47 protein-coding genes (2 of these 47 cut by a window edge) are annotated in these 57,671 nt (G+C 73.7%); 28 read left to right on the forward strand and 19 right to left on the reverse strand.

Going from position 1 to position 57,671, the window contains the following annotated elements; translation table 11 throughout:
* Positions 1 to 470, forward strand: the 3' portion of a protein-coding gene (rfbD, locus tag ACFVN3_RS16040; protein ID WP_378233916.1) for a dTDP-4-dehydrorhamnose reductase. It extends 385 nt beyond the left edge of the window; only the last 470 of its 855 coding nucleotides appear in the window; its start codon lies off the left edge, out of view; the stop codon is at positions 468 to 470.
* A 30-nt stretch (positions 471 to 500) separates the two neighbouring features.
* Here rfbD and ACFVN3_RS16045 read toward each other — a convergent pair whose 3' ends face one another.
* The 3 genes from ACFVN3_RS16045 to ACFVN3_RS16055 all read right to left on the reverse strand — a co-directional run bounded on the left by ACFVN3_RS16045 (position 501) and on the right by ACFVN3_RS16055 (position 4,060).
* A complete protein-coding gene (locus ACFVN3_RS16045; RefSeq protein ID WP_378233917.1) occupies positions 501 to 2,312 on the reverse strand; it encodes a peptidoglycan recognition protein in 1,812 nt (603 codons plus the stop codon).
* A gap of 90 nt (positions 2,313 to 2,402) precedes the next feature.
* A complete protein-coding gene (rfbA, locus tag ACFVN3_RS16050; protein ID WP_378233918.1) occupies positions 2,403 to 3,266 on the reverse strand; it encodes a glucose-1-phosphate thymidylyltransferase RfbA in 864 nt (287 codons plus the stop codon).
* A 167-nt stretch (positions 3,267 to 3,433) separates the two neighbouring features.
* Positions 3,434 to 4,060 (reverse strand): class I SAM-dependent methyltransferase, encoded by a 627-nt coding sequence (locus ACFVN3_RS16055; protein ID WP_378233919.1) that lies wholly within the window; start codon positions 4,058 to 4,060, stop codon positions 3,434 to 3,436.
* A 71-nt stretch (positions 4,061 to 4,131) separates the two neighbouring features.
* Between ACFVN3_RS16055 and ACFVN3_RS16060 the strand changes: the two genes are divergently transcribed.
* Positions 4,132 to 5,352 (forward strand): M15 family metallopeptidase, encoded by a 1,221-nt coding sequence (locus ACFVN3_RS16060; RefSeq protein WP_378233920.1) that lies wholly within the window; start codon positions 4,132 to 4,134, stop codon positions 5,350 to 5,352.
* A 33-nt stretch (positions 5,353 to 5,385) separates the two neighbouring features.
* Here the strand turns inward: ACFVN3_RS16060 and ACFVN3_RS16065 are convergent, their stop codons facing one another.
* Complete coding sequence (locus ACFVN3_RS16065; protein ID WP_378233921.1) at positions 5,386 to 6,162, reverse strand: TIGR03089 family protein; 777 nt, start codon at positions 6,160 to 6,162, stop codon at positions 5,386 to 5,388.
* Between the two features lie 179 nt (positions 6,163 to 6,341).
* On the opposite strand from ACFVN3_RS16065, the gene ACFVN3_RS16070 reads away from it, so the two are divergent.
* The 3 genes from ACFVN3_RS16070 to ACFVN3_RS16080 all read left to right on the forward strand — a co-directional run bounded on the left by ACFVN3_RS16070 (position 6,342) and on the right by ACFVN3_RS16080 (position 11,937).
* A complete protein-coding gene (locus ACFVN3_RS16070) occupies positions 6,342 to 6,671 on the forward strand; it encodes a WhiB family transcriptional regulator (protein WP_082141085.1) in 330 nt (109 codons plus the stop codon).
* 131 nt (positions 6,672 to 6,802) lie between these two features.
* Positions 6,803 to 10,168, forward strand: coding sequence for a glycosyltransferase (locus ACFVN3_RS16075; RefSeq protein WP_378233922.1), 3,366 nt, complete (start codon positions 6,803 to 6,805; stop codon positions 10,166 to 10,168).
* Positions 10,169 to 10,248: 80 nt separating this feature from the next.
* Complete coding sequence (locus ACFVN3_RS16080; protein ID WP_378233923.1) at positions 10,249 to 11,937, forward strand: DUF5719 family protein; 1,689 nt, start codon at positions 10,249 to 10,251, stop codon at positions 11,935 to 11,937.
* A 28-nt stretch (positions 11,938 to 11,965) separates the two neighbouring features.
* On the opposite strand, the gene ACFVN3_RS16085 is transcribed toward ACFVN3_RS16080, so the two are convergent.
* Together ACFVN3_RS16085 and ACFVN3_RS16090 are read right to left on the reverse strand one after the other, a co-directional pair.
* Positions 11,966 to 13,183 (reverse strand): acyltransferase family protein, encoded by a 1,218-nt coding sequence (locus ACFVN3_RS16085; RefSeq protein WP_378233925.1) that lies wholly within the window; start codon positions 13,181 to 13,183, stop codon positions 11,966 to 11,968.
* Between the two features lie 60 nt (positions 13,184 to 13,243).
* Positions 13,244 to 13,822 carry a metallopeptidase family protein gene (locus tag ACFVN3_RS16090; protein WP_378233926.1) on the reverse strand — a complete coding sequence of 193 codons (579 nt, stop codon included), beginning with the start codon at positions 13,820 to 13,822 and terminating at the stop codon, positions 13,244 to 13,246.
* 112 nt (positions 13,823 to 13,934) lie between these two features.
* Here ACFVN3_RS16090 and ACFVN3_RS16095 point away from each other — a divergent pair, with 112 nt between their 5' ends.
* From ACFVN3_RS16095 to ACFVN3_RS16115, 5 genes are all read left to right on the forward strand, one after another.
* Positions 13,935 to 14,288 (forward strand): DUF3499 domain-containing protein, encoded by a 354-nt coding sequence (locus ACFVN3_RS16095; protein ID WP_009863301.1) that lies wholly within the window; start codon positions 13,935 to 13,937, stop codon positions 14,286 to 14,288.
* 64 nt (positions 14,289 to 14,352) lie between these two features.
* Complete coding sequence (locus ACFVN3_RS16100; protein ID WP_378233928.1) at positions 14,353 to 15,825, forward strand: phosphomannomutase/phosphoglucomutase; 1,473 nt, start codon at positions 14,353 to 14,355, stop codon at positions 15,823 to 15,825.
* Positions 15,822 to 16,010: a Trm112 family protein gene (locus ACFVN3_RS16105; RefSeq protein ID WP_378233929.1), complete on the forward strand. Its 189-nt coding sequence runs from the start codon at positions 15,822 to 15,824 to the stop codon at positions 16,008 to 16,010. The genes ACFVN3_RS16100 and ACFVN3_RS16105 overlap by 4 nt, the downstream gene beginning before the upstream one ends.
* Positions 16,011 to 16,097: 87 nt before the next feature.
* Positions 16,098 to 16,796: an NTP transferase domain-containing protein gene (locus ACFVN3_RS16110; protein ID WP_378233930.1), complete on the forward strand. Its 699-nt coding sequence runs from the start codon at positions 16,098 to 16,100 to the stop codon at positions 16,794 to 16,796.
* Positions 16,797 to 17,006: 210 nt separating this feature from the next.
* Entirely contained in the window at positions 17,007 to 19,250 is a 2,244-nt protein-coding gene (locus ACFVN3_RS16115; RefSeq protein ID WP_378233931.1) for a hypothetical protein, read from the forward strand.
* A gap of 312 nt (positions 19,251 to 19,562) precedes the next feature.
* Here ACFVN3_RS16115 and ACFVN3_RS16120 read toward each other — a convergent pair whose 3' ends face one another.
* Positions 19,563 to 19,820 carry a DUF6752 domain-containing protein gene (locus tag ACFVN3_RS16120; protein ID WP_378233932.1) on the reverse strand — a complete coding sequence of 86 codons (258 nt, stop codon included), beginning with the start codon at positions 19,818 to 19,820 and terminating at the stop codon, positions 19,563 to 19,565.
* Positions 19,821 to 19,831: 11 nt separating this feature from the next.
* Complete coding sequence (locus ACFVN3_RS16125) at positions 19,832 to 21,388, reverse strand: methyltransferase domain-containing protein (protein ID WP_378233934.1); 1,557 nt, start codon at positions 21,386 to 21,388, stop codon at positions 19,832 to 19,834.
* Between the two features lie 286 nt (positions 21,389 to 21,674).
* Here ACFVN3_RS16125 and ACFVN3_RS16130 point away from each other — a divergent pair, with 286 nt between their 5' ends.
* The 5 genes from ACFVN3_RS16130 (at position 21,675) to ACFVN3_RS16150 (ending at position 29,743) form a co-directional block, all read left to right on the forward strand.
* Complete coding sequence (locus ACFVN3_RS16130; RefSeq protein WP_378233935.1) at positions 21,675 to 23,525, forward strand: glycosyltransferase; 1,851 nt, start codon at positions 21,675 to 21,677, stop codon at positions 23,523 to 23,525.
* 26 nt (positions 23,526 to 23,551) lie between these two features.
* On the forward strand, positions 23,552 to 26,134 hold the full coding sequence (locus tag ACFVN3_RS16135) for a CDP-glycerol glycerophosphotransferase family protein (protein ID WP_378233936.1): 2,583 nt from the start codon (positions 23,552 to 23,554) through the stop codon (positions 26,132 to 26,134).
* Between the two features lie 112 nt (positions 26,135 to 26,246).
* Positions 26,247 to 28,100, forward strand: coding sequence for a glycosyltransferase (locus ACFVN3_RS16140; protein WP_378233938.1), 1,854 nt, complete (start codon positions 26,247 to 26,249; stop codon positions 28,098 to 28,100).
* A 117-nt stretch (positions 28,101 to 28,217) separates the two neighbouring features.
* Positions 28,218 to 28,997, forward strand: a complete 780-nt coding sequence (locus tag ACFVN3_RS16145; protein WP_378233939.1) for an ABC transporter permease — start codon at positions 28,218 to 28,220, stop codon at positions 28,995 to 28,997.
* Positions 28,997 to 29,743 (forward strand): ABC transporter ATP-binding protein, encoded by a 747-nt coding sequence (locus ACFVN3_RS16150; protein ID WP_378233940.1) that lies wholly within the window; start codon positions 28,997 to 28,999, stop codon positions 29,741 to 29,743. Before ACFVN3_RS16145 ends, ACFVN3_RS16150 begins: the two co-directional genes overlap by 1 nt.
* 73 nt (positions 29,744 to 29,816) lie before the next feature.
* Here ACFVN3_RS16150 and ACFVN3_RS16155 read toward each other — a convergent pair whose 3' ends face one another.
* The 3 genes from ACFVN3_RS16155 to ACFVN3_RS16165 form a co-directional block, all read right to left on the reverse strand.
* Complete coding sequence (locus tag ACFVN3_RS16155) at positions 29,817 to 30,773, reverse strand: glycine betaine ABC transporter substrate-binding protein (protein WP_378233941.1); 957 nt, start codon at positions 30,771 to 30,773, stop codon at positions 29,817 to 29,819.
* Positions 30,774 to 30,876: 103 nt separating this feature from the next.
* On the reverse strand, positions 30,877 to 31,746 hold the full coding sequence (locus ACFVN3_RS16160) for an ABC transporter permease (RefSeq protein ID WP_378233942.1): 870 nt from the start codon (positions 31,744 to 31,746) through the stop codon (positions 30,877 to 30,879).
* Positions 31,743 to 33,104, reverse strand: a complete 1,362-nt coding sequence (locus ACFVN3_RS16165; protein ID WP_378233943.1) for a glycine betaine/L-proline ABC transporter ATP-binding protein — start codon at positions 33,102 to 33,104, stop codon at positions 31,743 to 31,745. The genes ACFVN3_RS16160 and ACFVN3_RS16165 overlap by 4 nt, the downstream gene beginning before the upstream one ends.
* A 569-nt stretch (positions 33,105 to 33,673) precedes the next feature.
* On the opposite strand from ACFVN3_RS16165, the gene ahcY reads away from it, so the two are divergent.
* The 6 genes from ahcY to ACFVN3_RS16195 all read left to right on the forward strand — a co-directional run bounded on the left by ahcY (position 33,674) and on the right by ACFVN3_RS16195 (position 40,958).
* Positions 33,674 to 35,236, forward strand: a complete 1,563-nt coding sequence (gene ahcY, locus ACFVN3_RS16170) for an adenosylhomocysteinase (RefSeq protein WP_378233944.1) — start codon at positions 33,674 to 33,676, stop codon at positions 35,234 to 35,236.
* A gap of 35 nt (positions 35,237 to 35,271) precedes the next feature.
* Positions 35,272 to 35,877, forward strand: coding sequence for a hypothetical protein (locus ACFVN3_RS16175; protein ID WP_378233946.1), 606 nt, complete (start codon positions 35,272 to 35,274; stop codon positions 35,875 to 35,877).
* Between the two features lie 36 nt (positions 35,878 to 35,913).
* Positions 35,914 to 37,047 carry a hypothetical protein gene (locus ACFVN3_RS16180; protein WP_378233947.1) on the forward strand — a complete coding sequence of 378 codons (1,134 nt, stop codon included), beginning with the start codon at positions 35,914 to 35,916 and terminating at the stop codon, positions 37,045 to 37,047.
* A 75-nt stretch (positions 37,048 to 37,122) separates the two neighbouring features.
* Positions 37,123 to 38,640: a sensor histidine kinase gene (locus tag ACFVN3_RS16185; RefSeq protein WP_378233948.1), complete on the forward strand. Its 1,518-nt coding sequence runs from the start codon at positions 37,123 to 37,125 to the stop codon at positions 38,638 to 38,640.
* 115 nt (positions 38,641 to 38,755) lie between these two features.
* Positions 38,756 to 39,415, forward strand: coding sequence for a response regulator transcription factor (locus ACFVN3_RS16190; protein WP_378233949.1), 660 nt, complete (start codon positions 38,756 to 38,758; stop codon positions 39,413 to 39,415).
* A 334-nt stretch (positions 39,416 to 39,749) separates the two neighbouring features.
* Positions 39,750 to 40,958 (forward strand): acyltransferase family protein, encoded by a 1,209-nt coding sequence (locus ACFVN3_RS16195; protein ID WP_378233950.1) that lies wholly within the window; start codon positions 39,750 to 39,752, stop codon positions 40,956 to 40,958.
* 21 nt (positions 40,959 to 40,979) lie between these two features.
* Here ACFVN3_RS16195 and ACFVN3_RS16200 read toward each other — a convergent pair whose 3' ends face one another.
* Positions 40,980 to 41,798, reverse strand: a complete 819-nt coding sequence (locus ACFVN3_RS16200) for an RDD family protein (RefSeq protein ID WP_378233951.1) — start codon at positions 41,796 to 41,798, stop codon at positions 40,980 to 40,982.
* Between the two features lie 89 nt (positions 41,799 to 41,887).
* On the opposite strand from ACFVN3_RS16200, the gene ACFVN3_RS16205 reads away from it, so the two are divergent.
* Positions 41,888 to 42,877, forward strand: coding sequence for a stage II sporulation protein M (locus tag ACFVN3_RS16205; protein WP_378233952.1), 990 nt, complete (start codon positions 41,888 to 41,890; stop codon positions 42,875 to 42,877).
* A 43-nt stretch (positions 42,878 to 42,920) separates the two neighbouring features.
* Here the strand turns inward: ACFVN3_RS16205 and ACFVN3_RS16210 are convergent, their stop codons facing one another.
* From ACFVN3_RS16210 to ACFVN3_RS16240, 7 genes are all read right to left on the reverse strand, one after another.
* Positions 42,921 to 44,213: a winged helix DNA-binding domain-containing protein gene (locus ACFVN3_RS16210; protein ID WP_378233953.1), complete on the reverse strand. Its 1,293-nt coding sequence runs from the start codon at positions 44,211 to 44,213 to the stop codon at positions 42,921 to 42,923.
* Between the two features lie 7 nt (positions 44,214 to 44,220).
* Positions 44,221 to 44,343: a hypothetical protein gene (locus ACFVN3_RS16215; RefSeq protein WP_255318720.1), complete on the reverse strand. Its 123-nt coding sequence runs from the start codon at positions 44,341 to 44,343 to the stop codon at positions 44,221 to 44,223.
* An 83-nt stretch (positions 44,344 to 44,426) separates the two neighbouring features.
* Positions 44,427 to 45,719 (reverse strand): DUF58 domain-containing protein, encoded by a 1,293-nt coding sequence (locus tag ACFVN3_RS16220; RefSeq protein ID WP_378233954.1) that lies wholly within the window; start codon positions 45,717 to 45,719, stop codon positions 44,427 to 44,429.
* Between the two features lie 10 nt (positions 45,720 to 45,729).
* Entirely contained in the window at positions 45,730 to 46,704 is a 975-nt protein-coding gene (locus ACFVN3_RS16225) for a MoxR family ATPase (RefSeq protein ID WP_087472472.1), read from the reverse strand.
* Between the two features lie 224 nt (positions 46,705 to 46,928).
* The gene (locus ACFVN3_RS16230) at positions 46,929 to 48,182 is read right to left on the reverse strand and encodes a DUF4350 domain-containing protein (protein WP_378233955.1); all 1,254 of its coding nucleotides are present in this window, start codon (positions 48,180 to 48,182) and stop codon (positions 46,929 to 46,931) included.
* Complete coding sequence (locus ACFVN3_RS16235) at positions 48,179 to 48,853, reverse strand: DUF4129 domain-containing protein (protein WP_378233957.1); 675 nt, start codon at positions 48,851 to 48,853, stop codon at positions 48,179 to 48,181. Before ACFVN3_RS16235 ends, ACFVN3_RS16230 begins: the two co-directional genes overlap by 4 nt.
* The gene (locus ACFVN3_RS16240; RefSeq protein WP_378233959.1) at positions 48,850 to 50,250 is read right to left on the reverse strand and encodes a hypothetical protein; all 1,401 of its coding nucleotides are present in this window, start codon (positions 50,248 to 50,250) and stop codon (positions 48,850 to 48,852) included. The genes ACFVN3_RS16235 and ACFVN3_RS16240 overlap by 4 nt, the downstream gene beginning before the upstream one ends.
* Positions 50,251 to 50,524: 274 nt before the next feature.
* Between ACFVN3_RS16240 and mtrA the strand changes: the two genes are divergently transcribed.
* The 6 genes from mtrA to ACFVN3_RS16270 all read left to right on the forward strand — a co-directional run.
* Complete coding sequence (gene mtrA / locus ACFVN3_RS16245; protein ID WP_047232133.1) at positions 50,525 to 51,208, forward strand: MtrAB system response regulator MtrA; 684 nt, start codon at positions 50,525 to 50,527, stop codon at positions 51,206 to 51,208.
* Between the two features lie 62 nt (positions 51,209 to 51,270).
* Positions 51,271 to 53,046: an MtrAB system histidine kinase MtrB gene (gene mtrB / locus ACFVN3_RS16250; RefSeq protein WP_378233960.1), complete on the forward strand. Its 1,776-nt coding sequence runs from the start codon at positions 51,271 to 51,273 to the stop codon at positions 53,044 to 53,046.
* Positions 53,043 to 54,773, forward strand: a complete 1,731-nt coding sequence (locus ACFVN3_RS16255; protein WP_378233961.1) for an LpqB family beta-propeller domain-containing protein — start codon at positions 53,043 to 53,045, stop codon at positions 54,771 to 54,773. Before mtrB ends, ACFVN3_RS16255 begins: the two co-directional genes overlap by 4 nt.
* A gap of 162 nt (positions 54,774 to 54,935) precedes the next feature.
* Positions 54,936 to 55,754 (forward strand): ComF family protein, encoded by an 819-nt coding sequence (locus ACFVN3_RS16260; protein WP_378233962.1) that lies wholly within the window; start codon positions 54,936 to 54,938, stop codon positions 55,752 to 55,754.
* Positions 55,755 to 56,026: 272 nt separating this feature from the next.
* Positions 56,027 to 56,680, forward strand: a complete 654-nt coding sequence (gene hpf / locus ACFVN3_RS16265; RefSeq protein WP_047232136.1) for a ribosome hibernation-promoting factor, HPF/YfiA family — start codon at positions 56,027 to 56,029, stop codon at positions 56,678 to 56,680.
* Between the two features lie 93 nt (positions 56,681 to 56,773).
* A protein-coding gene (locus ACFVN3_RS16270; protein ID WP_378233963.1) for a winged helix-turn-helix domain-containing protein crosses the window boundary here: on the forward strand, positions 56,774 to 57,671 show its 5' portion. 368 nt of this gene lie beyond the right edge of the window; 898 of the gene's 1,266 nt are visible here — the first part of the coding sequence; the start codon lies at positions 56,774 to 56,776; the stop codon falls past the right edge of the window.

Below are 57,671 nucleotides of genomic sequence, written 5' to 3' on the forward strand. Positions count from 1 at the left end.
GCGAGTGGGCTGTCCGCTCCGCGAGCCCCGACCACCTGGTCGTCCGCACGGCGTGGCTCTACGGTGCGGCCGGGCAGAGCTTTCCCGGGACGATCGCGCGTCTGCTCCGGGAGCGTGGCGCCGTCTCCGTGGTCGACGACCAGGTGGGCCAGCCGACCTGGACGGTGGACGTGGCAGACGTCGTCGCCGCGCTCGTCGACTCCCGAGCGCCGGGCGGCACCTACCACGCGACCTCCTCCGGGTCGTGCACCTGGTACGAGTTCGCCCGCGCGGTGGCGCTCGAGGTCGGGACCGACGCCGCCGCGGTGAGCCCCACGACCAGCGAGGCCTTCGTCCGCCCGGCCCCGCGGCCCGCCTACTCCGTGCTCTCCCACGGAGCTCTCGAGCGAGCCGGGGTGGTGCCGATCGGAGACTGGCGCACGCGATGGGAGGCCGCCGCGGCCTCAGTGCTCCCCGGCGCGCGGGCGTAGGGGCTCCCGGCCGGCGTTGCCGCCGGGCGGTCAGGCGTCCGCACCTCGCCGGATCTCCGCGACGGCCTGGGGCGACAGCACGCTGATGGTCGGCGACTTCCCGCCGTTGAGAGTCAGCAGCCGGTCCCAGGACGAGACCCAGCGGCGCGTTCCGCCCTCGACCAGGAACACGGAGCTGTCGGCCGACGACCGGACGAAACGGCTCAGGGTCGGGCCGGCCGCCAGCCGTGACCACTGCGCCGCCGTGAGGTCCACGGCCGAACGGCAGGCCGAGCCGTAGTCCGTGACGAGCTCGCAGCTCGGCGCGCGCCGCCGCGTGTTGCCGTCGACGTACGCGACCGCCCCGTCCCGGGGGTCGCGGACGAAGCGCCCGAGCGGCTTGCCCGTGCGCAGGTACGACAGGTAGCTGTCGGCGGCGTCAGAGACCCGGCCCTGGACGGAGTTCGACCAGAGGACGTTCATCGAGGCGACCGGGTGCTTCGTCGAGCCCACCACGAGGTAGACGTCGGAGCGGTAGGGAGACATGACGAAGCTTCCCGTCGCCGTCCCCCAGAGCCCGGAGTACCTGGACTGCTCAGCCTTGACCCGGCGCCTGATCTCGTCCTGCCGGATCCACAAGGACTGTCCCGGGCAGGAGGTGGAGGCGACGTCACGATGGCCGAAGATCGTCGGTAGCCGCTGCCCGTTGATCACGGTCGTCCCGCCCGCGTCGACGCCGTGGATCGAGAGCTTCCAGCCGAGGAGACGGACGATCGCGTCGACGGCTGCGTTGCTCACGGTCGCGGTCTGGTAGTTCCCGAGGACCGAGACGCCCGTCGTCGGAGTGTTGTAGCCCGAGACGTGGGCGCCCGTGGTCTCGAGCTCGATGCCCCCCGCGCGTCCCTCCCAGATCCGACCGAACTTGTCGACGAGGAAGTTGTAGCCGATGTCTCCCCACCCGCGCGTCTGCGCGTGGTAGGCGTAGATCCCTCGAAGGATCGCCGGGACGTCGCCCGTGCCGTAGGAGTTCGTGCCCGCCGTGTGGTGGATGACGGCGGCCTGGACGTTCCCCTGGGCGGGCGACCACGTCCGCAGCGACTCGTCGGCGCCCCACTGCGCGCGGGAGAAGAAGGCGGGCGCCCGCGAGCTGCCGGGGTACCCGGACGGGACCGACGACGCGGTCGAGGCGAGCCCGCGGGTTCCCGCGCTCGACAGCCCAGTGGTTCCCGTGCTCGACAGCCCGGTGCCGGAGCCGCCTCCGAAGGCCGCCGGGACGGGGGGTGCGAGCGTGTCCGAGGAGTCCGCCGCGCTGGTACCGGGGTCGATGACCACGAGCTCGACGTCGTGGACCTCGGCGACGGCACCGGTCACCCGGGCCTCGACACGGGAGACGTCACCGGCCACGAACGGTGCCGTCCCCGGGACCGAGTCCTGGGACCCCGGCTCGATCTCGAGCGCCTCCCAGGCGCTCAAGGCACCGGCGGCGCTCTCGGACCGCACCTCGACCGTGAGGCCGGTCGGGTCCGCGGGCCCCTGCCAGACGACTCCGACCGTCACGAAGCCCGAGACGTCGGAGGAGGCGTGGAGCTCCTCCGACGTGTCCGTCGCGCCCGCCGCGGTGTCGTGAGGGTCGGTCGAGAACGGCGCGACGGAGGACGGCTCCTCGGCGAGCGGGGCCGCCTCGAGCGGAATCTCTTCGACCGACGGCTCGACCGGTTCCGGGGCCTCTGCCGGGAGGGCGGTCGCCCGCGACACCGTGTCGACGACCGTCGGGCGCGCGATCGTCGGCCCGGCCACGAGGACCGTACCGAGCATCGTGAGCGACGTCGTCAGCGCGACGACGCGCCGGGTTCGGGTCAGCATCGTCCGGGCACCTCCTAGGAGACTCGGGCACCTGTCGGCGCCGTCGTCACGCTAACCCCTCGGCTTCCCTGCCGCGCGGGGGAGAAGGGCTCAGGAGTCGAGCAGCCCCAGGAGATACGTGCCGTAGCCGGACTTCACCAGCTTCTCGGCCCGGGCCCGCAGCTCGTCGTCCGAGAGGAATCCCCGACGCCACGCGACCTCTTCCGGCGAGCCGATCTTCAGTCCCTGGCGGTTCTCGATGGTGCGGACGAAGTCCGAGGCCTCGAGGAGGGAGTCGAACGTCCCGGTGTCCAGCCACGCGGTGCCGCGAGGGAGGACCTCGACCTGGAGCCGACCCTGCTGCAGGTACTCCCGGTTGACGTCGGTGATCTCGTACTCGCCCCGTGCCGAGGGCTGCAGGTCGCGCGCGATGGCGACGACGTCGTTGTCGTAGAAGTACAGGCCCGGCACGGCGTAGTTGGACTTCGGCTCGCGAGGCTTCTCCTCGAGCGAGAGCGCGGTCCCGTTCTCGTCGAACTCGACCACGCCGTACGCGGTGGGGTCCGAGACCCGGTAGGCGAACACGGCGCCACCGTCGAGCCCGTCGAACCGGGTGAGCTGGCTCCCGAGACCCGGACCGTAGAAGATGTTGTCCCCGAGCACGAGCGCCGCGGAGTCGTCCCCGATGAACTCGGCGCCGAGCACGAAGGCCTGCGCGAGCCCGTTCGGCTCCGCCTGCACCGTGTAGGAGATCGAGACGCCGAACTGCGAGCCGTCACCGAGAAGCCGACGGAACTGCTCGGCGTCGTGCGGCGTCGTGATGACGAGGATGTCCTGGATGCCCGCGAGGATCAGCGTCGAGAGCGGGTAGTAGATCATCGGCTTGTCGTACACGGGTACGAGCTGCTTGCTCACGCCGAGAGTGATCGGGTGCAGTCGGGTGCCGGAGCCGCCGGCGAGGATGATTCCGCGCATGGTGGCGATCCTCTCATGCCGTGTCGGCGCGTCCGAGGAGAGGTCGCCGGGTACCCGCGACGACCTGTCTGGCCGCGGGTGGATCGCCCGGAGGAGAGCGGCGGAGCGGCTCCGTCCCTACGCCCGCTACGCCCGCGGGCGGGTCGGGGCGGGCGGCCGCGATGCCGTCAAGGGACGCGGCCGACGGCCACGAACTCGTTGTAGACGAACAGGCCTCCCGCGCTACGCGGGAACGGGAACGACGACCAGCCGTCGACGTCGAGACCGACGGAGCGGAAGATTCGCACGAGGCGCGGGCCGTCCACGAAGTCCGTGTGGCTCGCGTCGCTCCGGTAGCCGCGCTCCTGCGGGCAGACGGCCATGACGACCGCCCCGGGCCGGAGCGTCTCGACGTACGGACGGAGGAAGTCCTCCTGGCTGCCCGGCGCCAGGTGCTCGAGCACGTGCGCCACGAGGAGGCCGTCACGCGGGCGATCGCCGTCAGGGAGCCGGAAGAACTCGTCCGGCAGGTAGGCGCGGTGACCCGTCGTGCGGCAGAAGGCGACCGACGTGGGGTTGTGGTCGACACCGACGCTGCCCGCGCCGAGCGCGGACAGGTTGCGGCCGATCCCGCAGCCGAGGTCGATCGTGGGTCGGGCGCCCAGGTGCCGACGCAGGTTCCACCGATACGGGGCCTGGACGTGCAGCAGGCGCTTCCACCAGCTGCCCTGGAGGGCGCGGAGGCGTTCGGTGTAGTCCTCTGACGTCGTGTCGAGGTGCTGCGGCGCGCCCTTCGGGGCAGACTCTGCTGACACGTTCCCTCCCACCGCGCGGTTTTCGACGAGAGTACATGGCGGGGGCCGGCGGGGCGTGGCGAGGGGGTCGTATGTCTTTCAGGAGGCGCGCCCGCGCCGGCGCGGTCCGGTCCGCGCTCGTGGGGGTGCTCGTCAGCGGTCTCGTCGTCGGGGTCGTGGCCCCGACCGGGGCGAGCCACGGCACCGGCGGCTCGGTCGTCGCCGCGCGAGCCGGCTCGGGTGCCGTCCTGGAGCCGGAGGCAGCTCCCGTGAAGTACGTCAAGAAGCCGCACGACCCCACGATCTACGTCGTCGAGGGCATCGACCATCGGCGACTGACGTACGCGCAGTGGCTGGCCGCGGGCTCTCCGGTCCCGTCGCCCACCCAGACGGAGTTCGTCCGCTACCCGTGGTCGCCGACCGTCTATGCGGTCACCTACTGGTCCGCGGCGGTCCGGGACTGGGACCGGCTGACCGGCGACACGTGGTCGGCCGCAGGGCGCCCCGAGCCACGGATGACGGGGTGGATCCCCGGAAGCACGATCCACCGGTGGGACTCGTCGCCGGAGCTCTTCCTCCGGGGTCCCGACAGGAGCCTCCACAAGCTGACCGAGCGGGAGTGGGCCGCGACCGGGTACCGCGCTCCCACGGTCCGCGCGAACGAGGGCTTCGTGAAGCTCTCGTGGAACGGCTCGATCGCACGCATGTCTGACCTGCGCTACGGCCAGGGTCGCCCCATCAGCTATACCGAGTGGCTCGCCGAGGGCTCGCCGTCGCCGCGCGTCGCACCCCGCTTCCCTGGCGACATCTTCGAGAAGGACTTCTCCGGCCCGGCCATCCGGTACTCCGGACCGACGGTGCAGAAGTACCTCACACCGGCCGAGTGGCAGGCGGCCGGTGCCCCCGCCCCGTACACCGGCCGCAACGGCCGGCTCGACACCGCGACCCTGTGCCCGGTGTCGTGGAAGCGCTCGGTCCTCCTGCGGTGCGACGCCCAGCGCGCCCTCGAGCGGCTCAACAGCGCGTACTGGGGTCGCTTCGGGAGATCGATGTCGATCGGTTACGGCTACCGGACGTACGCGACGCAGGTGTACCTGCGCATGACGCTCGGTACCGTCGCCGCGGTCCCCGGGACGTCGAACCACGGGTGGGGTCTCGCGCTCGACACCGCCGAAGGGTCGCAGCACGGCTTCGGGTCAGCCTCGTACGAGTGGCTCAAGGTGAACGCGCCCGCGTTCGGTTGGCACGCGCCGCGGTGGGCGTGGCAGGACGGCTCCAACCCGGAGTACTGGCACTTCGAGTACACGGGCTGACGGCGCCACGTCGTCGATGGAGCGGTGCTGCCGTCAGGAGGCCCGCTCGCTCTGCAGGAGCCGTGCGCGGCGGTCCGGGTCGGCATCCAGCCCGGTCGCGACGTCGGGTGCGAGGAGGACGGCGGAGCCGTCCGCGCTCCAGAGCGTGAGCAGGCGGGCGAGGGATCCGGGGACGCCGAGGCGCCCGTCGACCACCTCGCGGGCACCTCCGGTCGCGACGGTGGTCGCGAACACCGCTCGGTGGGTCGTCGTGGACGGGCCGTCCTCGAGGGCTGCCGCCTCCGGATCGACGTCGGGGACCCAGCCGAGCTGATCGCCGTACGTCATCACGGCGGACGCGGCGTCGATCGCGCCTGCCGGAAGATCCGCTCCGAAGCGCCGCGCGAGCGCGGGGAGTGCGACGGCGACCAGCTCGGCACGGGTGCCCGCCCAGCGGTCGGGGCGTGTCGTCACGACGACGTCCGCTCGCGTGCCGACCGCACCCGTCGTAGCGTCGTCCTCGGCGGGCGCGAGCACGACCGTCGCTCCCGTGCGCCATATGGCGAGCGCCCAGACGACCGTGCGCCAATGCGCGGGAAGGTCGAGAACGACCCGCGTGCCGGGACCCGCGTCGAATTCTTCGACGAGAAGGTTGGTCGTCTTGTTGACCCAGTTCTCGAGCACCGCGCCGGAGAGCTCGACGCGCTCGTGGTCGTCGCCGTACCACGTGAGCCGCGGGCGGCCAGGGTCCCGCGTGACGAGACGCAGCAGGTCAGCGACGTGCCTGGGGCGGTCGTCGCGCGGGGCCGGGGGATGGGGAGCGGTCACCATGGACACCACCCTAGAGTGCTGATATCGCATCCCGACATGTCGGGTTTTCACCCCTCGCCTCCTCGTCGCTATCACATTTCGGCTTGACGCCCGCGGACGACACGCGTGTAATTTCTTCAATGCAGTTTCCGGCGGGGTTCTCGCCACGAGGCCCGGCGAACGGCATGAAGGGGCGCACGATGTGGAACATGCTGGACGGGACGGGAGGGGTCTTCCCCTCCGACGCTGAACGAGAGGTGGAGCGCGTGGCACCGGTGCTGCCGCTCTTCGGCGAGCCGGTCGACGACTCGCTCATGGGATGGCAGGAGCGGGCGCTGTGCGCCCAGACGGACCCGGAGGCCTTCTTCCCGGAGAAGGGCGGGTCCACGCGCGAGGCCAAGAAGGTCTGCACGGGCTGCGAGGTCCGTGCGGAGTGCCTGGAGTACGCGCTCGAGAACGACGAGCGGTTCGGCATCTGGGGCGGTCTCTCGGAGCGAGAGCGCCGCAAGCTCAAGCGCCGCGTCGTCTGACGACGAGCGCGCCGAGGGCCCGTCGTCGCACGCGTCGCCGGGCCGCACCGTGACGAGGCCACGACGCCCCGCCACACCGGGGCGCGCAAATGCCGCGTCCGGAGCCGTGTCCGTCGCATGATCGACGGGACATGACTTCCTCCGACCTCACCACGTCCGCGCGCAGCGCCCGCCCCGGCGACCTCACGCCGGCGGCGGCGGCGCGTGCCGCTGCGGTGCCGGGCGTCGTCGCGGCACCCGAGATCCTCGCCGCCGTCACCGGGGCGCTCCCGGTCGTCACGACCGTGACCGCCGTCGTCGTCACCCGCGGCAGCACGCCGTTCCTCGCCCAGACGCTCGCGGCGGTGCGCGCCCAGACGACGAGTCCGCACACGGTCGTCGTCGTGGACGCCGCCACCGGTGACGCGAGCCGCGAGCACCAGGGCCTCCAGCTCGGAGACGCGCGTTTCGTGGCCGCGCCCCGCGCCCGTTCCTTCGGCGACGCGGTCGACGCCGCGCTCGCGAGCGTCGAGCAGGGCACGTGGCTCTGGCTCCTCCACGACGACTCGGCGCCCGCACCCGACGCCCTCGCGGAGCTCCTTCGTGCGGTCGAGCACTCGACCGCCGTGGCCGTGGCCGGTCCCAAGCAGGAGCGGTGGGTCACCGGCTCCGGCACGGAGCCTGCACCGCCCTTCGAGCCGGGCACGACGAGCCGCCTCGTCGAGGTGGGCGTCACGACGACCCCCCTGGGGCGGCGTCTGACCGGGATCGACGACGACGAGATCGACCAGGGTCAGCACGACGCCCGCGACGACGTGCTCGCCGTCGGGCTCGCGGGTGCCCTGGTGCGCCGCACGGTGTGGCAGGAGCTCGGCGGGACCGACCCCGAGTACGGGCCGTTCGGCGACGGCCTCGACCTGTGCCGGCGCGCCCGCCTCGCGGGGCACCGCGTCATCGTGGTGCCCTCCGCGGTGGTGCGGCACGCGCAGGCGTCACTGCTCGGCCTGCGGGAACGGCGACGTGGCACGACCGCCCTCCCCGCGCCGGACCCCGGCACCTCCTCCGCGGCGCGTCGCCGGTCGCAGCTCCACGCGCGGCTCGTCGGGGTCGCGGCACCGTGGCTACCGTTCGTCGCGCTCGCGATGGTCGTCGGCGCGCCGTTCCACGCCGCCTACCGGCTGCTCGTCAAGCAGCCGGGGCACGCGCGCGACGAGCTGTTCGCGCCGCTGTGGGTGCTCGTCCGGGTCGGGCCGGTGTGGCGTGCACGGCGGACCGCGCGGCGCACGCGCAGGCTCCCGCGGCGCGCGCTGCGCCCGCTGCGCGGCACGTGGCGCGAGGTCCTCGCCGAGCGCCGGGACCGACGTCTGGCGCGCGCGGAGCAGCGGCGCACCGCATGGGCTCCCACCGACATCGAGCGGCGCGAGCTGAGGGCCCTCGCCCTGCGGCGCCGGGCGGGGCTCGCCGCGACGGCCGTGGTCCTCGCGGCCTACACGGCCGTCGTGTTCGGCCCGCTCGCCGGGGCGCTGCTCGCCGGCGGACGCCTCGTCGGCGGGTCTCTGCTCCCTGCGACGGGCACCCTCGGGGACGTCTGGCGTGCCGCGACGACCGGGTGGGTCACGACCGGCCTCGGGGCGCCGGCGCCCGCAGACCCCTACGTCACGGCTCTCGTGCCCGCGTCGCTGCTGGCGGGCGGGGCGACGCAGACCGCGGTGAACCTGCTGGTCCCGGCCTGCTTCGTCGCCGCGGGGACGGGCGCCTGGTTCGCCGCGGGCGCCGTCGTGCGCTCGGTCCCGGCACGCGCCTGGGCCACGCTCGTCTGGGTGGCCGCGCCCGCGCTGCTCACGGCCGTCGGCGCGGGCCGGGTGGGCGCCGTGCTCGTGCACGCCACGCTCCCGTGGCTCGCGCTCGCGGTGGTCCGCGCGCTCGGGCTGCAGCGCGTCGACATGGTCGCCCCGCCGACGCCGAGGATCCCTCGGCCGGACCCGCGGCCCGAGCCCGGGTCGCTCGCCGCCGCGGCGACGGCCGGCCTGCTCTTCGCCGTCGTCGTCGCCGGCTCTCCCGTGCTCCTCCCGGTGGGAGCCCTCGTGCTCGTGGTGGTCGCGCTCGGGGTGCGCGCGCACCGGCGCTACCTCGCCCTGGTGCCCGTCCCCGCCCTCGTGCTGTTCGCGCCGTTCCTCGTCCACGCGGCGCAGACGGCGGGCGACGGCGGCTGGCGTCTCCTGCTCGCGGACCCCGGTGCGCCCGTCGCGGCCGTGCCTGCCGCGCCGTGGCAGCAGCTGCTGGGCCTGCCGACGACGCCGTCCCCCTGGTTCGGGCTGGACGGCTCGGGGGCGGTGGACCTCCTCGCGCGCTGGGCCCCGTTCGCGGCAGGGGCGACCGTCGTGGTGCTCGCCGTCGTGGCCGTGCTCCGCGGGCGACGCCTGGCGGTCGGAGCGTGGTTCGTCGCGGCGCTCGGTCTCGCGACCGCTCTCCTCGCCGGTTCGACGGTCGTCACGGCCGGGGCGTCACCGGACGCCCCGGTGACCGGCTGGCCCGGGGCGGGTGTCTCGCTGGCGCTGCTCGGGCTCCTCGGCGCCGCGCTCGTCGGCGTCCCACGCCTCCCCGGCAGCAGCGCGCCCGCGTGGCGGACCGGCGCGGTCGTCGCGCTGGGCCTGGTCGTGACGCTGCTCCCGCTGGGGACGGCGGCGTCGTGGACCGCGGGAGTGCTCGACAGGGACGACCCACGGGTGGGCGACGTCGTCGCGACGACCGAGCCCGTCGTCCCCCCGGTGGGGCAGCAGATGCAGTCCTCCCCGCGCCAGGCCCGCGTCCTCAGCCTCGAGCTCGGTCCGGGCGGCGTGGTCGAGTACGCGGCCCTGCGTTCGGACGGGCCGCAGGCGGTCGACTCCTCGGTCGTCGTGCACGCCTGGGAGGCTGCGAACCCGGGCGCGGCAGAGGGCGAGCTGCCCCGGCTCGTCGCCGAGCTCGTGTCCGGGACGTCCGCCGACGTCGCCGACGGGCTCGGGCTCCTCGGGGTGGGCGCCGTCCTGCTCCCGGCCGCGGCGGAGGCGGACCAGGCTCGTGCGGAGCTCGTGGCGCGGCTCGACACGGTGCCAGGGCTCGAGCGGGTGACGGAGGGGCAGGCCGGGTTGGTCTGGCGGGTGGCGCCCGAGGGCCCCGAGCCCTCCTACGCGCGGATCGAGTCCGCCGTGGGCGCTCAGTCGCTCGACGCCGACCGCCAGGCCCTGCGGCCGGTCGACACGACCGTCGCGGCCGGAGCCGAGGACCGTGTCGTCGTGCTCGCCGAGAACGCCTCGTCCGGGTGGCGGGCGACGCTCGACGGCCGCCCCCTCGCGACGGTCGACCCGGAGACGACACGAGGGCTCCAGGCGTTCTCCGTCGGTGCCGCCGGCGGGCACCTCGAGGTGTTCCATGCGGCGGACCACAGGTCCGGCTGGATGACGGTGGCAGGGGTGACCCTGCTGGTGTACGTGCTGCTCGCGGTGCCGGTGCGGCGCCGTCGGGCGGGAGCGAGGTAGAGCGGTGGCGAGGTAGAGCGGTGGCGACGGAGAACGAGACGGGCCCCGGCCGGGCGGACCAGGCAGGGACGGAGGCTGGCGTGCCCGGCGGCAGGGGGCGCGGGATCGTGCGGCGCGTCACGACGACGGGCGCCGGCCTGGTCGGGATGCTCGCGGTGGGCGCCGTGGCCGCGTTCGGGAGCACGGGTGCGACGCTCCTGCCACCCGCGCCGGCTCCCGCCGACCAGGTCCAGCAGGTGACCGTCGAGCCGGGCCCGGAGGTCACGGTCTGCCCGGGGCCCGCACGGCTCACGGATCCGGAGACGGTCGGTGACGCCCAGTTCGGTCCGGCGCCGGTGGGCACGACGAGCAGCCTGCGCGCCGTGCTCCAGGGTGGCGGGTCCGCCGAGCTCGGCGCGTTCGACGGGGCCGCCCCCCAGGGCATCGATCGCGCGCAGGATGCGGACGCCACCGTCGCGACGATCGAGGGACCGGCGGATGGCGCGGTCCTCACCGTGCGACCTGAGCCGGGCGACGCGCCACGGGTCGCCGCGTCGGTCGGCTCCGTGACGACCGCCGGGGACCTGCGCGGGCTCGCCGCCGCGAGCTGCTCGCGGCCGGGCATCAGCCAGTGGCTCGTGGGCGGGAGCACCGAGATCGGCAGCAGCACCCAGCTCGTGCTCCAGAACCCGGGCCTCACCCCGGCGGTCGTGCAGGTGGACGTCTGGGGCCAGGGCGGCGAGGCCGTGCTCTCGGGGGGTGGGCAGCAGCTCGTCGGGCCGGGCGAGGAGGTCGTGACGCTGGTCGAGGCCGCGGCTCCCGAGCAGCGCCGCCTCGTCGTGCACGTCGCAGCGTCCGGCGGGCTCGTCTCCGCCTACCTCCAGCACTCCGTGCTCGACGGGCTGGTCCCGCTCGGGGTCGACTACGTCGTCCCCGGTGCGGAGCCTGCCCAGGACCTCGTGCTCGCGGGCGTCGCGAGCGTCGGCGAGGCCGTCGACGACCCGCACGCCCCGCAACTGCGTCTCCTCGCCCCCGGCGGCGAGGCGGGGACCGCGCGCGTGACGGTCTACGGCGAGGACGGGACGGTGCCGCTGCGGGGGGTGGAGGACGTCGCCCTCACGCCCGGCGTCGTCACCGACGTCTCGCTCGGCGGGCTCCCCGCCGGCTCGTACGCCGTGGCGGTGCACGCGGACGTCCCCGTCGTCGCCGGTGCGTCGGTCGACCGACGCGGCGAGGTGGACCCCGACCTGCTGCACGAGGAACGCCAGTACGACCGCGCCTGGGTCGCCGCGCGACCGCTGACGCCCGCATCCGTCCCGGTCGACGAGGACGGCCCTGTCGGCGAGGACGGTGCGCGGGCCGGGCAGGTCGCGCTCGTCCCCGGGACGTCGTCCTCGCTGACGATCGCGGCGGTCCCGACGGCGGGTGCCGCGGAGGGCGACGACGCGACCGGACGTCTCGAGCTCCGCGTCCGCGCCTACGACGAGGACGGGGCCGAGGCCGGGGCGACGACCGTGACGCTCACCGCCGGCACGACGCGGACTCTCGACCCGTCGACGCTGCGCCCCGAGGGCTCGGACGCCACGGTCGCGGCCGTGACGGTCGACGTCGTCGGTACGGGCGGGGCCCTGCGCCCGGCCTGGTCGGTCGCCGTCAGCGCCGGGCCGCCGAGCGGGGACGACGGGGACGGAACGCCGAGCCTGGTCTCGGTGCTCCTGCCCGTGGACGACGCGCCCGTGCCGGACGAGATCGCGGTCCGCGCGTCGGCAACGGCCGGGATCGGGCCGTAGGACGCAGTCCCGGTCTCCTGAGCCGGGTTCACTCCGGCGGGGTGCGCTCGGGTGTGCTCGACGGGCCGGGTCTCCGGGACTGGATCGAGCGCAGCGCGGCGGACGACCGCGTCCCGACCGCCCGCGCCCAGCGGTGGCTCCGCGCCTCGACCAGGTGGTAGAAGCCCACCGCCAGCAGGAGCGACAGGAGGACCGAGAGCGGAGCCGTGACGCTGAACCTCGCGTCGGGGAGCACGCACAGGACGGCGAAGATGACCGGGACGTGGACGAGGTAGAGGCTGAACGAGTACTTGCCCGCGAGCCGCGCGGGGGTGCAGGAGAGGGCCACTCGCACCGGGCGCCACGCGATGGCAGCCAGGACGACCCCGGCGGCGCCCAGCGGGGCGACTGCCTGGACGATCTCGTTCGTGCCCTCGTCCAGTCGGTGGCTCAGGAGCGGTCCGACGAGCAGGAGCGCCAGCGAGCTCACGAGCGTGAGAAGCCACAGGGCGTGGTGCCGTGCCGGGTTCCCGCGGTAGCCGGAGGCAGCGGCCGAACCGATCCGACCCAGGTTGCAGGCGATCACGGAGCCGAGCAGGAAGACGGGGAGGAACCGCGCGCTCGCGTCCCCCGACGAGAACCCGAGCCAGCCGACGCCTACCACCACCGCGGCCGCGACGAGCCAGCGACGCCGCAGGACCACGCCCGCCACGACGAAGACGGGGAGCGCGAGAGAGAACAGCATCTCCCACCGGATCGACCAGAGGGGGTTGTTGAGGGAGTACCTGCCCGCGACGAGGTCGAGGGCTCGGAAGCCGTGCTCCCACGAGAGATCGAGGAGACGGTAGTCGGAGACCCATTCGCTCTCGTGCGAGGGGACCGGTGGGAGCGCGAGCCGCAGCGCGTAGGCGAGCACGATCGAGCCCAGCACGGGAACGCCGAGCCGGACGAGCCGCCCGGAGTAGAAGGAGGGCCAGTCGTACCCGGGCGAGCGCAGCACCGGGAGGGTGAGCACGAGCCCGCTGAGCACGAAGAACACGAGCACTGCGTCCGGTCCGTCCACGAGCAGGCGCAACGGGGTGCTCGTCAGCCACCAGGCTGCGCTTCCCTGATCCGCCGCCTCACCGCCGACGAACGACGAGGCCACCGCGGGGAGCACCAGCGCGGTGTGGTGGGCGAGCACGACGATCGCCGCGACGCCGCGCAGCCCGTCGAGCTCGACCATGCGGCGCCCGGAGGACGCCAGCTCGACCCGGGCATGAGACACGGGCCGCGAGACTACCTCAGCGAGGAGGTGAGTTCAACGCTCGAGCGTGCTGGTACTGGTTCAGCGATCCCCGGTGTACCGCGGGTCGATCTCCTCCGGCGTGCGCGCGAGCAGGTGCGCGACCTGCTCCACGAGGACGTCTCGGACGAGGTCCTCCAGGTCCTCGGCGTCGAACGCGCGGGCCTCGACCGGACGCCGGTAGACGACGATGCGTGCGGGCTGACCGGACTCGGCCGGGAAGCACCGGCCGAGCGGCACGCCGCCGTCCTCCCAGGGTGCAGGGTCTGACGGCGGGACGTCCTCGACCGCGAACTCCGTCCCGCGCAGCTGATTGGCCCACGAGCGCTCGACCCGTTCGACGACGTCGACGACGACGTCGTCGAACTTCTCCGCGCGCGTGCGGCTCGCCGGTGCGGTGGGGGGCAGGAGCGGTCCGCGGATCCCACGACCACGGCGGTCCCGCCGTCGTGGCACCGGACCCTGGCCGCCCGGGCCGGGTGCGCGGGGCGGGATGACGAGCTCGTCGAACGACACGGGGGGCGGGGCGACGGCCGCCCGGCGCGACCAGCGGTCGCGGGCCCGGCGCCCCTTGCCGGCGGGCTCAGGTCGCGAGCCGGGGGACGGAGAGTTGCCACGCACACGACGACTCTAGCCCGCGGACGCCCGGCGCAGCGCGCCCACCTGCGGCGGTGCCGGCCCCGGACGGCGTGTGTCGGCCCCACGGCACGCCCGGAGGGCGTATGGTCAGCGCGTGAGATCCGTCAGGCAGTGCTCGCGCACGGCGTGCGTCCGTGCCGCCGTCGCGACCCTCACCTACGTCTACGCCGACTCCACGGCGGTCCTGGGCCCGCTCGCGCACCTCGCCGAGCCGCACAGCTACGACCTGTGCGCCGAGCACGCGGAGCGCCTCACCGCGCCGCGCGGCTGGGAGGTCGTGCGCCTGTCGCCGCAGTTCGTCGAGACCGGCCCGAGCGACGACGACCTGTCGGCCCTCGCGGACGCGGTGCGGGAGGCGGGCAAGGTCCGGACGGAGCCCGAGCCTCCGGACGTCACCGAGGTGGGGCGGCGCGGCCACCTGCGCGTGCTGCGCGCCGAAGCCGACTGAGGCTGCGCGGATCCGCGGCCCGCCGAGACGGCCCGACGACGACCGGCTCGCTAGGGTGGACGCCGTGAGCACCGACCTCTCCCACCTCATCAAGGCGTACGACGTCCGCGGCACCGTCCCGGACCAGCTGAACCCCCAGGTGGCGAAGGCCATCGGCGCCGCGTTCGCCCGGGCGGTGGCCTTGCCCGAGGTGCCCGTCACGGCCGGCGACGCGCCGGCCCGGGCGAGCGTCGTCGTCGGGCACGACATGCGCGACTCCGGGCCCGAGCTCGTGGACGCCTTCGCCGCGGGTCTCACGGAGGCCGGGGTCGACGTCGTGCGGATCGGCCTGTGCTCCACGGACGGGCTCTACCACGCGTCCGGCGTGGAAGGTGTGCCGGGCGCCATGTTCACCGCGAGCCACAACCCGGCCGTCTACAACGGGATCAAGCTGTGCCGCGCGGGAGCGCGGCCGGTGGGGCAGGACTCGGGGCTCGCGGAGGTCCGCCGGCTCGCGGAGGGCTTCCTCGACCACGGACTCCCGGCCGCCGCGGACGAGCCGGGGACGGTCGCGGACCGTGACATGCTCGCGGACTACGCGGCGTTCCTGCGCTCGCTCGTCGACCTGTCCGGGATCCGGCCGCTCAAGGTCGTGGTCGACGCCGGGAACGGGATGGGTGGCCACACCGTGCCCGCCGTCCTGGGCACGGGTGCGGGCCTGCCCGCGCTGCCGCTCGACGTCGTGCCGCTGTACTTCGAGCTCGACGGCACGTTCCCGAACCACGAGGCGAACCCGCTCGACCCGAAGAACCTGCTCGACCTGCAGGCCGCCGTCGTGGAGCACGACGCCGACCTCGGGCTCGCGTTCGACGGCGACGCGGACCGCTGCTTCGTCGTCGACGAGCACGGCGACCCCGTGTCACCGTCCGCGATCACCGCGCTCGTCGGGCTGCGCGAGGTCGCCAAGGAGGTCGAGGCGGGACGTACGCCGACGGTGATCCACAACCTCATCACCTCGCGCGCCGTGCCCGACTTCCTCGGTGCCGCGGGCGCAAGGACCGTGCGCACGCGCGTCGGGCACTCGTTCATCAAGGCGCAGATGGCCGACAACGACGCCGTCTTCGGCGGCGAGCACAGCGCGCACTACTACTTCCGCGACTTCTTCTTCGCGGACACAGGGATGCTCGCAGCGATGCACGTGCTCGCCGCGCTCGGGTCGCAGCCGCACCCGCTGTCGGCGCTGGGGGAGATGTACGAGCCGTACGTCGCGTCGGGCGAGCTCAACTCGACCGTGGCCGACGTGCCCGCAGCCCGGGCGCGCGTCGTCGAGGCCTACGTGACGCAGCAGGGCGGCGGACCGGTCGAGGTCGACGAGCTCGACGGGCTGACCGTCTCGCACTGGGACTCCCACCCGCAGTGGTGGTTCAACCTCCGCGCCTCGAACACCGAGCCGCTGCTGCGGCTCAACGTCGAGGCGGCCGACGAGGACATCATGGAGAAGGTGCGCGACGACGTCCTGTCGCTCGTGCGCACGCACGACGACGAGGAGCGAGCATGAGCCTGCAGATCGACCCCTGGGTGCGCGAGGCCCTGCGCTGCCCCGTGACCGGCGCCCCCCTCGTGGACGGCACCGGCCCGTCCGGCGAGCCGGAGCTGCACTCCACCGACCCCGACCGTCCGCTCGCCTACCCGGTGCGCGACGGCATCCCGGTCCTGCTGGAGGACGACGCGCGCGAGCTCTGACCCGTCGGACCAGGGGGCCGCAGTCGGTAGAGTCGGTCCGGTGCTCCGCTCGTCGGCGAGCCGGAGCGAGAGACGAAAGGACACACCGTGAGCAACGCGCCCCAGGTCGTCATCCTGGCCGCCGGGATGGGAACCCGCCTCGGACGGCCGTTCCCGAAGCCGCTGACCGAGCTGAAGGACGGACGCACGATCCTCGCTCAGCAGCTCGGCAACGTGCGCGGGGCCTTCGGCCGTGACGTCCAGGTTCTCGTCGTGGTCGGGTTCAAGCTCGAGCAGATCCTCGAGGCGGCGCCCGACGTCGCGTTCGCCTACAACGAGATCTACGACCAGACGAACACCTCCAAGAGCCTGCTCAAGGCGCTGCGGCTCACCGGTGAGCGAGGCGTCCTGTGGATGAACGGCGACGTCGTCTTCGACCCTCGGGTGCTCGAACGGCTCAAGTCGTACATCGAGTCCGGGCAGTCGTTCGTCAGCGTCAACACCGCGGCGGTCGGCGACGAGGAGGTCAAGTACACCGTCGACGCCGACGGGCGGATCGACGAGCTCTCGAAGACCGTCCAGGGCGCGCTCGGCGAGGCGGTCGGCATCAACTTCGTCGCCCCGGCCGACAAGGCCGCGCTGGTGACGCGACTCGCCGAGGTCGGCGACCAGGACTACTTCGAGCGTGGCATTGAGGTCGCGATCGAGAAGGACGGCCTGCAGGTCGTCCCCGTGGACGTCTCGGACCTCTACGCGGTCGAGGTCGACTTCGCCGAGGACCTCGAGCGGGCGAACGAGTTCCTCTGAGGCGGGCCCCGGGCGATGCGAGTCGTCCGCTCCTGCCGGGGCCGCTGGTAGTCTCGGCTCCCGGATCGAGGACAGCGCAAGAACGATGGAGCGAGCAGGGGGCGGGGGTCCCGTCCGGTGCGCGGGGTGGATCGCCCCTGCCGGCCGGACGGGCCGCAACGAGGACCGTCCGCCTCCGTCCGTCGGGACGACAGATGTTGGGTGGAACGCATGAGCACGCTCGAAGCGACGACGGGACCGCAGGGCCCCGCGGCTGACAGCACCGTGAACCGAGGTTCGACGACGGCGGACGACCGGGGACGGCGGGCCGGGGTCCTGTGGGCGGGGTCGACCGTCCTGGCGGTCCTCGTCATCGCTCTCGTGCCGGTCCTGTTCGACCCTCGGTTCTACTTCGCGGACGACACGCAGAACGGCGCCTTCGGCGTCTGGTGGTCGATCGGCGAGCAGCTCCGCCACGGCACGATCCCGTATTTCGAGCCGTCGCGATGGATGGCCGGGAACTACGTCGCCGAGGGGCAGTGGGGGACGTTCAGCCCGGTCACGCTCGTCATCGGACTGCTCGCGCGGGCGTCGGCCGACGCCGTGGTGTTCACCACCGCGCTCAAGCTCTTCTTCATCTGCGTCGGGGCGCTGGGCGTCTACCTCCTCGTGAGGAACTACGGTGCCAGCCGGGTCTGGGCACTGGCCGCCGGCGTCTCCACCCCCTTGGCCGGCTTCACCGCCTACATGGACTCGACGTCGTGGGTGACCGGACTCTTCGCGTTCTGCCTCCTGCCGTGGGCGTGGCTGACGCTGCGGCGACTGGCGCAGGGCACAGGGGGCCCCGTGCCGGCGGTCATCGCCGGGTACCTGGTCGTCAGCATCGGCTACGTCCACGGCACGATCGCGCTCGCGCTCCTGATCGTCTCGCTTCTCGTCGAGTTCTTCGTCGTCCGTCGCGCTGCCACGGTGCGGCTCCTCGTGGCGGGATGCCTCATCGGGCTCGTCGCGGTCGCGGTCCACCTTCCCAGCCTCCTCACGGCGTCGGTCACCGCGAGGTCCGGGAGCGCCATCGCCAACGACAACTTCGTCGCCCCCGAGGTGTCGGGCCTCCTCACCTCGTGGATCGCGACGTCCCGTCCGTGGATGGACGGCTTCTGGAGCGTGCCGACGCCGGCTCCGCTGCTCTACGTCTCGTGGCTCCTGCCGCTCCTCGTGTTCGTGCGGCTGCCGGAACCGCGCCGCTTCGCGCGGGGGACGATCGCGATCTGGGTGTTCGCCGCGCTGGTCTCGGTGATCGTCTTCGGGCCGAGCATGATGGGTCCGCTCCGGTTCCCCGGTCGCATGCTTCCCTACGTCGCGCTGTGCCTCATCGCCGTCACGGTCCTCATGCTGAGCAAGGGGTCGTTCGCGTTCACCCGTGGACGGCGCGTCGCCGCGATCTCGCTCTACGGGCTCGGCTTCTTCCTCTCGCTCGCCGAGACGCCCAGCTGGTGGAAGGCCTATGCGCTGGCCGCAGCGCTCGGGCTGGCCGGCGTGCTCGTCATCGCGCGTACGGCGGCGAGGGCGGGTTCCACGTGGCAGCGGACCGTCGCGGGCACGTTCGTCCTCGTCACCTTGCTGCTCACCGTGGTCCAGCACCACTACCTCCCCAGCTCGCCGTTCCGCAAGGTCGACGTGCCGACCTCGACCGCTGCCTACGCGTCGGCGCTGGAGGGCGTCGAGGGCGACGTCTTCGTCGTCGGCGATCCCCGCAAGGCGGGAGCGCCCTGGGACGAGCTGCTCTTCGCGAACCTCTGGTACCTCAACGACGCCGACGTGCAGAACGTCTACAGCCCGGTGGCGCACGCCGCCTACCGCGAGGCGATCTGCACCAAGTACGCCCCGGGGACGTCGTGCTTCGAGTCGCTCGAGAAGCTCTTCGAGGTCGACGAGACGACGGGCCTGCCCCTGGTCGATCTCCTCTCGGTGAACTCGATCGCGATCAGCAGGCGGGACGACGTCACCACGGACGGACCGGAGAACCCCTTCGTGAGCGCCGAGCCCCCGGCCGGCTGGCACGAGCAGTGGGCCGGCGAGTACGTGCGCGTGTGGACGCGTGACGTCCCCGTCCCCACTGCCGGCGGCATCGTCGCGCTCGACGACGGGGTCGAGGTCTCGGACGTTCGCGTGACGAAGACGAGCGTGACCTTCCGCGTCGACGAGGCTCCCGCGGACGGCGGATCGATCGTCTTCTCCCGGCTCAACTGGCCGGGGTACAGCTTCGAGAACGCCGTCGAGGCCGCGCCGACCCGTGACTTCCTCCTGACCGCCGAGGTCTCCGGTGCCGACGACGGAAAGACGGTCGTCGTACGGTTCGCGCCCGCGGGCTGGTCCGCCAGTCTCGCGGCGATGGGCGCGGCGGTGCTGGGCACGATCCTCTGGGGCGTGCTGGCGGCGGTCCGTCGTCGTCGGCCCGCGGGGTCTGCCGGCTAGGCCGTTCTGTCGGAGGATGCCGGAGAAGAGTCGGATGTCCGACGCTGGGTTGGCGACGCGAGCTCCGAGCCGGTCGTCGGGTCGAGGGCCGACCACGCGCCCGACCAGGTCGAGGTCACCGAGTGATGCCCTGCACTCGGTGGAGGGTTGCGGCAAGGCGTTGACCGGGGCGGTGGTTGCGGGCGGGGCAGCGCGGCATGACCATGCGCACGCAGGAGGGCGACGACGCGCCCGCCCTTCGACGTCCGCGACCACGTTGCGTCCTGGTCGTCGACGAGCCCGGCCCGGCCGTTCCTGCCGCGGATGCCGGGCTCAGTCTCCTGAGCGAGCGGGCTCCGGACGTCCGGCGGCGCTCCCGTCCACCAGGTGGTTCTCGACGATGTCGGTCAGCTCGACGATGCGGACGTTGTCGCGTCGCACCTCGTCGATCTCTGCCTGGAGGTCGACGATCGTGCGGCGGAGGTCGTCGACCTCCGCCCTGAGGGACGCGGCGCCCGGCCAGATCCGGCGGGTGAGCTGGCTCGTCCGGCGGCGCGCGCCGTCCAGGGTTCGGGAAAGTCGGTGGGGCATGGGTTGTCCGTTCAGTGGTCGTGACGGTCGTCAGAGCTGGTGATCCGCACGATCACGGGGCGTCGCTGCTGGTCGCGTCCGCTCTCCGTCAGGTGCTCGATCTCGCCGACACGGAGCCCGTGCGCCGCGAGCTCGCGCTCGACCTCGGCGACGGTCAGGTGCCAGGTGGTGGGGTCGGCGAACTGCACGTCCGGCGCGGGGCGGGTGTCGAAGAGGAACGTCATCGTCCCTCCGCGTCGTACCAGTGCCCGCACGAGGCGCCAGACCTGCGCTCGCGCATGGTGGCCGACCCTCTCCACGAGGTGGGTCGCCACCAGGTGCACGGGTGTCGGCTCGGAGCCGGCGAGGACCAAGAGCTGGGCGGAGTCCCGGGTGTCGATCAGGTTGATCGTGCGCCACGTGACAGGCGCGCCCCGACGCTGCCGTGCGATCGTCAGTGCGGCGTCGCAGTAGTCCACGGCGGTGACCGCGAAGCCGAGCTCCGCCAGCCTCGCGGCCTGACCGCCCGTCCCGCACCCGAGCTCGACGACCCGGCTTCCGGCCGGGGCGTCCTGCGCGAGCCGCACCGTCGCCCGCAGGTCCGGATCGTCCGGCTGCGCGGTGACCGACGCCTCGTACCGGGCGGTCCAGAACTCTCGCTGGAAGTTGTAGGCGCCGAACCAGTTGCGGAACCGGCGGCTCGTCGACACCGGGGTCGCGAGCCGGTACCCGGGCTGGGGCGTGCGCCACTGGGCGTCGTAGTTGAGCGTGAGCCAGGCGTTCGTGTCCGCGGGCGCGGGGTACCGACGTCCGTCGATCGTCACGGTGCTGAAGGGCGTGAGCTCGCTGCGAGCCATCGCTCCCCGCACGTGGAACGGCTGGTTGAGCACTCCGTCGGTGAAGAACGCCGCGAAGAGGTCGACATAGCAGTCCAGCTCACCGTCGGGTCGGCGGAAGACGATCTGCAGGTGAGCGTTCGAGTGACGGACGACCTCGAACCCGAGCCCGCGGAGCGAGGCGGCGATGCGCGAGTTCTCGAGGGCCACGTCGGCCGGGTTGGAGTGCTCGGACAGGTAGGCGAGGTCGGCGTCGTCGTCATGGGGGAGGAGGCTGCCCGCGCGCACCGCGCCGAGGAGAGTTCCGCCGACGACGAACGGCCGCAGCCCGAGCCCGGTCGTGACCGCGAGGAGCTCGTCCACCCGGTCGAGGATCCTGTCGGCGAGCCCTTCGCTCCCCTCGATCGTCCGACCCAGGTGGCCCCACTTGTTGACCGCGAGCCGCCGTCCTTGCGGGTCGGACACGTCGACGCGGCGGGTGTCTGCGCTGAACGCCACCTCGGCGGAGCACAGCGTGCCGCCCGTGGAGGACTCGGCGACCGTCACACGGGCACGGCCAACCAGGTAGGGCTGGAGCACGGCAGGCCACGGGACGACCGGTGCGCGCGACTCCGTCCGGCCCGGGACGAACGACCACACCCTCTCGCCGTCGAGCAGGACGTCGATCGAGTCGGACGAGTGGCGGATGCCGCGGGGCAGCCGGAGCCCCGACGAGTCTGCGGCGAGGGCCTCGGACTTGACAGGAGCGATCAAGCGCATGACCGTGCTTCACTCACCCAACTCTGGCTGGCACTGCAGAAACTCACGTCAGTGTACGGCAAGGCACGTAGCGCAGAACGCGAGATGAACGATCGTCCAACACCAAGGCTCCGGCCGCGCCGAAGGGTTGTCGCCGCCGTGGCGGACACGGGTGGTTCCGGTGAGGAGCGGCCTACCGGGGCCACCGCGACGGTCCCGAACGCACCGTGCGGTCGACAGTAGGATCGTCCTCTCCGAGTCCAGGAGCCCCAGAGGCAACGTACGCATCGAGGAGTCGCACGTGCTTGAACCGGTTCGCCGGGTCGTCCGATCGGTCCTCGTCCGCGTACGCGCGGCGACGGGGGGAGCGGGAGCCGCCCTGTTCCGCGCGGCGCGGCGCACCCCGCTCGATCGACGGCTGGTCGTCGTCGCGACGTCCGGTCTCGGGGAGTCGGTGGTGCCGGTCGACGAGCTCGTCGGCGCGCTCCGGATCGCTGCGCCCCGGTCGCGCGTGGTCGTCCTGGACGACACCCGCGCGGGTCGCGTGCGTCGACTGGTCGGGAACGTCTCGCTCGGTCGCGCCGGGCTCGTGCTGCTCGACCGCCCGCTGCCGGCGTTCTACCGCGGACGCGTCGGCCAGCGCGTGGCCCTCACCTGGGACGCGCGCTCGAGCTGGGACCGCGACGACGGCGACGCGGGCCCCGCGGACCACGTCGCGGCGATGGTCCGGACGCTCCTGCACTGCGACGTGGTCGTCCAGCAGGATGCGGAGCACCTCGCGCGGCTGACCGGTGGTGAGATCAGGCTCGGCGCTCCGCACGCGGCCGAGCTCCTGGACCTGGACACCCGGCGGCTCGCCGGGGAGACCGACGCCGAGACGGTCGCCCGTGTGCTGGTCGACGAGTCGCGTCCGGGGTCGTCGGGCCCGCACCCGACACCGCCCGGGTCGCGACCTCGCGTGCTGCTGTACCTCGGCCCGTTCCACGCCAACGGCATCACCACGTCGGCGCTCAACCTCACCCGAGAGATCGACCACGAGGCCTACGACGTCACCGTGGTCTACCCGGCCGACTGTCCTCGGCCCGCGCTCGCGGCGGTCGACCGCCGCGTCCGCCTGATCCCCTGGGGCGGCCCACCGGGCCTCCGTGGGTCCGAGGAGCGTGTACGCGCTGCCTTCGAACGACACGGGGTGGACGGCCCCGGCGCCGACAGGCCCGCGGTCGAGGGGCTCTTCGACCGTGAGTGGCATCGGGTCTTCGGCAAGGCGCAGTTCGACCACGTCCTGAACTTCGAGGGCTACGGACCGTACTGGGCGATGCTGCTCAGCCGCGCACCCTCACGGAGGTCCGTCTGGCTGCACAACCAGCTGTGGACGGACGCGCACAAGTACGTCGAGGGCAGGCAGCCCAACCGCGAGCGGCTCCTCGCCGTCTTCTCCACGTACTCCGGCTACCAGGATCTGGTCTCCGTGTCCGAGCCGCTCGCGCGGCTCAACGCGCAGGACCTGGCGCGGTTCGCCGGAGACGCGCGTTTCGTGTCGGTCCGCAACATGCTGCCCGCCGCCGAGCTGCTGGTGCTCCGCCGCCCGGACGACGCGCCCGCACCGGGAGCTCCGCGCACGTTCGTGAGCGTGGGACGCCTCTCTCCCGAGAAGGGCCACGCGCTCGTCGTCGCGGCGTTTCGTCGCGTCCACGACGTCGAGAGGTCGACTCGGCTCCTGCTTCTCGGAGACGGACCGGAGCGCAGGGAGCTCGAGGATCTCGTGGCGGACCTGGGCCTCGACGACGCCGTGACGATCGCCGGCCACGTCGAGGACGCGCTCGACCGGGTCGCCCGGAGCTCCTGCCTCGTGCTCGCGAGCAGCCACGAGGGGGCGCCCATGGTGATCCTCGAGGCGCGAGCTCTGGGTGTCCCCGTGATCGCCGCCGACTTCCCGTCGGTCGCCGGTGTGCTGCCGCAGGGTTCGGGGATCGTGGTGCCGCGCGAGGTAGGATCTCTCGCCGAGGCGATGCTCGGCACGCTGCATCACGAGAACGGCCCTGTCCTCGACCCGCGCGCGTGGAACGTGACGGCGGGCGAGGAGCTGCGTGCACTGGTCACCCGAACCGTCGCCGACCCGCGTTCTCGGCGAGAGTCGCCGACGATGAACTGACCGATCGAGGGCAGCCAGGAGCCACGTTGGATTTCGCACGATTCCGGCAAGACACCACCGAGCGGTACAAGCGCGCGATGGACTTCGAGCTTCACGCCTTCTGGCGCGAACGTCCGATCCGCACGGGCACCGTCCTCTACGAGGCGTACTCGGGCCGGGGGATGCTCTGCAACCCCCGAGCGCTCTTCGAGGAACTTCAGGCTGCCCCTGACCTGGGGCACCTCCGGCACATCTGGGTGCTCGACGACCAGGAGAAGATCAACACGGCGCGTCGCGAGTACGCCGGCAGACCTGTCGAGTTCGTGCTCTACGAGTCGAAGGCGTACTACCGGGCCCTGGCGACCTCGCAGTACCTCGTCAACAACGCGACGTTCCCGTACCAGTTCTCGAAGCGGGCCGGGCAGACCTACGTGAACACCTGGCACGGCACGCCGCTGAAGGCGATGGGCTACGACATCCCACGGGGTGGACCGGACACGCGCAACATCATCCGGAACTTCGTGATGGCCGACCATCTCCTCTCGCCGAGCCCGTTCATGTCGGAGGTCATGTACGAGAAGGCGTACCGTCTGCGCGGCATCTACCGCGGGTCCCTGCTCGAGAGCGGGCAGCCCCGGATCGACGTCAGCTTCGACGAGCGGTCGCGCGCTCGGACGCGGACCGCGCTCGAGGACGCGGGCATCGCGGTGGGCGACCGGCGGATCGTGCTGTACGCCCCCACCTGGCGCGGCTCCTTCTACAGCCCCGCGGACCAGACGGCGCAGCTGCTCGAGGTGGTGCGTCAGGTCCAGGCGGAGCTCGACCCCGCCGAGCACGTCGTGCTCCTGAAGGTCCACCAGGCCGCCTACCACCATGTCGCGGGGACGCCCGGTGCGGCCGGGCTCGTCGTGCCGAACGAGATCCCGGCCAACGAGGTGCTCGGGATCAGCGACCTGCTGGTCACGGACTACTCGAGCATCTTCTTCGACTTCCTGCCCCTGGACCGTCCGATCGTGTACTTCACGCCCGACTCCGCGGAGTACGGCGGGGCGCGTGGGCTCTACATGACTCCCGACGAGCTGCCCGGCCCGACCGTGGAGACCCCGGCCGAGCTCGGGCGGACGGTCCGAGAGACGCTGGCCGGGCAGGACCCGTACGCGGCCAGCCGTCAGGCGGCGCGGGACCGGTTCGCCCCCTGGGACGACGGCCGGGCGAGCGCGCGCGTCGTCGACGCCGTCTTCCGCGGCAAGCGGTCGGATCTTCTGCGCGACATCAGCGAGGACGACCGGACGTCGGTCCTGGTCTACATCGGCGGCCTGTTGCGCAACGGGATCAACTCCTCGGCGATGAACCTGCTCCGCAACCTCGACCCCGACCGCTTCGACGTCTCCGTCTTCTACGCCTCTCCCGGGAACGCGCAGGAGCGTGAGCTGGAGGCGGAGATCCCGGGACACGTCCGGCTCTTCCCCCGGGTCGGGGGCATCAACGGATCGAAGCGCTACCGTTCACGGCGGCTGGCGACCGCGGACGGCGAGCACCGCCGCCACGAGGTCGTCGATCACGCGGCCGTCCGTCCGATCTTCGAGGACGAGTGGGCCAGGTGCTTCGGGTCGAGCCGGTTCGACGCGATCGTGGACTTCAGCGGGTACGCCGCCCTCTGGCCGAGCATCCTGCTGGCCGCGCCCAGCGGCAAGAAGCTCATCTGGCTGCACAACGACCTGGTCGCCGACGCGGAGCGCGCCGTGGAAGGTCGCCGGGTGCACGCGGCGAACCTCCGCGCCGTCTTCTCTCTCTACAAGTACTTCGACGCCCTGGTCTCGGTGTCGGGGGCGCTCGCCGAGCTGAACCGCGAGAACCTCTCCCGGTTCGCCGACGTCGAGAAGTTCGTCTCGGCCGAGAACCTGATCGACCCGCAGAACATCCGCCTCGCGGGATGGGGCGACACCGATCGGGTGATCGACCGTCCTCTGACGGTTCCCGCCGGGCAGATGACGCGCGGCGTCGCCGAGGTCCTCGACCAGCTCGAGACGTTGGGTGGCGTCGAAGAGGTCGTGCGCCAGGCCCAGGTCCGCAAGCTGCTCGCCTCGTCGTCGAGCTACGACAAGACGTTCGTGACGGTGGGTCGGCTCTCGCCCGAGAAGAACCACGACCGGTTGCTGCGCGCGTTCGCGCAGGTCCGCGCGAAGCACAACGTCAGGCTGGTGATCGTGGGCGGCGGTCCGCTGATGGGGACGCTCGTGGCGACGGCCTCGGAGCTGGGCGTCTCGGAGCACGTCGTCTTCACCGGCATGCAGCCGAACCCCTTCTCCCTCATGGCCGCGGCCGACTGCTTCGTGCTCTCGAGCGACTACGAGGGCCAGCCGATGGTCTTCCTGGAGGCGAAGGTCCTCGGGCTGCCGATCGTGTCGACGCGGTTCGGCTCCGTCGCGGGCGCGCTGGAGGAGGACGAGGGGCTCGTGGTCGATCTCTCGGCGGAGGCGCTGGCCGAGGGGATGTCGCGTTTCATGGCCGGGGAGGTCCCGACGCGGCCCTTCGACCCTGACGTCTACAACGCGCGGGCGCTGGACCAGTTCCTGCAGGTCACGGGTCTTGAACGGCGGGAGGGTGAACGTCGCTCGGACAACGTGTGAACGACGTCCTGTCGTGCCGGGCACGCCGTGCCGGACGGGTACGCTTCCGTCCCGAACGCCGCTCGGCGCGAGCATTCACCCCTCCTACCCATCCCCTGAGTGAGGCCAGCCTGTGACCACCGTCCAGCACATCGTCTTTCCCACGGACCTGGACAAGCTTCCGCTCTATGTCGAGAGCCCACGCGGCGCGACGTCGTCGATCGACGTCGTCTCGCGACGGTCGGCCCACCTCGTGGCGGGCAGCGAGGTGTCGTTCGCCTCGTACTTCAACGCCTTCCCGCTCATGCACTGGGCGGCCAACACGTCCTTCGAGTCGGTCACGGTCGTCCTCGAGCTCGCCGGGCGCGGGCAGGTCCGCGTCGTGCGCACCGACGCCCGCGGGCACGCCTCCCGGCTCGACGCCGTACGGTTCGACGGCACGCAGACGCTGCGGCTCACCGTCCCGACGGCCGGCACGGCCGACGGCGGCTGGTGCTGGTTCGAGCTCACGGCGTCGTCCGACGTGGAGCTCACCTCGGGGCACTGGGAGGTGGACGGCGCCCCTGCGGACGGCACCGTGACGGTAGCCGTCACGACCTTCAACAAGCCCGACTTCTGCGTCCGCACGCTCGGTGCTCTCGCCGGGGACGAGGACGTGCTCGCGGTCCTCGACGGGGTCGTCGTCGTCGACCAGGGCACGCAGAAGGTCGCTGCCGAGGCCGGCTTCTCCGAGGCAGAGCAGGGTCTGGGCGGGCGGCTGCACATCGTCGACCAGCCCAACCTCGGCGGCTCGGGCGGGTTCTCGCGCGGCATGATCGAGGCGACGGCAGCCGGGTCGACGCACGTGATGCTCCTGGACGACGACGTCGCGATCGAGCCCGAGAGCATCTTCCGCGCGGTGCGCTTCGCGGACGCGTGCTCGCGGCCGACGATCGTCGGCGGTCACATGTTCGACATGTACCGTCCGACGAACCTGCACGCCGTGAGCGAGATCGTGCAGCAGTCGAACTTCATGTGGGGCCCCGCGGACCCTGACCACCGTCTGGTCGACTTCTCCGACGAGTCGCTCCGGGCGACCCGCTGGTTGCACCGGCGTCCGCGCGCGGACTACAACGGCTGGTGGATGTGCCTGATCCCGACGGCGGTCGTTCGCGAGATCGGGCTGTCCATGCCCTACTTCATCAAGTGGGACGACGCCGAGTACGGTCTGCGCGCCAAGTCGGCGGGCGTCCCGACGGTCTCCCTGCCCGGTGTGGCGCTCTGGCACATCACCTGGCAGGACAAGGACGACGCGATCGACTGGCAGGCGTACTTCCACGCGCGCAACCGGATCGTCTCGGGCCTCCTCCACTCCGTCGAGGAGGGCGGCGGTGCGCTGCTCGCCGACAGCAGCAGGCTCAACCTGAAGCACCTCCTGTCGATGCAGTACTACGCGACCACGCTCCGGAACACGGCGATCCGTGACGTGCTGCGAGGCCCGGCGCTGCTGCACGCCACGATGGCGACGCGGCTGGGCGAGCTGCGGGCGCTGTCCAAGGACTTCGGCGAGGCGCGGACGTACACGGTCGAGAACCCGGCACCGGCGGCCGTGCACGCCGACGTGACCCTCGGACGCCAGGAGCGGGGTCCGCGGGGCGTCGCGCTCGCCGTCTTCACCCTCCGGGCCGTGGTGCGGCAGGTGCTCGTCCCGGTACGCGCAGAGAAGCGCCGCCGACCCGACGCGCAGCTCGACCGGCGACAGGGTGTGTGGTGGGTGCTGCCGAAGTACGACAGCGTCCTCGTGCTCGCCGGGGAGGACCGGACGGGGAGCTGGTACGTGCGCGACCGACGCGCGTTCCTTCGTCTGTGGTGGGAGTCGATCTCGCTGCACCGAGAGCTCAAGCGTCGCTGGCCCGAGATCCAGAAGGCGTACCGAGACCAGGCGGAGGCGCTCGTCGCGCCGGCCGCGTGGCGCGCGACGATCGGCATCGTCGACGGTGATGACTGAGCGCGCCGCCGGGCTTCCCGGCCGGGATAGGGTGTGCGTCGGTCTCGGCCGTCGGGTGTCGAGCACGTGGAGGAACAAGTGAGTGAATCGGGCGTCCTCGCGGCCACGAACCGGCCGATGACGCTGTGGAGGGCGCGCTCCGTGCTGGGCCTGCTGGTCCGCCGCGACCTCAAGGTCCGGTACGCGGACTCGCTGCTCGGGTACTTCTGGTCGATCCTGGACCCGCTGCTCATGGCGGCGGTGTACTGGTTCGTCTTCACGAAGATCTTCCCGCGCCCCATGGGCGAGGAGCCGTACATCATCTTCCTGCTCGCCGCGCTGCTGCCGTGGACGTGGTTCCAGAACTGCGTCGGCGACAGCGCACGCGCCCTGCGTCAGGACTCTCGGCTCGTCCGCTCGACCCGCCTGCCGCGCGAGGTCTGGGTCATGCGCGTCGTGCTCTCGAAGACGGTCGAGTTCGGCTTCTCCCTCCCCGTGCTGGCGGTCTTCCTGCTCTTCTACCCGCCCGAGGTCAACGCGCACCTCTGGCTGTTCCCGCTCGGCATCGTGATGCAGCTCGTCCTGCTCGCCGGTCTCGGGCTGCTGCTGTCCCCGCTCGAGGTCCTGCTGCGGGACATCGATCCGCTCATCCGGGTCGCGATGCGCGTCCTGTTCTACGCCTCGCCGATCCTGTACGGGCTCCAGGACGTCTACAACGCCGTGATCCCGGAGGCGTTGAAGATGCTCTACCTGCTCAACCCCATGACCGGCATCATCGCCGCCTTCCGGGCGGGCTTCTTCCCGGAGGTCGTGCACTGGGACGCGATCGCGATCGCCGGCGGCGTCTCGGTGCTCACGCTCGTCGTGGGATGGATCGTCTTCGCGCGGAGCGAGCGCGCCGTGCTGAAGGAGCTGTGATGGTGAAGCTGGCGGGCCTGCCTGACCCGATCATCTCGGTCAAGGACGTGGGTGTGCAGTTCAACCGGGGGCGGCGCAGCGCCGGTCTTCGGCAGATGATCCTTCGTGGCGACAAGGGTGCGTCCCGCGACGCGTTCTGGGCGCTGCGCGACGTGTCGTTCGACGTGTCGCCCGGCGAGGCGATCGGCGTCATCGGGCGCAACGGCCAGGGCAAGTCCACGCTGCTCAAGGTCGTCACGGGCGTGCTGATCCCGGACGAGGGCAGCGCGACGGTCCGTGCGGACGTCTCCCCGCTCATCGAGATCACCGGAGGGTTCGTCCCCGACCTCACGGGACGCGAGAACATCTACCTCGCTGCCGGGCTGCACGGCATGTCGAAGAAGCACATCGACGAGAAGTTCGACGAGATCGTGGACTTCGCCGAGATCCACAAGTTCCTCGACTCCCCGTACCGCCACTACTCGTCCGGGATGCAGGTCCGCCTGGCCTTCTCGGTGGTCTCCCAGCTCGACGGTCCGATCCTGCTGGTCGACGAGGTGCTCGCCGTGGGCGACAAGGCGTTTCGCGAGAAGTGCTACAAGCGCATCGACGAGCTGCTCGAGGCGGGGCGGACGCTGTTCCTCGTCTCGCACAACAACGGTGATCTCAAGCGCTTCTGCGAGCGGGGCCTCTACCTTCGTGGCGGCGAGCTTCGCGCTGACGGTCCGCTCGACGCCGTCCTGGAGCAGTACGCCAAGGAAGGCTGACACACCGTGCACGACGACGAGGGCCGGCCCACCGCAAGGTGGCCGGCCCTCGTCGTCGTGACGCAGCGGGGCGTCAGACGCCCGCGGACTCCTTGAGGTCGTCGACGAACGTCGGGTTCGCCTCGAGCCACGCCTGGACGGCCTCGGCCTCGTCGGCGTACTCGTCGGAGTTGAACATCATGTTCTCGAGCGAGAAGAGCTGCTCGTCGTCCAGCGTGAACGCGCCGAACAGCTTGGTGAGCGTCGGGTAGCGCTCCTCGAAGTCGGACGAGCCCCACATGTGGATCTTCTCGGCCTCGCCGAGCGCACCCTCGGGGTCCTCGAGGTCGCGGACGGGGAACTCGTCGTAGGCCCAGTGCGGGCGCCACAGCGTGACGGCGATGTTCTCGCCGGCGTCGGTCGCGCCCTTGAGCTCCGCGAGCATCGCGGGGGTCGAGGAGATGGAGTAGTCCATGCCCTCGAGCCCGTAGGTCGGGACGACCTGGTCCTGGGTGATCTCGGTGAGCCCGGCGCCGGCCTCGATCCCGACGAGCTTGTTGCCGTACTCGTCGGCCATGCCGGCGAGGTCCTCGAGCGACTGCGCGGGCGAGTCCTCGTTCACCGCGATGGTGAGCTTCGCGTCGTCGTACCAGTAGCCGAGGTCGGTGACCTCGTCGCCGTACTCCTTCTCGTACGAGGCGTGCGTGTAGGGCAGCCAGACGTCGAGCGTGACGTCGAAGTCGCCGCCGGCGAGGCCGGTGTAGATGACGCCGACGTCGGCGGTCTGGGAGGAGACGTCGTAGCCCTCCTCCTCGAGGATCGCCGTCCACAGGTGGGAGACGGCGATGCCCTCGTCCCACCCGGAGGGGATGCCGATGGAGATCGACGTCTCGTCCTCGCCGGTGGAGCCGCCGTCCGAGCCGCCGTCCGAGCCGCCGGAACCGGAGTCGGAGGCGCAGGCGGTGAGGGCGAGGCCGAGGACGGCGGTCGCGGCGACGGCGGCGGAGCGGCGGGCCGTGCGACGGGTGGTGCGGGTACGTGCGGGGGTCATGCTGTCCTTCCCTGGGTCCGGGGGACCCGGTCGGTGTTGCCCGACGCCGGGGGTGCGGCGGGCGGCTTCCCGGCGCTGCGGCCGGGCACGGTGCGGACGCGCCTCAGACGCGCGCTGCGGCGAGGGCGCGCGAGACGGGCGCGCGGTCGCCGAGGGCCGAGGTCACGCGGTCGAGGAACATCGCGAGGATGACGACGGCGAGGCCGGCCTCGAAGCCGAGCGCGACGTTGACGCGCTGGAGCGCGGCGACGACGTCGTTGCCGAGGCCGCCGGCGCCGACCATGCCCGCGATGACGACCATGGAGAGCGACAGCATGATGACCTGGTTGACGCCCGCCATGATGGTCGGGAGCGCGAGCGGGAGCTGGATCTGCCGCAGGATGCGGCCCGGGGTCGAGCCGAACGCCTGGCCGGCCTCGACGACCTCCTTGTCCACCTGCCGGATGCCGAGCTCGGTGAACCGGACGCCGGGGGCCATGGCGAAGATGATCGTCGCGATGATCCCGGGCACGGGGCCGGTGAGGAAGATGACGACGGTCGGGATGAGGTAGACGAACGCCGGCATGGTCTGCATGAAGTCGAGGACCGGCCGCACGACGGCGGAGACGCGGTCGTTGCGCGCGGCCCAGATGCCGACCGGGATCGCGACGACGAGGGCCAGGGCGGCCGACAGCAGGACGAGCGCGAGGGTGTCCATCGCGTTGTCCCACTGGTCGACGCCCGCGATGACGACGAACCCGACGAGCGAGCCCAGTGCGAGCTTCCAGCCCTTGGCGAGGAGCGCGAGCAGCGCGAGCGCGAGCGCGACGACCCAGAACGGCGGGCTCGACAGGACGGCGTCGAGGCCGTCGTAGACGCCGACGAGGACGTCCTTGACGAAGCGGAAGAGCGGCCGGAAGGTCGTCGTCATCCAGTCGACGAACGTGTCGACCCACTCACCGAGCGGGATGCGGGGGACCAGGGTGTCGTTCACGCGGCACCCCCCTCGATCGCGGGCGCACCGTTCACGGGCGTGTCCTCCACGGGCGCGTCGGTCACGGGGGCGTGCGCACCGAGGTCGATCTCGCCGGTGCGCGGCTGGTCCGGCGGGACCATGGCCTCGAGCAGGGTGACGCGCGGGACGACGCCCACGAGGCGGCCCTCGGCGTCGGTCACGGGCACCGGGAGCGACGACTCGGCGGCCGGGGCGAAGATCTCCGCGAGGGGCGTGTCCGGGGAGACCGGGGCGACGCCGTCGTGCACGAGGTCGGCGATGGACTCCTGGCCGGCCTTGAGCGCGGCCACGGCGTCGTCGTCGCGCACGACGCCGTGCAGCACGCGCTGGCGGTCGACGACGTACGCGGCCGACACCTGCGCCTCGCGCATCGCGCGGCTCGCCTGGCGCGGCCCGCCGCTCACGGGCACGACGACCGCCGGACGCACCATGACCGACGAGGCCGTGAGGACGCGCGTGCGGTCGACGTCGGCGACGAACTGGGCGACGTAGTCGTTCGCGGGGTCGGACAGGATCTGCTCGGCGGTGCCGATCTGGACGATCCGCCCGTCACGCATGACGGCGATGCGGTCGCCGAGGTGCATGGCCTCGTTGAGGTCGTGGGTGATGAAGACGATCGTCTTGCCGAGGCGCTGCTGGAGGTCGAGGAGCTGCTCCTGCATCTCGCGCCGGATGAGCGGGTCGAGCGCGCTGAACGCCTCGTCCATGAGCAGGACGTCGGTGTCGGCGGCGAGCGCGCGGGCGAGGCCGACGCGCTGGCGCATCCCGCCGGAGAGCTGCGAGGGGAGCGAGTCCTCCCACCCGCCGAGCCCGACGAGGTCGAGGGCGGTGCGGGCCTTCTCGCGGCGCTCGGCCTTGCCGACGCCCTGGATCTCGAGCGGGTAGGCGGCGTTGTCGAGCACGGTGCGGTGCGGCAGGAGCGCGAAGTGCTGGAACACCATGCTCACGCTGCGGCGGCGCAGGGCGCGCAGCTGCTTCGCGTCGGTCGCCGCGAGGTCGGTCCCGCCGACCACCACGTGGCCGGCCGTCGGCTTCCACAGGCCGTTGAGCATGCGGATGAGCGTGGACTTGCCCGATCCGGAGAGTCCCATGACGACGAAGATCTCGCCACGACGGACCTCGAAGCTCGCGTCGATGACCGCGGCGGTGCCGAGCGCCTTGACGTCGTCGCGGGACGCGCCCTGCTCGAGCCGGCGGATCGCCTCGACCGGGCGGCGGCCGAAGACCTTGTAGACGTCGCGGACGGAGACGGCGACGTCGGCGGCCGTCGTGCTCGGCTCGGCCTGCTCGGGTACTGCGGTGGTGCTGTCTGGCGGGGTGATGCTGGGGGCAGTCATGCGGGCGGGTCTCGCCACCTTCCGTGCGGGGGACCGGCACGCCCCGCGCGAGGACGGCGCCAGAGGGGTCCGGCGGCGGCGTCTCGGGAGCGCGGCACGTGGCCCCTGATCGCGTCGCGGTCGGGCGCCCGGGGGCGACCTCCGCGCTCGGCGCGCAGCGGGCCACATGCTGGTCCGACGTCAATCGGTACTCCAGCACCCTGCCTGATTCGAGGTCCAACTTCTACCTAGGGGTCCTGGATCAGGGGCTGTTCCAGGACGATTCTTGACCGAGCATCGTTGCAACGGCGCGGATGACGAACGATCGCAGATCGTTATCCCTTTGTGATCTTGAGATGGTCAAGCATTCGTGTTACGCGCGCGCCCGGGCGCGCGCGCCGGACGAACGGTGCGACCCGCGCCGGGCGCGTCGCTCGCCGGGCCTGGCCGGCGTCGGCGTCGGTAGGCTGGGACCGGGCGGGCCGCGGTCCCGTCCGGCGCGGACGGGAGCCCCCAGCGCAGCCACCGGCCGACCACCGGACCGGCCGGCACCACCGGTCCGACCGGCCCCGAGAACGCACAGGAGAACCATGTCCACCACAGCGCCCGCCCCGACGACCGGCACCCCGGGAGCCACCCCCGGCTTCGACGAGGTCCCCGGCCGCTACAAGGTCCGCGACCTGTCCCTCGCGGAGGCGGGCCGCCACCAGCTCCGCCTCGCCGAGCACGAGATGCCCGGCCTCATGGCGCTGCGCGCCGAGTACGGGGAGTCGCAGCCGCTCGCCGGGGCCCGGATCGCCGGGTCGCTCCACATGACCGTCCAGACCGCGGTCCTCATCGAGACGCTGGTCGCGCTCGGGGCGCAGGTGCGCTGGGCGAGCTGCAACATCTTCTCCACGCAGGACGAGGCCGCGGCCGCCGTCGTCGTCGGGCCGCACGGGACGCCCGAGGACCCGCAGGGCGTGCCCGTCTTCGCGTGGAAGGGCGAGAGCCTCGAGGAGTACTGGGACTGCACCGAGCAGATCCTCGTGTGGCCCGGCGACGAGTCGCCGAACCTCATCCTCGACGACGGCGGCGACGCCACGATGCTCGTCCACCTCGGGCTCCAGTACGAGCGCGCGGGCGTCGTCCCGCCCGACACCCTGCCGGGCGAGCCCGACCACACGCACGAGATGAACGTCGTCCGCGCCGTGCTGCGCCGCGCGCTCGAGGCGGACCCGCTGCGCTGGACGACCATCGCCCAGGCGATCCAGGGCGTCACCGAGGAGACGACGACGGGCGTGCACCGCCTGTACCAGCTCGCCGAGGCCGGCGAGCTGCTCTTCCCGGCGATCAACGTCAACGACTCGGTCACCAAGTCGAAGTTCGACAACAAGTACGGCATCCGCCACTCGCTGCCCGACGGCATCAACCGCGCGACCGACGTCCTCATGGGCGGCAAGGTCGCGTTCGTCGCGGGGTACGGCGACGTCGGCAAGGGCGCGGCCGAGGCGTTCCGCGGCCAGGGTGCGCGCGTCATCGTGTCCGAGGTCGACCCGATCTGCGCGCTCCAGGCCGCGATGGACGGCTACCAGGTCGCCCGGATCGAGGACGTGCTCGGGGAGGCCGACTTCTTCATCACGACCACGGGCAACAAGGACGTGATCCGCGCCGAGCACCTCGTCGCGATGAAGGACAAGGCGGTCGTCGGCAACATCGGCCACTTCGACAACGAGATCGACATGGCGGGCCTCGCCGAGGTGTCGGGCGTCTCCCGCACCGAGATCAAGGCGCAGGTCCACGAGTGGACGTTCGCCGAGCCCGGACCGGGCGGACAGCCCGCGGGCCGCTCGATCGTCGTGCTGTCCGAGGGGCGCCTGCTCAACCTCGGCAACGCGACCGGCCACCCGTCGTTCGTCATGAGCAACTCGTTCTCCAACCAGGTGATCGGCCAGATCGAGCTGTTCCAGGACGCGACCGACGCAGCGCGCGAGGGCCGCGAGCGGTCGTACGCCCGCCAGGTCTACCGCCTGCCCAAGGTGCTCGACGAGAAGGTGGCCCGCCTGCACCTCGACGCGCTCGGCGTGCGGCTCACCGAGCTCTCGCCGTCCCAGGCCGACTACCTCGGCGTCCCGGTCGATGGCCCGTACAAGCCCGAGCACTACCGCTACTGAGCGCCGACGACCCGCTCGCGCCACGAGGAGGCCGCATGGAACCGTCGTCCGACGAGCGCGGCCCCGTCGTGCCCCCGCCCGCCCCGGGCGAGGGCACGACGGGGCAGGTCGACGGGCCCGACAGCCCGCCGCCGGGCCGCGTCCGGCCCCTGTGGCACCGGGTGGGCGACCGCTGGGAGCGCGAGCCGCCGCACGACCTCCTGTACGGCGCGATCGTCGCCGGCTTCGTCATGGCCGTCTCGAGCGTGCACGCCCCGAGCGGGGACCGCGTCGTGCTCGCGACCTCGCTCGTGGCGGTCGGCTACTGGCTCGCGCACTGCTACGTCGACGCGGTCAGCGGGCGCTTCCACGACAGCGGGCACTCCCTGTGGGACCGTACCCTCACGGCTCTTCGGCTCAACGTGGGGGTGTTGCTCGGTGCGGTTCCCGGGATCGCGGTCTACCTGCTCGCCTATGCCTTCGGGCTCGACGCGGAGGCCGCCGCGCTCGTCGCGGTGTGGTTCACCGTCGTGCTGCTGGGCGTCGTCGGCTTCCTCGCCGCGTTCCGCGCGGGAGCGCGGGGCGGTCGGCTCGTCGGGGAGACCGCGCTCGCGGCAGCCTTCGGTGGGATCGTCATCGCCGTCAAGTACCTGCTGCACTGAGGCGCGCCCCGGGCCGACCGTGCCCGCGGACGCCCGATGAGCGCCGAGGTCGCGGTCGAGCGTGCGCCGGGTGCGACCGCGGAGGCGGGGTCGGGCGGGCGGCGCGCGGTGCCGCGCTGGGTGCGCTGGACCGCCGGAGGGCTCCTCCTGCTGCTCAGCGGGGTCCTCGCGATCGCCGCGCTCGTGGCACGGTACGCCGACGGCACCCTCCTGGACACGGAGCGCTACGTCGCGATCGTGCGTCCCCTCGCCTCCGACGAGTCGGTGCAGGCCCAGGTCGTCGACACCGTCACCGACCAGGTGATGTCGAGGATCGACGTCGAGTCGATGACGGCGAGCGCCCTGGACGGTCTCGCGGCGTCGATCGACCCGGAGCGACGCCCGATCCTCTCGGACCAGGCGACGCAGCGGTCCGAGGCCGCCGCGGCGGCGCTCGCCCCCCTGCTCTACGACCAGGTGGAACGGCTCGTCCGTGGCGTCGTGGAACGGGTCGTGGGCTCGCAGGCCTTCGCCGTCGCGTGGGAGCAGGTCAACCGGACCGGCCACCGGGCGGTCGTGTACGTCGTCACGGGGGAGGGCGACGTCGTCCGCGCCTCCGAGGACGGCGTCGTCCGGCTCTCCCTGGGGCCTGTCGTGGACCAGGTGCGCACCGCGCTCCAGCAGCGCGGCTTCTCGTTCGCCGAGCGCATCCCCGCGCTCGACCCGCAGCTCACGCTCGGCCAGTTCCCGCAGGTCACGGTCGTGCAGACCGGGGTCGTGTGGCTGGGGCGCGCGGCGGCCTGGCTGCCGTGGGTCGTCGTCGGGCTCGCCGCGCTCGCGGTGTGGGTCGCGCCGGCCCGGAGGCGGGGGGTGGCGCTCGTCGCGGGGACCTGGACGGCGGCGGGGCTCGTGCTCGTCGGCGCGATCGCGCTCGGTCGCGCGAAGTACCTCGAGGCGCTGCCGCCGGCGGTGGCCCAGAACGCGACGGGCGTCGTGTACGACCGGCTCCTCGGCCCGCTGCGCGTCGACGGGTGGTGGCTCGCGGTCGTCGGCGTCGTCCTGCTCGCGGGCGTGCTGCTGTGGCCTGCCGTGCGGGCCGCGGTACGGCGTCGGCGTGGCGCGGCGGTCCCGCCGGGCACCGACGCCCCGCGGGCCACGGAGGCGACGGGGAAGGCCACCGCCACGGCGTGACACGGGGGTTGTCCCCACCCCGGTCGGGCGGACGCCACCCTGTCGTCGTGACCGCGGCTCGCCGAGACTGGCACCATGACTGCCGTGACCCCTGACCAGCCGAGCGTCGTGCCCGCGGACGGCCCGACGTCGGGCACCCCGACCCCGGGACCGGCTCCGACCGCACCTCCGTCGGGCGTCGCCGCGACCTCGAACGCCCCGGCCGCGAACGTCGGGGCGGACGCGACGACGTTCGCCGGCACGCAGCCCGACCCGCGGTACGTCGACCACCGCGAGCGGGTGGCGTTCGCGAGCGCGCCGTTCCACCGGCAGACGTGGCGCGCGTACGGGTACCTGTGGCTCGCGATCCTCCTCGCGCCGTTCGCGTTCACGTACGGGCTGTTCGCGGTGGTCTTCCTCGTGGCGATGCTGGTGCCGGTCCTCGGCCTCGTCGTCGCGGGCTGGGTCGTGGTCGGCGGGCGAGGCTGGGGCTCGATGTACCGGTCCCTGGCGCGCTCGGCGCTCGGCATCGACGTCGCCGCCCCCGCGCCGTACGTCCGGCGCCGCGGGTTCTGGAGCACGCTGTGGAGCGGCATCGGCGACGGGACCGGCTGGCGGGCCGTGCTCTTCCTCCTCGTCACGTTCCCCCTCGCGATCGTGTCGTTCGTCGTGAGCACGGTGTTCCTCGCCGTCGGGCTGGGCGGGATGACGCACTGGATCTGGTCGCGCTGGCTCCCGCTGCAGCAGGCGAGCGACGGGTCGTGGCACCGTGGCGCGTCGTTCGGCACGGACTGGTTCGTCGACACCCCGGTGCGGCAGCTCGGCCTCGTCGTCGTCGGCCTGCTCTTCCTCTGGCTCTGGGCGCAGATCACGCGGGGCTTCGCGCAGCTCTTCCGCGCGCTCACCGTGGCGCTGCTCGGCCCGACCCTCTCGAGCCTGCGCGTCGCCGACCTCGAGGAGTCGCGCGGCCGCACCGTCGAGGACGCCGACGCGAAGCTGCGGCGCATCGAGCGCGACCTGCACGACGGCACGCAGGCCCGCCTGGTCGCCGTCGCGATGCAGCTCGGGGAGGCCAAGGAGCAGCTCGCGGCGGGCGGCGACCCGGACGACGCGCTCGAGCTCGTCGACCTCGCGCACTCGTCGACCAAGGAGGCGCTCGTCGAGCTCCGCGAGCTCGCGCGCGGCATCCACCCGCCCGCGCTCGACAACGGGCTCGCCGTCGCGCTCGAGACGCTCGCGGCGCGCTCGCCGCTCCCGGTCACGGTCGACGTCGACCCGGCCGTCGAGGCGTCGGGCCGGCTCGCGCCGGCCGTGGAGTCGATCGCGTACTTCTGCGTCGCCGAGCTCGTGACCAACGCGGTCAAGCACGCGCGCGCCACGGGCGTGTACGTGCTTGTCGAGCGGCAGGGCAGCGGCCGCGGGGCGCGCCTTCGCCTGCGGGTGCGTGACGACGGCCAGGGCGGCGCGCGCGTCGTGCAGCCCGGCTCCGACGGCCAGCGGTCCGGCCTCGCGGGCCTCGCGGAGCGCGTGCGCTCCGTGGACGGCACGTTCGAGCTGACGAGCCCGGTCGGCGGCCCCACCGTCGTCACGGTCCTCCTCCCCGTGCGGGTCTGACGTGCGCACGGACGACCGTGTCCTGCCGGGACGTGTGGACGGCGTCGGGCACGATGTCCCCGGGGCATCCCGCCCGCCGGGGCCGTCGCACGGCCCGTCCGACCGGAAGGACACCATGCGGCTCGTCATCGCCGAGGACTCCGCCATCCTGCGCGACGGGCTCGTCGCGCTCGTCACGCGTCGCGGCCACGAGGTCGTGGCCGCGGTCGCGGACGGCGACGAGCTCGTCGCGCGGGTCGCCCGGCTCGCCTCCGAGGACGCGCTGCCGGACGTCGCCGTCGTGGACATCCGGATGCCCCCGACGTTCACCGACGAGGGCCTGCGCGCCGCCCTCGCGCTGCGCGCCGCGCACCCCGACCTCGGGGTGCTGCTGTTCTCGCAGTACGTCGAGACGCGGTTCGCGAGCGAGCTGCTCACCGGGGGAGCGCGCGGCGTCGGGTACCTGCTCAAGGACCGCGTCGCCGACGTCGGCGAGTTCGTCGACGCGCTCACGCGCATCGCGGCCGGGCAGACGGTGCTCGACCCCGAGGTCGTGAGCCAGCTCATGGGCGCGTCGCGGTCCGACGACGGGCTGGCGCGCCTCACGCCGCGCGAGACCGAGGTCCTCGAGCTCATGGCGCAGGGGCGGTCGAACTCCGCCATCGCGGAGGCGCTGTTCCTCTCCTACGGCGCGGTCGAGAAGAACGTGACGTCGATCTTCGGCAAGCTCGGCCTGCCCCAGGACGCGGGCGACCACCGCCGCGTGCTCGCCGTCCTGCGCTACCTCAAGGTCTGAGCGGGGCGGGGGACAACCCCCGCCGGACCGGGTGGTCCGCCACGACAGGGTCGGGGGACCGTCCCGTACCGGGACGAACGGGATGTTTCGAGACTGGTGAGCACCGGGGATCCTCCCGGGCACGCCGACCTTGGAGCATCCCGTGGCCGTCCTGTCGCCGCCGCCGTCCCCGACCCGCGCGCCGTCCCGCACGCGCCCCGCACCCGCCCGCCCGTCACCCCCGGGCGGGGCGGGCACCTGCCGGGACCGACCGCCGTCGGGCCCCGCGCGGGGACCCGGCACCGCGCCGCTCCGCCTCCCCGCGCCGGACGGCCCCCGCCGTCCTCGGCGCGACGTGTTCGTCGACGCCGTGCGGGCCCTCGCGACGCTCAGCGTCCTCACGGTGCACTGGCTCATGGCGGACGCGACGTGGGACGGCGAGCACCTGCGCATCGGCAACGCCCTCGCGCACGGCGCCGGCTGGGCCGTCACCTGGGTCCTCCAGGTGCTCGCGCTCCTGTTCTTCGCCGCCGGCGCCTCGGCCGCGTACGGGCTGCGGCGCGGGCCCGACGGCGGTCGCGCGCCCGGGGCCGCGGGTGCCGGGCGGGTGGTGGCCCGCCCGAGCGTCCTCGCCGACCTCGCGGCCGGGGCCAGGCTCGCCGGGCGGCGCCTGCCCCGGCTGCTGCGGCCCGTCGGGGTGTTCGTCGGGGCGTGGGTCGTCACGATCGGGGTGCTGCTCGCGGTCGGGCTGCCCGGGGACGCGGTGCGCTCGCTCGCGACGCTCGCGCCGCAGCTCCTGTGGTTCCTCGCGGTGTACCTCTGCCTCGTCGTGCTCACGCCGCTCCTGCGCCGCGCGCTGCACGCCGCGGGCTGGTGGACCGTGGGTGCTCTCGTCGCCGCGCCGCTCGCCGTCGAGGCGCTCCGCTTCGGCGCCGGGCTCGAGCGCCTCGCGCTCGTCGACGTCGGGCTCGTGTGGGCCGTGCCCTACGCGATCGGGCTCCTGTACGCCGACGCGCGCTCGGGGACGCGGGTCGTGCGGCGGGGACGCGTGGTGCCCGTCGCCGTCCTCCCGCGGCCGCCCGTGCTCGTCGGGGTCGGGCTCGCGGCGGCGGCGCTCGCGGCCCTGCTCGTCGTCGTCGGGCCGTACCCGGTCTCGCTCATCGGCATGCCGGGGGACACGATGTCGAACCTCGGCCCGCCGACGGCGCCGGTCGTCCTGCACGCGGTCGCGCTCGTCGCGCTCGCGCTCGCCGCCCGAGGACCGCTCGTGCGCTGGGCTGACGGGCGCGGCCGGGCCGTCGTCGCGGGCCTCGCCCGACGGTCGATGACCGTCTACCTGTGGCACCTCACCGCGATGATCGTCGTCGTCGGGACGGTGCTCGTGGTGCTCGGCCAGCAGCTCCCGGCGCCGGGCAGCGCCGACTGGTGGGCGAGCCGCCCCGTCTGGTTCGGCGCCTTCGCGCTCGTGCTCCTGGGCATCTCCCGCGTGGTGGGCCGCTTCGAGGACGCCCGCCCCGCGCGACGTGTCGGCGCCGCGCGGGCCTCGGCACCCGCGAGGCGCTGACGCCTCGCGCGGGCCGGGGTGTCAGCGCGTGGGGTCGGGGATCGAGTAGGGGAGCCGGTGCAGGAGCTCGGCCTGCTCGCCGGCGAGCGCCTGCGCGCGCTGCGCCGTCGCCCAGTCCCGGTCGCGCCGCTCGGCGAGCACCGCCAGGAGGAACGTCTCCGGGTGCGTGCCGGGCGGCGGGCCGGGCGCCACGTACCGCTCGACCTGTCCCGCGAGCTCCTGGCCCAGCCGGGCGCGCGACGCCGGGTGGAGCTTGTTCGCACGCGCCAGGAACTGGCGCGCGGCGAGCGCGAGGCCGTCGGGCAGTCGGCGCATGTCGGCGTGGGACGCCCACGCGGCGAGGTACGGCGGCATGACGAGCGGCGCGAGCGTCGGCCGCCCGCCCCGCACCCGGATCGCGTACGTCCCCGCCGCCATGTCGCCGAGGCGCTTCCCCTTGTCGTTCGTCAGCGACGCGACGAGCGCGACCGAGCCGAGCGTCAGCCAGATCTCGCCGATGCCGACCAGGGCACGCAGGAAGGCGTGCCGGAAGCGGACCGGGCCGCCGTCGTCGCGCACGATCCGGATGCCCAGCGCCAGCTTGCCGAGCGAGCGGCCGCGCGAGAGCGTCTCGACGGTCGTGGGGATCACGACCATGACGAGGACGGCGAGCGCGATGCCGATGGCCGGGGCGAAGTCCGGGTCGACGAGCTCGAGCGAGCCCGACGTCGCGAAGAGCAGCGCGAACAGCGCGACGAAGAGCGTCAGCATGTCGAGGAAGAGCGCGAGGCCGCGCGTGACGAACGACGCCGGTCGCGCGTCGAGGACCACGCCCTCGCCGATCAGGATGCCGTCCCGCACGCTGCTCCTCACCCTCGTTCCGTCACGGGTCGGTGCCCGCGCGCCGGTCGGCGCACCGGCGGCACACCCTGTGTGGCAGGGTATCGGTCGTGGACCTCGACGCCTTCACCGACGTGCACCGCGCGCAGTGGGACCGCCTGGAGACCCTCACCTCGCGGCGCACGCTCGACGGCGCCGAGGCGGACGAGCTGGTCCGGCTCTACCAGGCCGTCGCGACGCACCTGTCGACCGTCCGGTCCGTGGCGCCGGACCCCGTGCTCATCTCGCGCCTCTCGGTCCTCCTGGGCAAGGCCCGGACGCGCATCGCCGGGGCGCACGAGCCCGCGTGGCGGGACGTCGTGCGGTTCCTCACGGTGTCCCTGCCGGCCGCCCTGTACCGGATCCGGTGGTGGTCGGTCGGCGTGACGGTCGCGTGCCTCGTCGTGGCGCTCGTCGCCGGGATCTGGGTCGCGACGACGCCCGAGGGCCTCGCGTCCATGGGGCCGCCGAGCGTCCAGGAGAACTACGTGAACGAGGCGTTCGCGTCGTACTACGACCCCGGCCTCGACTTCGCGACCGTCGTCTGGACCAACAACGCCTGGATCGCGGCCCAGTGCATCGGCCTGGGTATCACGGGGATCTTCCCCGCGTACGTGCTGTTCTCGAACGCCGTGGCCATCGGGTCGACCGGCGGCATGATGGCCGCGCACGGCGAGCTCGGGCTGTTCCTCCAGCTCATCGCGCCGCACGGCCTGCTCGAGCTCATGTCCGTGTTCGTCGCCGGCGCCGCAGGACTGCGGATCTTCTGGGCGTGGGTGGACCCCGGCCCGCTCCCGCGCTCGCGCGCCCTCGCCCAGGAGGGCCGCGCGCTCGTCACGGTCGCGATCGGGCTCGTCATCGCGCTCGCGATCTCCGGCGTCATCGAGGGCTTCGTCACGGGCTCGACCATGCCGTGGTGGCTCAAGATCGTCATCGGCGCGATCGCGCTCGCCGGGTTCTGGGTCTACACGATCGTGCTCGGCCGTCGTGCCGTGGCGGCCGGGGAGACCGGCGACCTCACCGCCGACCACGCGGGCGACGTCGCCCCGGTCGCGGCCTGAGGTTTCTTCCCGGCTCCCGGCTCCCGGCTGTCGCTCGTGGGGCTCAGTCGTGCACGACGACGCGCGCCCGTGCGCCCGGCCACGCGCACCGGACCCAGTCCTCGGCACGCGCGACGACCGCGTCGCGCACGCCGGGGTCGCGGAGCCGGTCCGCGGGAGAGCGCCGGACGTCGGTGTCGCCCACCCCGCCCGCAGCCGTGCCGCGGCCGGCCGCGTCACCCGCGGGGCCGCGCAGCGGGCGCACCTCGACGTGCACGACGTCGTCCGCGGGCTCGTCGGGGGACGTCGCGGCGGCCGTCGCCCGGGCCGGCGCGGTCGGGCGCGCCGTCCAGGCCCCGGCCACGCGGCCGTCGACGAGCACCGTCGCCGCGACCTGGCCGTTGATGCTCACGACGCTCTTGACCGGGACGTCCCCGAGGATCCGTGTCCGGTCGTCGTGCGCGAGGACGAGGTTGTCGAAGTCGCCCGCGAGGACCGTCGGCACGGGCGCGTCACCGGGTGGGCGGGGTGCGTCGGGCAGGTCGACGAGCTCCTTGCCGTCCGGGCCGGTGAGCGTCACGAGCTCGGGACGGAGCGCGTCGAACGCGGCCTTGAGCCGGGTCAGCCCCGCCCACCGCTGCGCGTCGACCACGGAGGCCGGGCCGAACGCCGCCAGGTAGCGCCGCACGAGCCCGACGCGCGTCGCGAGGACGGCGTCGGGGTCCGTGTCGTGCGCGACCGCGTCGAGGACCGGGTCGGAGCGGCCCAGCCAGGCGTGCGCGGTCGTCCAGGTGGTCGTGGTGCCCGGCCCGCTCGCTCCCCAGAGCCCGCGCGGCGGCACCTGCACCAGCGGCAGCAGGCAGCGCGCCCCGTACGCGAGGTGCTTGGGGTCGACGTCGGGCCATCGCTCCGCGAGCCGCCTGCCGAGCTCGACCGACGTGAGCGGCTCGTCGAGCAGGTCGCGCGCGACCTCCTCGAGATCGTCGAGGTCGACGTCCGCGAGGGCCGTGCCGTGCTGGTTCTTCGCCCGCAGGTACGCCGCGAGCGTAGGGCGCACCAGCGCTGTGAGCCCCAGCGCGTCGTCCGCGGCGACCAGGTGCACCGTGCCGCGCAGCGCGCCCACGCGCACGACGTCACGGCTGGTGAGCAGCGAGCCCAGGTCGTCGGGCGCGAACGCCGCGAGCCGCGACCACAGGGCGGGGTACGGCGACGACGGCACCTGCGACTGGAGCCCCACGAGGTGTCGCACCTCGTCCAGCACCGACGCCGCGCGCGGGGCATCGAGGTGCTGGCGCGCGAGCAGCGCGCGGTTGAGGTCGTCGTGGCTCAGCCGCGGCCCGAACCGCCCGTCCGCCATCGGCGGGTCAGGACAGCACGATCGCGAGCGCGGGGATGAGGAACGTCGCGAGGAGCGCCGCCACGACGATCATCGCGACGCGACGGTTGCGCCGTGCGCGCTGCCGGGGATCGGTCGGCTGCCAGGCCACTGGGGTTCTCCTGAGCTCGATGGAATACCCGCACGACCCTACCTCGCCCCCGAAGGCAGCTACCTCGCGGTCGGCTGGCTGCGTCAGAGGCGGCCGGCGGCCTTGAGGGCGAGGTAGGTGTCGGCGAGGCGGGGGGCGAGGTCGTCGGGGAGGGCGTCGACGACCTCGACGCCGCGCTGGCGCAGGACGGTCGTCACGGCGGCGCGCTCGATCTCCCCCCGTGCCGCGGCGGCGGCGTCGTACACCTCGGCGGTGCCGGTGCGGTCGTCGCGCAGGGCGACGACCTCCGGGTCCCCGGCGGCCGCGAGCACGACCTGGTGCTTGGCCGTGAGCTGCCCGACGACGGGGAGCAGCCCGGTCTCGACCGCGGCGGCGTCGAGGGTGGACAGGAGCACGACGAGCGCGCGCTGGGACAGGCGCTCGTGGACAGCACCGACGAGCCCCGGCCAGTCGGTCTCGAGCAGCGCCGGCTCGAGGGGGGCGAGGGCGTCGGCCATGGCGGGCATGAGGCGCGGCCCGGCGGCCCCGGCGACGCGCGAGCGCACGGTGCGGTCGTACGCGACGAGCTCGACGCGGTCGCCCGCGCGCCCGGCGAGCGCGGCGAGCAGGAGCGCGGCCTCGATGCTCGCGTCGAGGCGCGGCTCGTCGCCGACGCGGGTCGCGGACGTGCGCGACGTGTCGACGACGATGAGCACGCGCCGGTCGCGTTCCGGACGCCACGTGCGCACGACCATGTCGCGACCGCGGGCGGACGCGCGCCAGTCGATCGAGCGGACGTCGTCGCCGAGGACGTACTCGCGCAGCGAGTCGAACTCGGTGCCCTCGCCGCGCACCTGGACCGCGGCGCGACCGTCCATCTCGCGCAGGCGCGCGAGCCGGCTCGGCAGGTGGCGTCGGGACGCGAACTCGGGCAGCACGCGCAGCCGCCCGGGCACGGGGATCGAGGCCTGGCGCGCGGCGAGGCGCAGCGGGCCGAACGAGCGGATCGTGACCCGGTCGGCGACGCGCTCCCCGCGCCGCGTCGGCACGAGGACGGTCGTCACGCGCGTGGCCTCGCCGGGCGGGAGGTCGACCGGGTGCCGGTTGACCTGGGTGCCCGCCGACGGCGGCCACGCGTCCCGGACGAGCGCGCGGAGCCGTCGGGGCGCGAGGTTGGTGAGGGTGAGGCGCGACGTCGTCGTGTCGGTGAGCCGGACCGAGCCGGGGACGCGCCGCTCGACCGCGACGCGCCGGGGCGACGCGGCGAGCGACACGTCGAGCACGCACAGCGCGACGACGAGCAGCGTCCACACGAGCACCGTCCCCGGCACGGGGAACAGCAGCACGGGGACGATCCCGAGCGCCGTGAGCACGACGGCGCGCCACGTCAGGGCCACGTGCGACGCCTCAGCGGGGGACGGGGACGGACGCGAGCACGGTGTCGAGCACGCTCTCGGCCGTCACGCCCTCGAGCTCGGCCTCGGGCCGGAGCTGCACGCGGTGGCGCAGCGTCGGGTGCGCGAGGGCCTTGACGTCGTCGGGCGTCACGTAGGAGCGGCCGGACAGCCACGCCCACGCACGCGCCGTCGCGAGGAGCGCGGTGGCGCCGCGCGGGGAGACGCCGAGCGACAGCGAGGGGGAGTGGCGCGTCGCGCGGCACACGTCGACGGCGTAGCCGAGAACCTCGCGCGCCACCTGCACGCGCGCGACCTCCGCGCGCGCCCGGTCGAGCACGTCCCGCCCGGCGACGGGGCGCACGCCCGCGCCCGCGAGGTCGCGCGGGTTGAACCCGGCGGCGTGGCGCGCGAGCACCTCGACCTCCTGCTCGCGCTCGGGCAGGGGCAGCACGACCTTGAGCAGGAAGCGGTCGAGCTGGGCCTCGGGCAGCGGGTAGGTGCCCTCGTACTCGACGGGGTTCTGGGTCGCGATGACGAGGAACGGGTCGGGCAACGGGCGCGGGGTCCCGTCCACCGACACCTGGCGCTCCTCCATCGCCTCGAGGAGCGAGGCCTGCGTCTTGGGGGGCGTGCGGTTGATCTCGTCCGCGAGCAGGAGGTTGGTGAAGACCGGCCCCTCGCGGAACGAGAACTCGGCGGTCCGCGCGTCGTACACGAGCGAGCCGGTCACGTCGCCGGGCATGAGGTCGGGCGTGAACTGCACGCGCTTGGTGCCGAGGTCGAGCGACGCGGCGAGCGTGCGCACGAGCAGCGTCTTGGCGACGCCGGGCACGCCCTCGAGCAGCACGTGGCCCTTGCACAGCAGCGCGATGAGCAGGCTCGTCACGGCCCCGTCCTGCCCGACGACGGCCTTGCCGACCTCGGTACGGACGGCGGCCAGGGCCTGGCGCAGCTCGGGAGACGGCGCGGGCGGCGCGTCGTGCACGGGCGCCGGCGCGGGTGCGCCCGGCCGGCCGTAGGCAGCCGGGGGCGCGGCGGCGTAGCCCGGCGTCGGGGCTCCGGGACCGCCCGGTCCGGGCTCGTGCCCGGGAGCGCCGGCGGCCGCGCTCACGCGGTCGGCGACGCTCGGGTCCTGGGTGTACGGCTGCTCCTGGTGCGGTGGCGGCGCGTAGCGGTCGGGCTGCGGCACGGAGCCGTCGGGGTGGTGCGTCACGAGTGGTAGACCTCGCTCTCGATCCGGTCAAGGTGACGCGCGAGCTCGAGCAGCGCCGCGTCATCGGCGGGTGGTGGTCCGTACAGGAGCTGGGCGACCTGCTCGCCCGGTCGGCCCGTCGCGCGGGCGACGGCGTCGACGAGGGCAGGTGCGTCGGCGGAGCGAGGGAGGCCGAGCCGGCCCGCGAGCCGGTCCGCGGCGCTCGCGCGGAGCCCGGCGGCGGCGTGCCCGCGGGCACCCGCGCGCCGGTAGAGGCGGCCGCGGCCGCGCGTGGTCTCGGCGGCGCGCACGACGACCGGGAGGTCCTCGGTGACGAGCGGCCCGAGCCTTCGGCCCCGCCACAGCGCGACGACCAGCACGACGACGAGGACCTGGAGCGCGACGACGCCGAACCAGGGCGGCAGCGACAGCGCGGGGGTCTGCTCGTCCTCGCCGCCGCCGAGGGACGTGTCGAACGGGTCGGGCACGAGCCACACGAGGCGGTCGTTCTCGCCGAGCATCCACAGGGCGAGCGCCGCGTTCCCGTCCTCGGTGACCGCGTCGTTGCGCAGCACGGCCGTCGTGTCCACGGCGCGCACGGTCCGCTCGTCGGTCTCGTGCACGAGGTAGGCGCCGATGGCCGGGTCGTCGGGGGAGGGGAAGCACAGGACGGTCGTCTGGTCGAGCGCGAGGAAGCCGACGCCGTCAGAGCGCAGCGCGCCGGCCGCCTCCGCGGCCGGGTCGTCGCAGCGGGGGGAGCGCGCGGACGTCCCCGAGCCCCAGTCGTAGGCGAGCTCGGCGCCGCCGTCCGTCGCGGGCGAGAGCAGGAAGTCGGGCGGGGCCACGAGGACGAGGTCGGTGGGCGTGCGCACGAGCGCGTCCACCTGCTCGTCGAGCAGGAAGTCGCCCTGCGCGACGAGCAGCGTGCCGCCGTCCGCAGACGCCGCGACCGCGTCCGCGACCGTGGTCACGTAGGTGACCTCGACGCCCTGGTCGCGCAGGACCTCCGCGACGGCCCTGGCGCCGGCGGGTCCGGGGTTGTCCGGCGCGAGGGGCGTGGACGACGTCGTCGGCCGTGCGATCGCCGACAGCCCGGCGAGCGCGAGGAGGGCGACGACCACCACGAGCGGCCAGCGCGCGCGTCGCCACCAGCTCCGGGCCCGCGACCCGGCGGTCGTGCCGTCGCCGACGACGGGCACGTGCGCCGTCGTGACAGCCTGAGCGCCGTCCCCGGAGGGCGGCGCGGTGGGCGGGGACGCCGTGGTGCTCACGCGTCGCCACCTCCTGGGGACGGGGCGGCCGTCGTCGCGAGCTCGGCGCGCAGCGCGGGACGCGTCGCGAGGGTGCGCTCGTCGAGCGCCCGCAGGAACGCGTCCGCCTCGGGCCCGACGGCGGCCTTGCCGTACGCGACGTCGTCGAACAGGTGCGCGCCGCGGGCGAGGCCGTCCGCGACGTCGGGCACGCGCTCGCCCGCGGCCTCGGCGGCCTCCCAGGCCGTGCGGCCGGGACGCGCGTCGAGGACGGCCCGCTCCTCGAGCGAGCGGACGACGGCGCGGAAGCGCTCGAGCGTGGCGGTCGCCCAGTCGGCCCGGGACGCCGCGGCGTCGGCCGCCGCACGCATCTCGGCGGCGGTCCGCGCGTCGTCGTCCAGCACGACGGCGGACGACGTCGCCCGGCGCGAGAGGCGCACCGGGCCCGCCACCCAGTAGGCGATGCCGGCCACGAGGAGCACGACCACGACGACGAGCACCGCGGTGAGCGGGCCGCCCAGGTCGATCGTGGGCGCGCCGTCGAAGAGCCCGAGGAGCCAGTCGAGGAACCGCTGGAGGAGCGACGGCTCCGTGCGGTACTCGGGCTTCGCGAGCTCCTCGACGAGCCACCGGCGCGCCTCGTCGGCGCCGGGCTGCACCGGCACGTCGGCCGCGAGCGACCGCAGAGTCATGCGGGCGGCTGCGCGTTCGCCGCGGCGGCGAGCTCGACGTCCAGGCCCTCGCGCCGCATGCGCACGTCGATGTAGAGGAGCGCCACGACGCTCCCGAGGAACAGCGTCATGACGATGGTCGAGACCGCGACGCCGAGTGCCAGCAGGGCGTTCGCGACGAAGGCCTGACCCGCGGCGAGGAGGAACGTGCTCACGATGCTGAACGGCGAGACGACGATCTGCACGACGACGTACATCGCGACGTAGGCCAGCAGGTAGATGCCGAAGAGGCGCCAGAAGCTGCCGCGGGTCAGGCGCCACGACCGCCGGACGGTCGCCCAGAACGGCTGGCCCTCGAGCGCGAGCGCCGGGGGGACGAGCCCGGTCCGGGTACCGACCCAGACGGCGAGCACGAGGAGGCCCGGGAGGGCGACGACGAGCAGGACCACGCCGAGCCCGGTCGTGGCGGCGAAGCCGAGAGCGACCAGGAGCACGACCAGCGCGACGGCGACCGCCCACGCGAGACCGAGCAGGAGCGAGAAGCCGATGAGGAACCAGGCGCGGCGCCCGACCTGCGACCAGACCTCCCCGATCGTGGCCTTGCGCCCGATGACGGACTGCCCGATGGACACCGTCAGCAGACCGCTGACGATCGGGGTGGCGAGGCTCGTCGTGAGCCCGGTCCCGAGCGTGCTCGAGTAGAGCATCGCGAAGTCGTTCTCCATCCCGCCGAGCCCGGACTCGCTGGGCAGGGAGAGGAAGAAGTCGGCGAAGTAGCCGGAGAACGCCCATCCGAGGAGCGCCCCGATGACCGTCGCGATCACGACGACGAGCGCGCTCATGCCGAGCATGACGCGCGGGTTGTGGCGGATCGCCCCGAACGCGCCGTCGAAGATCTCGCCGAGCGACAGCGGACGCAGCGGGATGATCCCCGGCTTCGCGGCGGGCGGCACGTAGGGCGCGCCCGCGAACCCGGCGGGCGGGCCGTAGCCGGGGGCGCCGTACTGCGGCTGTCCGTACTGCCCCTGGCCGTACTGCCCTTGCCCGTACTGCACTTGTCCGTAGCCCGGCTGGCCGTACCCGCCGGGAGCCTGCGGCGCGGACTGACCGTACTGCGGCTGCCCGTACGTCGGCTGTCCCCACCCGCAGGGCGCGTCGGGCGCGGGCGGCTGGTCCGCCGTCGGGACCTGACCGGGTGCGTACCCGGGCGCGTACTGGCCGTACTGGGGCTGGGGCTGGGGCTGGGACGGCGGCTGCGGGGCGGCGCTGCCCGGCGCACCGTAGCCGGGTGCGTCGTACGCCGGGGCTCCCCAGCCTCCGGCGTCGCCGCCGGGGCCTGCGGGCGTCGTCGCACCGGGTGCCGCCGTCGGGTCCGGCGTGGCACCGTCCGGCGTGCCGGAGGTGTCGGGTGTGCTCATGTGCTCGTGGTCCCCCGCGGTCGGCTCGGGCGTCGTTCCAGGCCGCCGGGCGAGGATCGGCAACGGCGGCGAGGCCACCCTAGTACGCGACCCTGCCCGTCGTGCCGAGGGAGAGGCGTGGTCCCGCGTGGCAGGGCCGGGGCCACGCGCGTGCCGACCCCCGCCTCGACCACGAGGGACCGGTCCGCCACCTCGGCGCGGGGCGCGGCGGGTTCACCCGCGGCGCGGCGTCGGGCCGCGCCGAGGTGAGGCGCGTCGATGGCAAGATGTCCGCATGAAGGTTCGTGTGCTCGTGGTGGACGACGACACCGCCCTGGCCGAGATGATCGGGATCGTCCTGCGCTCCGAGGGCTTCGAACCCGTGTTCTGCGCGGACGGCGACCTCGCGCTCGAGACGTTCCGCAGCACCCAGCCGGACCTGGTGCTCCTCGACCTCATGCTCCCGGGCAAGGACGGCACCGAGGTGTGCCGCCTCATCCGCGCCGAGTCGGGCGTGCCCGTCATCATGCTCACCGCTAAGAGCGACACGGTCGACGTCGTGCTCGGGCTCGAGTCGGGCGCCGACGACTACATCTCCAAGCCGTTCAAGCCCAAGGAGCTCGTCGCCCGCATCCGGGCGCGCCTGCGCCGCACGGAGGAGCCGGCCCCGGAGCACCTGTCGATCGGCGACGTCGAGATCGACGTGACGGGCCACCGCGTCTCCCGCGGCGGCGAGCAGGTCGCGCTCACGCCGCTCGAGTTCGACCTCCTCGTCGCGCTCGCGCGCAAGCCCTGGCAGGTGTTCACGCGCGAGGTCCTCCTCGAGAAGGTGTGGGGCTACCGCCACGCCGCGGACACGCGCCTCGTCAACGTCCACGTCCAGCGTCTGCGGTCGAAGATCGAGCACGACCCCGAGAACCCGGAGATCGTGCTGACCGTCCGCGGCGTCGGGTACAAGGCGGGCGCGACCCGCACGTGAGCGCGACGGCCGGCTCCACCGACGGGCGCTGGCGAGGGCTCTGGCGCCGGGTCCGTCGACGCGTGCGTGCCACGGCCCGCCGCGTCGTGTGGCGCTGGCGCTCGTCGATGCAGCTGCGCGTCGTGACGTCCGCGCTCGTCGTGGGCGTGCTCACGGTCGGCGCGCTGGGCGCCTATCTCACGGACGCGATGCGCGACGGGCTCTACGAGCGGCGCGCGGCCGAGGTGGACCTGGAGAGCGCACAGTCGACGCAGCAGGCGCGCAGCACGCTCGACGCGTCGCCCGCCGCGAACGCGACGGAGGCGCAGTCGCTGCTGTTCGACCTCTTCTCGATGCTGCAGACCACGGGATCGTCGCGTGACGTCTTCCTGTGGCAGGCGGGAGGGTCGAGCACCGTCGGGTTCCTCGACCTGTCGACGAACCCGCAGCTCGTCGACCTCGTCACGCCCGAGATGCGCGAGGCCACGGTCACCGCCGACGGCGAGCAGTACCTGCAGTCCGTCGCCATCCCGGTCGACCCGGCGGACCCGGACTCGCCGGTCGTGCCGGGCATCGTCGTCGGCTCGACGGTCGAGGTGCCCGTCGCCGGGACGTACGAGCTCTACTACCTGTACGACCTGGAGGCCGACCAGGAGACGCTGCGCTTCCTGCAGTCCGTCCTGCTCGTCGGTGCGCTCGTCCTGCTCGCGCTGCTCGTCGGCATCACCGCGCTCGTCACCCGACAGGCCGTGCTGCCCGTGCGGCAGGCGGCGACCGTCGCGGAGCGGCTCGCCGACGGTCGCCTCGACGAGCGGCTCCCGGTCAAGGGGCACGACGAGATGGCCTCGCTCGCGCACTCGTTCAACGAGATGGCACGGAGCCTGCAGGACCAGATCGGGCGCATGGAGGAGCTGTCGATGCTCCAGCGCCGGTTCGTCTCCGACGTCTCGCACGAGCTGCGCACGCCGCTCACGACGATCCGCATGGCGTCCGAGGTGCTGCACTCCTCGCGCGAGGACTTCGACCCCGTCTCGAAGCGCTCGACCGAGCTGCTGCAGACGCAGCTCGACCGGTTCGAGGACCTCCTCGCAGACCTGCTCGAGATCAGCCGGTTCGACGCGGGGGCCGCGGTCCTCGACGCCGAGCGCCGCGACCTGCGCGACGTCGTCAACGCCGCGGTCGACCACGCCGCCCCGCTCGCCGAGCGCAAGGGCGTGTGGCTGTCGGTCCACCTCGGCGACGAGCCCGTCACCGCGGACGTCGACCCGCGGCGCGTCGAGCGCATCGTGCGCAACCTCGTCGTGAACGCGATCGAGCACGCCGAGGAGCGGCCCGTGGAGATCACGGTCGAGGGCGACGGGCACGCCGTCGCGGTCGCGGTGCGCGACCACGGCGTGGGGATGACCGCGGACGAGGTCCAGCACGTGTTCGACCGCTTCTGGCGTGCGGACCCCGCCCGTGCCCGCACGACCGGCGGCACGGGCCTCGGCCTCGCGATCTCCCTCGAGGACGCGCACCTGCACGGCGGCTGGCTCGAGGCCTGGGGCCGTCCGGGGCGCGGCGCGAGCTTCCGGCTCACGCTCCCGCGGCGCGCGGGCATCCGGCTCCAGTCCTCGCCGCTGCCGCTCGTGGCGGAGGCGGCGGTCGGCCGAGGGCTCCCCGCCGAGTGGAGCGCGACGACGCCGGTCGTCGAGGACGTCGAGGGGACGGCAGGCCCCGCCGACCTGCCGTCCGTCACGGGCGGCATCCCCGTCGTCCTGCCGCGCGACCACGACCCGTACCCGGGCCGCGGGGCAGCGCCCCGGCCCGGGGAGCAGCCGGAGCGGCAGACCACCGACGACGTGCAGGAGGCGCGATGACCACGACCGGGACCCTGCGCCGTCGGACCGTGCGTGCGCTCGCCGCCGGGCTCGCGGCAGCGTTCGTCGCCGCGCTCGGCGCGTGCGCCTCGATCCCCACGTCCGGACCGGTCACGGAGGGTCAGGCCACCCCGGAGGACCCCGGCCAGCCGTTCGTCAGCGCCGCCGCCCCGCGCCCCGACGCGTCGCCGTCCCAGATCGTCCAGGGCTTCCTCGCGGCCCAGGCCCAGGGCGCCCGGAGCTCGTTCGACGTCGCGTCGGAGTTCCTCACGCCGGAGGTCCAGGAGGAGTGGTCCCCGCTCGCCCAGGTGGCGATCGTGGCGGGGGAGCCGGAGCTCGTCGTGGACGAGTCGACGCTCGAGGGCGGGACGACGACGGTCCGCACGACCGCGGAGCTCGTCGGGACCGTGGACGAGCACGGGGTCTACACCGAGGAGGTGCCCGGGCAGACCATCGAGATCTCCTACGGCCTCGTGCGCGACGACCGCGACCAGTGGCGCATCGACACCGTCGACGACGGCCTGACGATCACCGAGACGAACTTCGCGCAGACGTACAAGCAGGTCAACCTCTACTTCCCGACGGTCGACCGGGAGTACCTCGTGCCCGACGCGCGCTGGTTCCCCAGCCGCAACTGGCAGGCGCTCGCGGTCCGGGAGACCCTGCGCGGGCCGTCGGAGTGGCTCGCCGGCTCCGTGGCGACCGTCGCTCCCGAGGGCACCGCGCTGAGCATCGACTCGGTCCCGGCGATGGAGGGGACGATCTCCGTGCCGCTCACGGATCCCGTCACCGCGGCCTCGTCCGCGGACCGCGCCCTGCTGCTGGCCCAGCTCCAGGCCTCCCTCGGGGGGCGCGTCGAGATCACGGTCGACGTCGGCGGGTCGGTGCTCTCGGCCGACGAGGTCCCGACCATCGGCGTCGCGACGACCCCCGACGACCCCGTCGTCCTGGCCGGCGACCAGATCATGAGGCTCCAGGGCCGCACGACCGAGCCGGTCGCGTCCGCCGCGCCGCTCACGGGCCTCCAGCCCACGGCCCTCGCGTTCCGAGGGCGCTCCACGGACGCCGCGTTCGTCGTCCGCGACGGGGGCAGTCGCATCGTCACGGCGCCCACCGCGGAGGCCGGGCCGACGACGCTCCTCACCGGGTCGAACCTCCTCGCCCCCTCGATCGACCGCTACCAGTACCTGTGGAGCGGTCCGCAGGTCCAGGCGGGCTCGTTGCAGGTCGTCGACCTCGGCGAGGCGGGTCCGGACGAGGCCGTGACCCCCGTCGCGGCGGCCTGGCTCGAGGGACGCACGATCATGTCGGTGCGGGTTGCTCCGGACGGTGCGCGGGTCGCCGTCGTGAGTGACGCGGGGAGCGGGGCGCAGATCCACGTCGCCGGCATCGTCCGCGACGAGGCCGGGCGCCCGACCCAGCTCTCCGAGCCGGTCCGGGTGGGCCAGCCCGTGCTGGCGGCCACCCAGGTCACGTGGGTCGACCGCGCGCTCCTGGGGGTCCTCGGGCGGACGGCGGGGACGGCCGAGCCCGCGGTGCAGCGCGTTCCCGTCGGCGGGCCCACGGTGCCCTCCTCGCCGGTCGAGGACGCGGTGTCGCTCGCGTCGGCGACGGGCGTCTCCACGACGCTCGTCGGGACGAGCGACAGCAGCCTCTACGCGGCGGGCACCTCGACGCTCTGGACCAGGGTCGCGACCGAGGTGCGGCTGCCCACCTTCCCGGGCTGACCACGGCGGCGACGCCGCGCCGTCCCGGTGGCGGCCCGTCGCTCGCGCAGGGTCGACCACAGGACCGGCCGTCGACTCGCGGGAGCGCCCGTGCGGCGCCGTCGTCCACAGGTCTCGCACCCCGTGCCCGCCTGCGGGACCCCGCGCGGGCAGGCTGGCCCGGTGCTCCTCCGTGCCCTCGACGACGTCGCACGCCTCGTGCTGCCGGTCGCCTGCCCGGGGTGCGACCGCCCCGACGTCCGCTGGTGCGCCGACTGCCTCGCGCCCCTGGACGCCCCGCTGCGGCGCCGTGAGCAGGCGGCCCCGCGCCTCGACCGGCTCGACGGCGTCGCGCCCCTGGCGGTGTGGGCGCCCGCGCACTACGCAGGGCCGGTACGCGGTGTGGTCGTCGCGTGGAAGGACCGCGGCCGGGCCGATCTCGACCGCCCGCTGGCCGCGGTCGCGCGACACGCGGGCGGCGCGCTGGCCGGGCTCCTCGGTGCGGGCGCCCGACCCGTCGCGAGGCCGCTGGCGCGAACGGATCGCGGACCGTCGCCCCGGGCGGTCCTGGTCGTTCCCGCGCCGACGTCCGCCGCGGCGCGGCGGGCCCGCGGCCGGGACCCCGTCGTCGTGCTCGCGCGCGGTGTCGCGGCGGGCCTCACAGCCTCGGGGACACCAGCACGGGTCGTGCCCCTGCTCGTCCAGCGCGGGCGCGCGCGCGACCAGGTCGGGCTGGGCTCCCGCGCGCGTGGCGCACGCCTCGGCGCCGTCGGGGTCGCGACCGGGCCGGTGACGCGTCGTCGGGTGCGCGAGGCCGTGCGGGACCGGCTCCCGTGCCTCCTCGTCGACGACGTCCTCACCACCGGAGCGACCCTCGCCGCGAGCGAGGCCGCCCTGGCGCGCATCGGCCTGCCCGTGCTGGGAGCCTTCGTCCTCGCGGCGACGCCCGCGCCCTCGCGGCGTCGCGAGGCCGTCCGCGGCACCGTTGCCGAGGTGCCGTGACGCACCGTCCGGCGGACGGGCCGAAGGTCCTCCGGTTCACCTCCCGTTGGTGCTGCCGACATCCCGGGACGGGGGTTAGTCTGAGGGCCAGTCGCCGCGGACGACGGACGTGCAGGGCACGTGCGACGCCGCGCGAGCGTACCGAGCGCGCGGCCTCGCGCCGCAAGGAGGTGGTAGCCCACCGCACCCGGAACGGGTGCCCCTACCGAATCCGAACGAGGCGCTCGGACGCACCGAGCCGGGCGCCGCACAAGATCCTCGCGGAGGCTCACATGGAGATCGTCGTCGTCGGCAGGCACACGGAAGTGGCAGACCGCTTCCGCCGGCACGTGGAGGACAAGCTCGCCAAGGTCCAGCAGCTCGCGCCCACGGCGCAGCGCGTGGACGTCGAGGTCACCCACGAGAACAACCCGAGGCTCTCCGGGGTCCGCGAACGCGTCGAGCTGACCGTGCGCGCCAAGGGACCCGTCGTCCGTGCCGAAGCAGCGGCGGACGACCGGTTCGGCGCGCTCGACCTCGCGATGGACAAGCTCGCCGAGCGCCTGCGCCGTGCCCGCGACCGTCGCAAGGACCACCGCAACCACACCGTCGTGCCGCCCGTCGACGTGCGTCCCTACGACCCGGCCACGCACGCCGCGCCCCCGCCGCCGGCGCCGACCGCGCCCAGCGAGCCCGGGGAGGCCGTCGAGACCACCCTCGGCGACTCGCCCGTCGTCATCCGGCAGAAGCTGCACTCCGCGGAACCCATGACCGTGGACGACGCGCTGTACGAGATGGAGATGGTCGGCCACGACTTCTTCCTCTTCGTCGACGTCGAGACCTCGCGCCCGTCCGTCGCCTACCGGCGCCGCGGCTGGACGTACGGGGTCGTCGCGCTCGACACGTCCTGCGACTGCGCCGACGCAGCGGTCGAGAAGACCGCCTGACCCGCACCGACGCGCCCGGACCCTCCTCGGGTCCGGGCGCGTCGTGCTGTCCGGACCTGCCGGCGTGTGGGTGGGGTCGGGCAGGATCGGAGGGTGGTCGCCACGCCGTCGAGGTCCGAGTCGCTGTCCCTGTCCCAGGCGCGCCGCGTCGCGCTCGCCGCGCAAGGGCTGCACCGCGAGCGTCCGTACGACGGGACGGGCGGGCGGGCGCCGACGATGCGGCAGGTCCAGGGTGTGATCGACCGCCTCGGGCTGCTGCAGATCGACTCGGTGAACGTGCTCGCGCGGGCCCACCTCATGCCGCTGTACGCGCGGCTCGGCCCGTACGACACGGCGCTGCTGGACCGTGCCGCGGGTCGGGCGCCGCGTCGGCTGGTGGAGACGTGGGCGCACGTGGCGTCGTACGTCCCGCCGAGCACGTGGCCGTTGCTGGAGTGGCGTCGCCGCCGGTACCGGACCGAGGCGTGGGGGGCCATCAGCGCGGTCGAGATGAGCCACTCCGACGCTGTGGAGGACGTGCGCCGCCTCGTCACCGAGCGTGGCCCCATCACGGCCAGCGAGGTGCACGAGATCCTGGAGGCCGAGGGCCGGGCGCACCCGCGCGACCGGTCGCAGTGGGGCTGGAACTGGACGGTCGCCAAGCGCGCGCTCGAGTTCCTGTTCTTCACCGGCGAGATCACGTCCGCGCGCCGCAACGGCGCGTTCGAGCGCTGCTACGACCTCACGGAACGCGTGCTGCCGCCGGTGGCCCTCGCGGCGCCGCCCGTCGCGGACGCCGACGCCGTCCGGGCTCTCCTCGAGATCGGTGCGCGCGCGCACGGGGTCGGGACGTTGCGCTGCTTCAAGGACTACTTCCGGCTCCGCGGTCCCGCGGTGCGCACGGCGTTCGACGAGCTCGTCGAGGCGGGCACGCTGCGACCGGTGACGGTGCGCGGCTGGGACGAGCCCACCTACCTGCACGCCGACGCCGTGCTGCCTCGGCGTGCGACCG

This window comes from Cellulosimicrobium sp. NPDC057862 (assembly GCF_042797035.1).
GTDB lineage: Bacteria > Actinomycetota > Actinomycetes > Actinomycetales > Cellulomonadaceae > Cellulosimicrobium.

What these genes read in the sequence shown, in the direction of transcription:
- ACFVN3_RS16045 (WP_378233917.1), bottom strand. Translation starts at nt 2,312, where the DNA reads ATGCTGACCCGAACCCGGCGCGTCGTCGCGCTGACGACGTCGCTCACG.
- rfbA (WP_378233918.1), bottom strand. Translation starts at nt 3,266, where the DNA reads ATGCGCGGAATCATCCTCGCCGGCGGCTCCGGCACCCGACTGCACCCG.
- ACFVN3_RS16060 (WP_378233920.1), top strand. Translation starts at nt 4,132, where the DNA reads ATGTCTTTCAGGAGGCGCGCCCGCGCCGGCGCGGTCCGGTCCGCGCTC.
- ACFVN3_RS16065 (WP_378233921.1), bottom strand. Translation starts at nt 6,162, where the DNA reads ATGGTGACCGCTCCCCATCCCCCGGCCCCGCGCGACGACCGCCCCAGG.
- ACFVN3_RS16070 (WP_082141085.1), top strand. Translation starts at nt 6,342, where the DNA reads ATGTGGAACATGCTGGACGGGACGGGAGGGGTCTTCCCCTCCGACGCT.
- ACFVN3_RS16075 (WP_378233922.1), top strand. Translation starts at nt 6,803, where the DNA reads ATGACTTCCTCCGACCTCACCACGTCCGCGCGCAGCGCCCGCCCCGGC.
- ACFVN3_RS16105 (WP_378233929.1), top strand. Translation starts at nt 15,822, where the DNA reads ATGAGCCTGCAGATCGACCCCTGGGTGCGCGAGGCCCTGCGCTGCCCC.
- ACFVN3_RS16115 (WP_378233931.1), top strand. Translation starts at nt 17,007, where the DNA reads ATGAGCACGCTCGAAGCGACGACGGGACCGCAGGGCCCCGCGGCTGAC.
- ACFVN3_RS16120 (WP_378233932.1), bottom strand. Translation starts at nt 19,820, where the DNA reads ATGCCCCACCGACTTTCCCGAACCCTGGACGGCGCGCGCCGCCGGACG.
- ACFVN3_RS16145 (WP_378233939.1), top strand. Translation starts at nt 28,218, where the DNA reads ATGACGCTGTGGAGGGCGCGCTCCGTGCTGGGCCTGCTGGTCCGCCGC.
- ACFVN3_RS16150 (WP_378233940.1), top strand. Translation starts at nt 28,997, where the DNA reads ATGGTGAAGCTGGCGGGCCTGCCTGACCCGATCATCTCGGTCAAGGAC.
- ACFVN3_RS16155 (WP_378233941.1), bottom strand. Translation starts at nt 30,773, where the DNA reads ATGACCCCCGCACGTACCCGCACCACCCGTCGCACGGCCCGCCGCTCC.
- ACFVN3_RS16165 (WP_378233943.1), bottom strand. Translation starts at nt 33,104, where the DNA reads ATGACTGCCCCCAGCATCACCCCGCCAGACAGCACCACCGCAGTACCC.
- ahcY (WP_378233944.1), top strand. Translation starts at nt 33,674, where the DNA reads ATGTCCACCACAGCGCCCGCCCCGACGACCGGCACCCCGGGAGCCACC.
- ACFVN3_RS16175 (WP_378233946.1), top strand. Translation starts at nt 35,272, where the DNA reads ATGGAACCGTCGTCCGACGAGCGCGGCCCCGTCGTGCCCCCGCCCGCC.
- ACFVN3_RS16180 (WP_378233947.1), top strand. Translation starts at nt 35,914, where the DNA reads ATGAGCGCCGAGGTCGCGGTCGAGCGTGCGCCGGGTGCGACCGCGGAG.
- ACFVN3_RS16185 (WP_378233948.1), top strand. Translation starts at nt 37,123, where the DNA reads ATGACTGCCGTGACCCCTGACCAGCCGAGCGTCGTGCCCGCGGACGGC.
- ACFVN3_RS16190 (WP_378233949.1), top strand. Translation starts at nt 38,756, where the DNA reads ATGCGGCTCGTCATCGCCGAGGACTCCGCCATCCTGCGCGACGGGCTC.
- ACFVN3_RS16210 (WP_378233953.1), bottom strand. Translation starts at nt 44,213, where the DNA reads ATGGCGGACGGGCGGTTCGGGCCGCGGCTGAGCCACGACGACCTCAAC.
- ACFVN3_RS16235 (WP_378233957.1), bottom strand. Translation starts at nt 48,853, where the DNA reads ATGACTCTGCGGTCGCTCGCGGCCGACGTGCCGGTGCAGCCCGGCGCC.
- ACFVN3_RS16240 (WP_378233959.1), bottom strand. Translation starts at nt 50,250, where the DNA reads ATGAGCACACCCGACACCTCCGGCACGCCGGACGGTGCCACGCCGGAC.
- mtrA (WP_047232133.1), top strand. Translation starts at nt 50,525, where the DNA reads ATGAAGGTTCGTGTGCTCGTGGTGGACGACGACACCGCCCTGGCCGAG.
- ACFVN3_RS16255 (WP_378233961.1), top strand. Translation starts at nt 53,043, where the DNA reads ATGACCACGACCGGGACCCTGCGCCGTCGGACCGTGCGTGCGCTCGCC.
- hpf (WP_047232136.1), top strand. Translation starts at nt 56,027, where the DNA reads ATGGAGATCGTCGTCGTCGGCAGGCACACGGAAGTGGCAGACCGCTTC.